Origin of the sequence: Marinobacter sp., assembly GCF_040882185.1 — a bacterium.
Taxonomy (GTDB): Bacteria; Pseudomonadota; Gammaproteobacteria; order Pseudomonadales; family Oleiphilaceae; genus Marinobacter.
In genome coordinates, this window is sequence record NZ_JBBEBW010000008.1 from 1 (window position 1) to 57,671 (window position 57,671).

49 protein-coding genes are annotated in these 57,671 nt (G+C 55.4%); 21 read left to right on the forward strand and 28 right to left on the reverse strand.

Features of this window, described 5'->3' with window-relative positions:
* Nucleotides 1-178 precede the first annotated feature (178 nt).
* From trpD to WEB64_RS06090, 3 genes are all read left to right on the forward strand, one after another.
* Nucleotides 179-1,210 (forward strand): anthranilate phosphoribosyltransferase, encoded by a 1,032-nt coding sequence (gene trpD / locus WEB64_RS06080; RefSeq protein WP_368060202.1) that lies wholly within the window; start codon nt 179-181, stop codon nt 1,208-1,210.
* 37 nt (nt 1,211-1,247) lie between these two features.
* Nucleotides 1,248-2,060, forward strand: a complete 813-nt coding sequence (trpC, locus tag WEB64_RS06085; protein WP_368060200.1) for an indole-3-glycerol phosphate synthase TrpC — start codon at nt 1,248-1,250, stop codon at nt 2,058-2,060.
* Between the two features lie 118 nt (nt 2,061-2,178).
* Nucleotides 2,179-2,949 (forward strand): substrate-binding periplasmic protein, encoded by a 771-nt coding sequence (locus WEB64_RS06090; RefSeq protein WP_368060198.1) that lies wholly within the window; start codon nt 2,179-2,181, stop codon nt 2,947-2,949.
* A gap of 34 nt (nt 2,950-2,983) precedes the next feature.
* On the opposite strand, the gene WEB64_RS06095 is transcribed toward WEB64_RS06090, so the two are convergent.
* From WEB64_RS06095 to WEB64_RS06110, 4 genes are all read right to left on the reverse strand, one after another.
* Nucleotides 2,984-3,649 (reverse strand): glutathione S-transferase family protein, encoded by a 666-nt coding sequence (locus tag WEB64_RS06095; RefSeq protein ID WP_368060196.1) that lies wholly within the window; start codon nt 3,647-3,649, stop codon nt 2,984-2,986.
* 11 nt (nt 3,650-3,660) lie between these two features.
* Nucleotides 3,661-4,275 carry a glutathione S-transferase family protein gene (locus WEB64_RS06100; RefSeq protein WP_368060194.1) on the reverse strand — a complete coding sequence of 205 codons (615 nt, stop codon included), beginning with the start codon at nt 4,273-4,275 and terminating at the stop codon, nt 3,661-3,663.
* Nucleotides 4,276-4,371: 96 nt separating this feature from the next.
* Nucleotides 4,372-5,106, reverse strand: coding sequence for an alpha/beta fold hydrolase (locus WEB64_RS06105; protein WP_368060192.1), 735 nt, complete (start codon nt 5,104-5,106; stop codon nt 4,372-4,374).
* A 2-nt stretch (nt 5,107-5,108) separates the two neighbouring features.
* Nucleotides 5,109-6,209 (reverse strand): M14 family zinc carboxypeptidase, encoded by a 1,101-nt coding sequence (locus WEB64_RS06110; RefSeq protein ID WP_368060190.1) that lies wholly within the window; start codon nt 6,207-6,209, stop codon nt 5,109-5,111.
* A gap of 132 nt (nt 6,210-6,341) precedes the next feature.
* Here WEB64_RS06110 and WEB64_RS06115 point away from each other — a divergent pair, with 132 nt between their 5' ends.
* Nucleotides 6,342-7,526, forward strand: coding sequence for a M24 family metallopeptidase (locus WEB64_RS06115; RefSeq protein ID WP_368060188.1), 1,185 nt, complete (start codon nt 6,342-6,344; stop codon nt 7,524-7,526).
* Here the strand turns inward: WEB64_RS06115 and WEB64_RS06120 are convergent.
* Together WEB64_RS06120 and crp are read right to left on the reverse strand one after the other, a co-directional pair.
* Nucleotides 7,523-8,383, reverse strand: coding sequence for an NAD-dependent protein deacetylase (locus WEB64_RS06120; protein WP_368060819.1), 861 nt, complete (start codon nt 8,381-8,383; stop codon nt 7,523-7,525). The genes WEB64_RS06115 and WEB64_RS06120 overlap by 4 nt on opposite strands.
* A 127-nt stretch (nt 8,384-8,510) precedes the next feature.
* Nucleotides 8,511-9,152: a cAMP-activated global transcriptional regulator CRP gene (gene crp / locus WEB64_RS06125; protein ID WP_368060186.1), complete on the reverse strand. Its 642-nt coding sequence runs from the start codon at nt 9,150-9,152 to the stop codon at nt 8,511-8,513.
* A gap of 315 nt (nt 9,153-9,467) precedes the next feature.
* On the opposite strand from crp, the gene WEB64_RS06130 reads away from it, so the two are divergent.
* From WEB64_RS06130 to WEB64_RS06145, 4 genes are all read left to right on the forward strand, one after another.
* A complete protein-coding gene (locus WEB64_RS06130) occupies nt 9,468-9,887 on the forward strand; it encodes an OsmC family protein (protein WP_368060184.1) in 420 nt (139 codons plus the stop codon).
* Nucleotides 9,888-10,119: 232 nt separating this feature from the next.
* Nucleotides 10,120-10,911: an adenosylmethionine decarboxylase gene (gene speD, locus WEB64_RS06135; RefSeq protein WP_368060818.1), complete on the forward strand. Its 792-nt coding sequence runs from the start codon at nt 10,120-10,122 to the stop codon at nt 10,909-10,911.
* Nucleotides 10,912-11,058: 147 nt separating this feature from the next.
* Nucleotides 11,059-11,661 (forward strand): FMN-dependent NADH-azoreductase, encoded by a 603-nt coding sequence (locus tag WEB64_RS06140; RefSeq protein WP_368060182.1) that lies wholly within the window; start codon nt 11,059-11,061, stop codon nt 11,659-11,661.
* A gap of 27 nt (nt 11,662-11,688) precedes the next feature.
* The gene (locus WEB64_RS06145) at nt 11,689-12,534 is read left to right on the forward strand and encodes a pirin family protein (RefSeq protein WP_368060180.1); all 846 of its coding nucleotides are present in this window, start codon (nt 11,689-11,691) and stop codon (nt 12,532-12,534) included.
* A 53-nt stretch (nt 12,535-12,587) separates the two neighbouring features.
* Here the strand turns inward: WEB64_RS06145 and WEB64_RS06150 are convergent, their stop codons facing one another.
* From WEB64_RS06150 to coaBC, 9 genes are all read right to left on the reverse strand, one after another.
* Nucleotides 12,588-13,454 carry a phosphoribulokinase gene (locus WEB64_RS06150; RefSeq protein WP_368060178.1) on the reverse strand — a complete coding sequence of 289 codons (867 nt, stop codon included), beginning with the start codon at nt 13,452-13,454 and terminating at the stop codon, nt 12,588-12,590.
* Between the two features lie 21 nt (nt 13,455-13,475).
* Nucleotides 13,476-17,252 carry a DUF1631 family protein gene (locus WEB64_RS06155; RefSeq protein ID WP_368060176.1) on the reverse strand — a complete coding sequence of 1,259 codons (3,777 nt, stop codon included), beginning with the start codon at nt 17,250-17,252 and terminating at the stop codon, nt 13,476-13,478.
* A gap of 224 nt (nt 17,253-17,476) precedes the next feature.
* Nucleotides 17,477-18,793 carry an amino-acid N-acetyltransferase gene (gene argA, locus WEB64_RS06160; RefSeq protein WP_368060174.1) on the reverse strand — a complete coding sequence of 439 codons (1,317 nt, stop codon included), beginning with the start codon at nt 18,791-18,793 and terminating at the stop codon, nt 17,477-17,479.
* 43 nt (nt 18,794-18,836) lie between these two features.
* Nucleotides 18,837-20,012: an acetylornithine deacetylase gene (gene argE, locus WEB64_RS06165; protein ID WP_368060172.1), complete on the reverse strand. Its 1,176-nt coding sequence runs from the start codon at nt 20,010-20,012 to the stop codon at nt 18,837-18,839.
* A 16-nt stretch (nt 20,013-20,028) separates the two neighbouring features.
* Nucleotides 20,029-21,414, reverse strand: coding sequence for an acetylornithine deacetylase (locus WEB64_RS06170; RefSeq protein ID WP_368060170.1), 1,386 nt, complete (start codon nt 21,412-21,414; stop codon nt 20,029-20,031).
* 19 nt (nt 21,415-21,433) lie between these two features.
* On the reverse strand, nt 21,434-22,330 hold the full coding sequence (gene argB / locus WEB64_RS06175; RefSeq protein ID WP_368060168.1) for an acetylglutamate kinase: 897 nt from the start codon (nt 22,328-22,330) through the stop codon (nt 21,434-21,436).
* A gap of 35 nt (nt 22,331-22,365) precedes the next feature.
* Nucleotides 22,366-24,999 carry a phosphomannomutase/phosphoglucomutase gene (locus WEB64_RS06180; protein ID WP_368060166.1) on the reverse strand — a complete coding sequence of 878 codons (2,634 nt, stop codon included), beginning with the start codon at nt 24,997-24,999 and terminating at the stop codon, nt 22,366-22,368.
* A 117-nt stretch (nt 25,000-25,116) separates the two neighbouring features.
* The gene (dut, locus tag WEB64_RS06185; RefSeq protein WP_368060164.1) at nt 25,117-25,578 is read right to left on the reverse strand and encodes a dUTP diphosphatase; all 462 of its coding nucleotides are present in this window, start codon (nt 25,576-25,578) and stop codon (nt 25,117-25,119) included.
* Nucleotides 25,575-26,810, reverse strand: a complete 1,236-nt coding sequence (gene coaBC / locus WEB64_RS06190) for a bifunctional phosphopantothenoylcysteine decarboxylase/phosphopantothenate--cysteine ligase CoaBC (protein WP_368060162.1) — start codon at nt 26,808-26,810, stop codon at nt 25,575-25,577. Before coaBC ends, dut begins: the two co-directional genes overlap by 4 nt.
* 141 nt (nt 26,811-26,951) lie before the next feature.
* Here coaBC and radC point away from each other — a divergent pair, with 141 nt between their 5' ends.
* The 3 genes from radC to rpmG all read left to right on the forward strand — a co-directional run bounded on the left by radC (nt 26,952) and on the right by rpmG (nt 28,254).
* Nucleotides 26,952-27,626, forward strand: coding sequence for a DNA repair protein RadC (radC, locus tag WEB64_RS06195; protein WP_368060160.1), 675 nt, complete (start codon nt 26,952-26,954; stop codon nt 27,624-27,626).
* 224 nt (nt 27,627-27,850) lie between these two features.
* Entirely contained in the window at nt 27,851-28,087 is a 237-nt protein-coding gene (gene rpmB, locus WEB64_RS06200; protein ID WP_368060159.1) for a 50S ribosomal protein L28, read from the forward strand.
* Between the two features lie 11 nt (nt 28,088-28,098).
* The gene (gene rpmG, locus WEB64_RS06205; protein ID WP_007153739.1) at nt 28,099-28,254 is read left to right on the forward strand and encodes a 50S ribosomal protein L33; all 156 of its coding nucleotides are present in this window, start codon (nt 28,099-28,101) and stop codon (nt 28,252-28,254) included.
* An 84-nt stretch (nt 28,255-28,338) separates the two neighbouring features.
* Here the strand turns inward: rpmG and WEB64_RS06210 are convergent, their stop codons facing one another.
* The 5 genes from WEB64_RS06210 to WEB64_RS06230 all read right to left on the reverse strand — a co-directional run bounded on the left by WEB64_RS06210 (nt 28,339) and on the right by WEB64_RS06230 (nt 38,305).
* Nucleotides 28,339-29,199, reverse strand: coding sequence for an endonuclease/exonuclease/phosphatase family protein (locus WEB64_RS06210; protein WP_368060157.1), 861 nt, complete (start codon nt 29,197-29,199; stop codon nt 28,339-28,341).
* Between the two features lie 73 nt (nt 29,200-29,272).
* Nucleotides 29,273-29,908, reverse strand: a complete 636-nt coding sequence (locus WEB64_RS06215; protein WP_368060155.1) for a thiol:disulfide interchange protein DsbA/DsbL — start codon at nt 29,906-29,908, stop codon at nt 29,273-29,275.
* Between the two features lie 204 nt (nt 29,909-30,112).
* Nucleotides 30,113-32,308 (reverse strand): EAL domain-containing protein, encoded by a 2,196-nt coding sequence (locus tag WEB64_RS06220; protein ID WP_368060153.1) that lies wholly within the window; start codon nt 32,306-32,308, stop codon nt 30,113-30,115.
* Between the two features lie 86 nt (nt 32,309-32,394).
* Nucleotides 32,395-37,308 (reverse strand): HAMP domain-containing protein, encoded by a 4,914-nt coding sequence (locus WEB64_RS06225; protein WP_368060151.1) that lies wholly within the window; start codon nt 37,306-37,308, stop codon nt 32,395-32,397.
* A gap of 388 nt (nt 37,309-37,696) precedes the next feature.
* Nucleotides 37,697-38,305 carry a cytochrome c gene (locus tag WEB64_RS06230; RefSeq protein WP_368060149.1) on the reverse strand — a complete coding sequence of 203 codons (609 nt, stop codon included), beginning with the start codon at nt 38,303-38,305 and terminating at the stop codon, nt 37,697-37,699.
* Between the two features lie 173 nt (nt 38,306-38,478).
* Here WEB64_RS06230 and yihA point away from each other — a divergent pair, with 173 nt between their 5' ends.
* Entirely contained in the window at nt 38,479-39,123 is a 645-nt protein-coding gene (gene yihA, locus WEB64_RS06235) for a ribosome biogenesis GTP-binding protein YihA/YsxC (protein ID WP_368060147.1), read from the forward strand.
* Between the two features lie 144 nt (nt 39,124-39,267).
* Here yihA and WEB64_RS06240 read toward each other — a convergent pair whose 3' ends face one another.
* The gene (locus WEB64_RS06240; protein WP_368060145.1) at nt 39,268-39,942 is read right to left on the reverse strand and encodes a TetR/AcrR family transcriptional regulator; all 675 of its coding nucleotides are present in this window, start codon (nt 39,940-39,942) and stop codon (nt 39,268-39,270) included.
* A gap of 154 nt (nt 39,943-40,096) precedes the next feature.
* Here WEB64_RS06240 and WEB64_RS06245 point away from each other — a divergent pair, with 154 nt between their 5' ends.
* From WEB64_RS06245 to ggt, 4 genes are all read left to right on the forward strand, one after another.
* On the forward strand, nt 40,097-41,542 hold the full coding sequence (locus WEB64_RS06245) for a coniferyl aldehyde dehydrogenase (RefSeq protein WP_368060143.1): 1,446 nt from the start codon (nt 40,097-40,099) through the stop codon (nt 41,540-41,542).
* 93 nt (nt 41,543-41,635) lie between these two features.
* The gene (coaD, locus tag WEB64_RS06250; RefSeq protein ID WP_368060141.1) at nt 41,636-42,112 is read left to right on the forward strand and encodes a pantetheine-phosphate adenylyltransferase; all 477 of its coding nucleotides are present in this window, start codon (nt 41,636-41,638) and stop codon (nt 42,110-42,112) included.
* A 54-nt stretch (nt 42,113-42,166) separates the two neighbouring features.
* Nucleotides 42,167-42,418 carry a YfhL family 4Fe-4S dicluster ferredoxin gene (locus WEB64_RS06255; RefSeq protein ID WP_368060139.1) on the forward strand — a complete coding sequence of 84 codons (252 nt, stop codon included), beginning with the start codon at nt 42,167-42,169 and terminating at the stop codon, nt 42,416-42,418.
* Nucleotides 42,419-42,475: 57 nt separating this feature from the next.
* Entirely contained in the window at nt 42,476-44,182 is a 1,707-nt protein-coding gene (ggt, locus tag WEB64_RS06260) for a gamma-glutamyltransferase (RefSeq protein ID WP_368060137.1), read from the forward strand.
* A gap of 25 nt (nt 44,183-44,207) precedes the next feature.
* Here the strand turns inward: ggt and WEB64_RS06265 are convergent, their stop codons facing one another.
* From WEB64_RS06265 to WEB64_RS06280, 4 genes are all read right to left on the reverse strand, one after another.
* On the reverse strand, nt 44,208-45,503 hold the full coding sequence (locus tag WEB64_RS06265) for a DUF945 family protein (RefSeq protein WP_368060135.1): 1,296 nt from the start codon (nt 45,501-45,503) through the stop codon (nt 44,208-44,210).
* A gap of 67 nt (nt 45,504-45,570) precedes the next feature.
* Entirely contained in the window at nt 45,571-47,718 is a 2,148-nt protein-coding gene (gene ppk1, locus WEB64_RS06270; RefSeq protein WP_368060133.1) for a polyphosphate kinase 1, read from the reverse strand.
* Nucleotides 47,719-47,745: 27 nt separating this feature from the next.
* The gene (hemB, locus tag WEB64_RS06275; RefSeq protein WP_368060131.1) at nt 47,746-48,750 is read right to left on the reverse strand and encodes a porphobilinogen synthase; all 1,005 of its coding nucleotides are present in this window, start codon (nt 48,748-48,750) and stop codon (nt 47,746-47,748) included.
* 278 nt (nt 48,751-49,028) lie between these two features.
* Nucleotides 49,029-49,250 (reverse strand): hypothetical protein, encoded by a 222-nt coding sequence (locus tag WEB64_RS06280; RefSeq protein ID WP_368060129.1) that lies wholly within the window; start codon nt 49,248-49,250, stop codon nt 49,029-49,031.
* A 280-nt stretch (nt 49,251-49,530) separates the two neighbouring features.
* On the opposite strand from WEB64_RS06280, the gene WEB64_RS06285 reads away from it, so the two are divergent.
* The 4 genes from WEB64_RS06285 (at nt 49,531) to panP (ending at nt 54,169) form a co-directional block, all read left to right on the forward strand.
* The gene (locus WEB64_RS06285; RefSeq protein ID WP_368060127.1) at nt 49,531-50,175 is read left to right on the forward strand and encodes a TetR/AcrR family transcriptional regulator; all 645 of its coding nucleotides are present in this window, start codon (nt 49,531-49,533) and stop codon (nt 50,173-50,175) included.
* Between the two features lie 2 nt (nt 50,176-50,177).
* Nucleotides 50,178-51,878 (forward strand): isovaleryl-CoA dehydrogenase, encoded by a 1,701-nt coding sequence (locus WEB64_RS06290; protein WP_368060125.1) that lies wholly within the window; start codon nt 50,178-50,180, stop codon nt 51,876-51,878.
* An 80-nt stretch (nt 51,879-51,958) separates the two neighbouring features.
* Nucleotides 51,959-52,297: a DUF503 domain-containing protein gene (locus tag WEB64_RS06295; RefSeq protein WP_368060123.1), complete on the forward strand. Its 339-nt coding sequence runs from the start codon at nt 51,959-51,961 to the stop codon at nt 52,295-52,297.
* A gap of 195 nt (nt 52,298-52,492) precedes the next feature.
* Complete coding sequence (panP, locus tag WEB64_RS06300; protein WP_368060121.1) at nt 52,493-54,169, forward strand: pyridoxal-dependent aspartate 1-decarboxylase PanP; 1,677 nt, start codon at nt 52,493-52,495, stop codon at nt 54,167-54,169.
* A 46-nt stretch (nt 54,170-54,215) separates the two neighbouring features.
* Here the strand turns inward: panP and WEB64_RS06305 are convergent, their stop codons facing one another.
* Together WEB64_RS06305 and WEB64_RS06310 are read right to left on the reverse strand one after the other, a co-directional pair.
* Complete coding sequence (locus tag WEB64_RS06305; protein ID WP_152205465.1) at nt 54,216-54,482, reverse strand: hypothetical protein; 267 nt, start codon at nt 54,480-54,482, stop codon at nt 54,216-54,218.
* A 102-nt stretch (nt 54,483-54,584) separates the two neighbouring features.
* Nucleotides 54,585-56,147, reverse strand: coding sequence for an inorganic phosphate transporter (locus tag WEB64_RS06310; protein WP_368060119.1), 1,563 nt, complete (start codon nt 56,145-56,147; stop codon nt 54,585-54,587).
* 178 nt (nt 56,148-56,325) lie between these two features.
* Here WEB64_RS06310 and WEB64_RS06315 point away from each other — a divergent pair, with 178 nt between their 5' ends.
* The gene (locus tag WEB64_RS06315; protein WP_368060117.1) at nt 56,326-56,775 is read left to right on the forward strand and encodes a flavodoxin; all 450 of its coding nucleotides are present in this window, start codon (nt 56,326-56,328) and stop codon (nt 56,773-56,775) included.
* 29 nt (nt 56,776-56,804) lie between these two features.
* On the opposite strand, the gene WEB64_RS06320 is transcribed toward WEB64_RS06315, so the two are convergent.
* Nucleotides 56,805-57,668 carry an acyl-CoA thioesterase gene (locus tag WEB64_RS06320; RefSeq protein WP_368060115.1) on the reverse strand — a complete coding sequence of 288 codons (864 nt, stop codon included), beginning with the start codon at nt 57,666-57,668 and terminating at the stop codon, nt 56,805-56,807.
* Nucleotides 57,669-57,671 lie beyond the last annotated feature (3 nt).

The following is a 57,671-nucleotide window of genomic DNA, read 5'->3' on the forward strand; positions in this document are numbered from 1 at the left end:
CTTGACGCCGATCTCAACAAGAGGTGTTCATCCCATCATCCCTGTAGGGCTCGGGCTCCGCCATCCATGGCTACGCACGGTTTGGGAAAACCAACCCCGGCATCGCTCTCATTAGGCACTGGTCTGAACCAGTTCGTAAGTTTAATCTACAAGAACACCAAGCCAAGAGGCCATTCAAATGGACATGAAAGAAGCTCTGAACCGAATCGCTTCCAATCTCGACCTCTCCCGTGAGGAGATGAAACAGGTCATGGGAATCGTGATGAGTGGTGAGGCGACCGATGCCCAAATTGGCGGGTTCCTGATGGGGCTGCGCCTGAAAAGCGAGACCATAGACGAGATCACCGGTGCCACCGAAGTCATGCGGGAGCTGGCCACCAACGTATCGATCAAGGCTGAACCTCTGGTGGACATCGTCGGCACCGGGGGTGATGGCGCCAATTTGTTTAACGTTTCTTCTGCCTCGGCGTTCGTGGTCGCGGCAGCGGGTGGTTTTGTTGCCAAGCACGGCAACCGGGCCGTTTCCTCCAAAAGCGGCAGTGCCGACTTGCTCGAAAAAGCTGGCATCAATATCGCTATCACACCGGAGCAGGTAGCTCGCTGCGTTGAGCAGATCGGCGTCGGCTTCATGTTTGCGCCCGCCCACCACGGCGCCATGAAAAACGCCATAGGACCAAGAAAGGAACTGGGCATTCGCACGATTTTCAATATCCTTGGTCCGATGACCAACCCTGCCGGGGTGAAGCGCCAGCTTATCGGCGTCTTCAGTCGGGAATTATGCCTGCCGATGGCGCAGGTACTGCAACGCCTGGGCAGCGAACATATTATGGTCGTGCACTCCAGAGACGGGCTGGACGAAATCAGCCTGGCCAGCGCCACTCACGTGGCCGAACTCAAAGACGGCGAAATCCACGAGTACGACATTACCCCGGAACAGTTGGGCGTGGATAGCCAGTCGCTTGTGGGGCTGAGCGTGGATACCGTAGAAGAGTCCCTCAAGCTGATTCACGCCGCCTTTGGTCGTGGCCACGACGATATGGCAGAGAAAGCCCGGGATCTGATCGCGCTCAATGCCGGTGCAGCCATTTATATTGCGGGCCTGGCAGACTCACTGGCACACGGTGTGGATATGGCACAGGATGCCATCGGCAGCGGCCTGGCCGCCGGCAAGATGTCAGAACTGGCCGATTTTTCCCACTGTTTTGATTAAGCACAGCTCCCTTTAACGACCTTGGCGAACAACCTCTATGACCCATCGAGACAATGACAGAACACCAACAATCCTGCGCAAGATTGTCGCCCGCAAGTGGGAAGAAATAGAGATTCGCAAGCGCTCGTTATCTACCGAGGATCTTCGGATCAGGGCTGGTGATCAACCGCCAGCCCGGGGTTTTGAAGCGGCGATGCGCCACCGTATTGAACTGCAACAGCCAGCGGTCATTGCGGAAATCAAGAAAGCCTCTCCCAGCAAAGGCGTGCTGCGCGATCCGTTTGATCCACCTGCCATCGCAAAAAGTTATGCCCAAGGCGGAGCCACCTGTCTGTCAGTACTGACCGACCAGGATTTCTTCCAGGGCCATGAAGACTTTCTGGTCAGCGCCCGCAATGCCTGTAAACTTCCGGTCATCCGCAAGGACTTTATGGTAGCGCCGTATCAGGTCTACGAAAGCCGCGATATCGGCGCCGACTGCATTCTGCTGATCGCCGCCTGCCTGAGCCGCCACCAGATGCAGGACCTGGAAGGTATCGCTCATGAAACCGGCCTGGACGTGCTGGTGGAGGTGCATAACGCCGAAGAGCTGGAAGATGCCCTTACCCTGAAAACACCCATGGTCGGCATCAATAACCGCAACCTTCATAGCTTTGACGTATCCCTGGACACCACTTTTGAACTTCACCATCACATTGCTTCCGATCGCTTGACGATCACGGAAAGCGGCATCCTCACGCGGGCTGATGTGGATGCCATGACGGAGCGTGGGATCTTCGGATTTCTGGTGGGGGAATCGTTTATGCGGGCAGAAGAACCGGGTTCCAAATTGCGGGAGCTGTTTTTCTGAGCGGGTTATGTAGGTTTCCTACTTTAACCATTGTTTACGCTTGAACACTTTATAGCCAGATTAGTCTCGATATACTTGCGTGGTGAGCTTTGATGCTCCTCAAGGAAACGCCTGCATCATGAAGTATGTTATTTATTTGGCTGCCGTATTCAGCTTTGCATTGATCTCTGGTTTTCTGAGCGCCGCGCCGCTTCAGGTCAGAACACTTGAAAATCCTCCACTTGAGTACATGCTCGATGGCGAAGTAACCGGAGTGGCAGTAGACCTGACCCGTGAAGCCCTTCGTCGCACGGGCCACGCCGCACAGATTGAAATCCGCCCGTGGAAGCGCGCGTTGTATGAAGTTGCAGAGGGCCAGGCGGACATCGCCATTAATACCGGCCGGTCGGATGAACGCGAAGCCTGGGGCATTTTTCCGGACGAAGCTCTGATCAACGAAACCTTTGTTCTGTTCTCGTCAATACCTATGTCATTGCCGAAGGACCTTTCGGGCATCGAACACTTCTCACTGGGGAACCAGCTCGGATACTTCTATGGTGAACGCTTTCACACCAAGGTCACCAATGACCGTTTTCGGTCGGTAGAGACCACCCTGACTATTGAAAAAAACCTTGAAAAGCTGGTGGCCAAACGGATCGACCTGTTTATCGGTGATCTGTTGCCAACCCGCTATTACATCCGTCAGCTGGACTTCGGGGACGACGTTCATATCGTGCTTGAGGAAGGCACCGATCAACCGCTGGTCGTCTCCATATCGCCCACGTTTGCAGCCTTCTCTCGCAAAACCGTATCACCGGAGTTTGTAAAGCGTTTCAGTGAAGCGTTGAAAAAAATGAAAGAAGACGGCTCTTACTCCCAGATAGTGGATTCCTACCTCAACGACTTATAGCCGCCCTCGTCCAACAAACTTTCAAACAACGGCCTCAGCGCGTAACCATGTTCTGCGCATGCTTGATCAGCTCGTCCGGGTCTTTGAGCCGGGGTGGCCTGACGATACCACTCTGACAGCCTGGCCGGTCATAGAGCTCGTTCAGCCAGCGGTTGAGATATTCCAGGCCTTCTACCGAAGTCCCTGACCAATTATGAGTGCGAACCCAGCACCAGTTGGCAAAATCCGCAATGGTTATCTCCTCACCGGCCAGGTAGCGCGACTCCGCCAGGCGGTTATCCAACACCTCAAACAGTCGCCGACATTCTTTCTGATAACGGTCTATGGCCGGTTGGATTTTTTCAGGAAAGTAACGATAGAACACGTTAGCCTGGCCCATCATCGGCCCCACCCCACCCATCTGAAACATAAGCCACTGCAGCACTCGAGAACGGACTTTTGGGTCCTGAGGATAGAACTTGCCATACTTCTCAGCGAGATAAACCATGATGGCACCGGACTCAAACACCACAAAATCGTCGTTGTCCCGATCAACGATAACGGGAATCCGGCCATTGGGGTTCATCGCCAGAAACGCTGGCGTTTTCTGCTCGTCCTTTGAGAGGTCAACCGGGATCAGGTTGTACTCAACCCCCATCTCGTCGAGCGTAACGGTGACCTTATGGCCGTTGGGGGTTGGTGAGGTGTAGACATCGATCATGATAATACGTCCTATACCCGCGCAGACGGACGGGCCTTGATACGTTCATACCAAGCCTGGAGGTTCACTTGCTCAGGTTTGATTCGGATACTGTTTACCTTATTGAACTCGATGGTCGTAAAGGCATTGATGTCTGCGGCGGTGAACTCATCCCCGCAAATGTATTCGCGGTCTGCCAGTTCCTTGTCAAGAAAATGGAAAAACTTTTCAATCGTCAACCGGCATTCTTCGCCCCATTCTTTAACGGGCGTCATCCGGTCCTTGAAGTAACCGCTGGTGTGCTGGAAACACATGCCGGTAGGCATAAAAAAATAGTATTCAATCCAGCGTAGCCATTGTTCAATGTGGGCTTTTTGCAGCGCTGAGTTACCCAGCAGAGGCCGTTCGGGGTAACTTTCCTCAAAATAGCGGCAGATGGCCATCGTCTCAGCAATACAGGTGCCGTCGTCCAGCTCCATCACCGGAACTTTTTTCATCGGATTGCGAGCCGCGTACTCCGGTGTCAGATTCTCGCCTGTCACCAGGTCAATCTGAACAAACTCAGCTTTGTCGAGCAGGCCCTTCTCCTCCATGAACATTCTTACACGGCGTGGATTCGGGGCAGTTTTGGTTTCGTATATTTTCATTGTTTTAACCTCATGATCGTTAGGTGCCTAGGCAATACTCCCCTCAAAGACTGCCGTCCCTCCGACCGGTCGTCAAGGATATTTAACCGGGCAGCGTCAGCAACGCAGATAATCCACGATGCGGGAGATTACCCAGTCCGGAGCATCCAGCGGCAGGTCGTGGCCAGCGCTGGGGTGCACCTGGAGGGGCCACTGCCAGCGACGCTCGAACTCTCTGCTACACCGCCAATCAACAATTCGGTCGCCCTCGCTTGCCAGCACCAGAGCGCTCCCGATCGGGCGCTTTGCTGAGGGTTTGAAGCGAGCCGCAGCCGCAATCTGACGTAGGGCGGTTTGCCAGCTGACAGGCCGTTGACGCTGGATGCTGTACCAGCGTTTGACGGTTGCAGTAGCGACCGGCTGATTGGATGTCAGCGCCAGAATACCCGCCTCACGCTCAAATAGTTCACGGCGCCCGAGCAGACTGAACAACCGGGGTAATGATGCTGGCTTCATTCGATACCAAGGTGGACTGAAGCCGCAACTGGTGTTGATCAGAACCAGTCGTTGAATTTCGCCATTAACTGCGTGCTGAGCCCAGTCAAGCGCCACCATACCGCCCATTGACAGCGCAATCACCCCATAGGGACCGGGAATATGGCTGACCTGTTGATTGACCTGCTGGCGGATCTCAGCAATGGTGCAGGGGCTGCGGTCCTTGAACCGAACTCCGGTGCCTGGCAGATCAATCGGGTGAAAATGATGCTCGGGTAACGCGTCGCGCAGGGCACTCAAGAGTCCACCCCAATGAGTCTGTTCCCGAGCAAGGCCCCGTAACAGAATCCAGTGCATGATCAGTTATTCTCCCGATACCAATGCATAATGGCAGCCTCTCTCAGCATGGACTCCTGATCCGGTGTCGGCAACCAGCTTTCGTGGCTTGCAGCCGCATTCATCAGGAAGTCGATGAAGCTGAGATGACTCCGCAATACCCGCTGATGACGGTGAGGCGCCTGGGGATTGAACAAGCCATCAAGCCGTAATAATTGCCTCGGCCGTTTCTTGATCCAGCGCCAGGACCCCATTTCCAGGGTCAGTGGTATAAAGATGCCTTCCCCTGCCCGATTGACCTGTTTGTAGAAGTGATCCCAAAGGTCGCCGTGGGTCAGGTAATGAAAGGACTGGGGCTCAAACACGTAAGAGTGGTCAGGATAAGCCTGCTCCCAGATCAGTTTGAGCGCCATCACCGATGCTATTCGGCGCATCGGCCGTTTGCGATAGGCATAGGGAAACCATATCTGGTCATGCCAGCCGAAACCGGAATGACAATCAAGTGACACGCTGAACGGCCGACCCGGCAGTAATTGCTGGATCACCGCCTCCAGGGCCCGGTTTTCGGGTTCCATGCCCTGCTCCGGTTCACCCGTGTACCAGGGTAATCTCGAAGACAATCGTTGCCCCCCAAGCATAAACGTACTCTGGCCCTGAGCCGCAATCGGTGAGTTACGCATCAGATCGACACCGTTAGGATTGCTGCGCTGGTTGAGGTACATGCCGCCAGGGTTGAGAATCGGCAACAAAGTAATATGAACCTTGTCGAGCAATACCCGCAGGTGCTGGTCCCAGGCCATACGAGCCAGCAGGTTCTGCAACCAGGAGACCACCACCTGAGTGCCAATGCGCTCTAGCCCATGCACGCCTCCGACCAGTAACAGCACCGGAACATCGGGTGAGTCGCTGCCAATATCCACCCGGTAAATCGGCACGGACAACTCCTTCAGCGTTACCTGCTCGATCACCTGGGTGGTCACAGAAGCGGGCGACTCCGCCAGAATCCGCTCCAGGTTAACCAGCTCCGGCAAAAAGGTACGGAGTAAACGGCGCTGCCGGCTTTTCCGCTTGACCTGCGACGCCGCAATGGCAGAGTGGGGTGTCAGCGCGCGAAGTTCAGTCATAGTAGGCTCCAGGAACATGGCAACCCTTTACGTTAGCGGGCAAGTGCTACAGGTTTGCTACACTTAAGGAGCTTCTGATTCAGGAGTTAATCAGAGGCTCCTTAAACGACACCCCTTTGACGGAAGCCAACCATGGACCACAAAGCCTATCGATTTGAGCTCAGTGCAACCCTGAAAGCCTCCGAACTGGCGTTCCCCGAATCCGAATTTTCCGACCGTTGCCAGCGCACCCGTCAGGCTATGGTGAAAGAAGGCCTGGATGTTCTGCTGATCACCGATCCATCGGATATTTACTACCTGACCGGCTACAACACCTTCGAAGTCTCCGTGCATACCTGTCTGGTTTTCTCGACAAAGGAGGCAATTCTTCAGGTGCCATCCATTGAAACTGGCCCCGCCGTTGTCACCGCTGTTGCAGATGACATATTGGGTTACCGCTGGGAGAGCATCGCTGAGGTTATTGTTCCCTTGTGCGAGCTTTTGGCTGGCTTCGAAGCCATTGGCCTCGACACTTGGAGCCCCACCCTGCGCCATGGTGTCATCAGTCAGTTGCAGGACCGTTTAGGAGCTCATCGCTTCCGGGACGGCGGTGCCATTCTGGACCGTCTTCGCATTGTGAAAACCGAGGCGGAGCTGAAGTGTCTGGAAGCGAGCGCCCGGATTACTTCTGCAGGTATGCAGGCGGCACTCCGAATAATCCGGCCCGGGCTCAGTGACAATGACGTCGCTGCCGAAGGCGCACGGGCTTTGTTGGCTGAGGGCAGTGAATTCATGAGCCTTCAACCTATTGTTACCAGTGGCAAGCGCATCAGTGTGATTCATACCAACCACCGCAGAAATATTATTGCGCCGGGAGATCCGGTGTTTCTGGAATTCGGTTCGGCCTATCTTCGCTACACCGCACCGATGATGTGCACCGCCGTTGTCGGTCAGGCCACCGCTCGAATGCAGCAGATCCGGGATGTCTGCCTGGCGCTCTATGAAACTCTTATAACCAATATGCGGCCAGGGAAAACCTTTCATGACGCCGCTATTGCCGCTGAACAAGTGCTCGCTCCATGGCACGAAACGGTTTTTTTCTCTGGCGTATTTGGCTATGCCGTGGGCGCCCAGTTTCCACCAAGCTGGGTTGAAGGCACCGGCTACATCGCGCGTAACCAGCACGAACCGTTCCAGAGCAACATGGTGTTTCACCTGCCGCTCTGCCTGCGTTTACCCGGGCTTTGGGGCATTGGTATCAGCGATACCGTCCAGGTCACCGAGCAGGGCGGTCGGGCGCTCACCAACAATGACTGGCAGTTGCAGACATCCGGTTAGCGACCCATATGTGCCAACGCTACTTCCAGCGTCTCCGCAATACGGGCGCTGAGCTTGATATCCACCAGACTGTCTGCCCGCGTCCGGCCAAGGTTGAGGGTGGCAATCGGCTTTCCCCATTCATGGGCATGGCGGCAGAACCGGAAGCCGGAATACACCATGAGCGAAGAGCCAATAACCAGAAGACCATCACTCTTGCGGAGAGCATCCAGGGTTGAGTTCACCCGCTGCCTGGGCACGTTGTCCCCGAAGAACACCACATCCGGCTTGAGGATACCGTTGCAACAGGGACAGTTGGCAAGCTCGAACCTGCTGAAATCGATCTCGAGGTCGGCATCACCATCTGGCGCAGCACTGGCATGGTAACGATGGAAGGCCGGGTTCATATCATGGCAGCGCTCATGCACTTCGTCTCTGTCGCATCGGTAGCCACAGGCCATGCAGATCACTTCATCCGCACGCCCGTGAAGGTCCACAACTGCTTGTGTACCGGCACGCTGGTGTAGTCGATCAACATTCTGGGTGACCACCAAAGCGCTGATGGTCCTGCGTTCCAACTCCGCAATATGGAAATGTGCCGGGTTGGGGTGGGCATTACGAATAACCGGCCAGCCGATAAGGCTGCGCCCCCAGTAGCGCTGACGAGTCGTCCTCGACGTCATAAAATCCTGATGCTGAACCGGTTGCTTGCGCTTCCAGGCACCGTCACCGTCCCGGTAATCGGGAATACCCGAATCAGTGCTGACGCCAGCTCCGGTCAGAACCATCAGGTTCGGATTTCGCGCGATAAAGGCTGCCAACTGAGCGCCCGCTTCCGCGGGGCTGTGGGAGATCACAGGCCGATCCGCCAACGGCATGGTGAAGGATCGGGGAGCTTGCTCATTCTGGGCCATGGGTCCAACCTGTTGGAAAGCCTGATTCAAGCCTCCACTTTAGTGGCTGGACGACACCATACCAAGGGTGCTGCCGATTAAATTATGGCGTTCAACGGGTGCCGTACACCACCATGGTCTTGCCTTTTACCTGTACTAATCCCTGTTCTTCCAGGGTTTTCAGCACCCGACCGACCATTTCCCGGGAGCAGCCGACAATACGTCCAATCTCCTGACGGGTAATTTTTATCTGCATGCCATCCGGGTGCGTCATCGCGTCCGGCTCTTTGCAGAGGTCCAGCAGGGTTCTCGCTACCCGTCCGGTGACATCCAGAAACGCCAGATCGCCAACCTTGCGGGTGGTCTGGCGCAGCCGGGTGGCCATTTGCTCGCCAATAAAATAAAGCACCCTGGGGTCTTGCTGCGCAATCTCACGAAACTTGGTGTAGCTGATCTCAGCGACTTCACATTCGCTCTTCGCTTTCACCCAAGCGCTTCGGGAGTCCATGTTATCAAACAGGCCCATCTCGCCGAAAAAGTCACCGGCATTAAGGTAGGCCATGATCATCTCGCGGCCATCATCATCTTCAATAATGACGGTAACGGACCCTTTGACGATGTGGAAAAGTGAATCGCTTTTGTCACCAGCGTAAATAATAGTGCTTTTGGCGGGGTAACGTCTGCGATGGCACTGTGAAAGGAAGTAATCGAGATGTTTTGTCTTTTGCTCAACCGGTCTGACGATAGTGGCCATAATGCGAATCGTGCCTCCTTTAACTGGCGAATGCCGATGTTATTTTGATGTCCCTGCTTTCCATATGGGCTTCTTGTGTTGTTGTCGCTCCTACAATGCAGACACGGGTCATTGGATGCACCCTGACCGACGCCTGCCTACGACTAAGGTCGAACCTTATATCAAGATGGCCCGGTTTCAGCAACCGGGACGCGACCCCAAGCAAGTATAGAACAGTCTCGCATTTTTGCGTCTGCGCCTTTCCAGGCCGCCGAGGCAGTGAAGGAATAAGCAGTGATGTGCTAGCATTTACATTCAACTCATTGGAGGAATGCCATGAAAGCAACCATCAACTGGGCGGGAGAAGCCAGCTTCAAGGCCACCAGCGGCAGCGGCCATACCGTGCAGATGGATGGACCGCCGGATCATGGCGGTCGCGATCTGGGCCCCCGGCCCATGGAAATGCTCTTGATGGGGCTTGGTGGCTGCTCGTCTTTCGATGTTATGAGCATTCTTCAGAAGAGCCGTCAGGATGTCACCGACTGTCGCGCGGAACTCGAAGCAGAACGGGCTGACGAAGTACCCGCCGTGTTTACCCGCATTCATCTGCATTTCGTTGTTACCGGACACCAGCTCAAGGAAAACCTGGTTAAGCGGGCCGTCGCCCTCTCGGCCGAGAAATACTGTTCGGCTTCGATCATGCTTGAGAAAGCCGGGGTCGCCATCAGCCACAGCTACGAAATTCGGGAAGCGTGACACCCCAACGCTGACAGGCGGAAACCGCAGCCTTGCCAGTGCCAGCTAAAATGTCTTCAAAACGCTATTCAATGCCGTAAAGGGTGTGCATAATACGCACCCTCTTCCGCCGGTCTGTGCAAATGGTGACCAGCCCGTTCAGTTCTCGGTGGCGGCCTCAGTGCCATACAATCGCTGGCATGTTCGAGCAGGCATGACCACACTCATTCAACTCCAGAGCTGGGGGCTGAACATGGAATCAAAGCTTCAATTACACGGGTTTAACAACCTCACCAAGTCACTTAGCTTCAATATCTATGACATCTGTTTCGCCCAGACCGAAGAGCAGACCGAAGCCTACATTGACTACATTGATGAGATGTACAACGCCGAGCGACTGACCCAGATTCTGTCCGATGTTGTCAAAATTATCGGCGCCAACATTCTCAACGTTGCCCGTCAGGATTACGAGCCTCATGGCGCATCGGTAACGATGCTGATTGCAGAGCATGAACTGACCAATGGCGAACCGGACAACGAAGAATCCCCGGGTCCGCTGCCGGACGCCATCGTTGCTCACCTGGACAAGAGCCACGTGACGGTTCATACCTACCCGGAAAGCCATCCTTACGAAGGCATCAGCACCTTTCGGGCGGACATCGACGTCTCCACTTGCGGCCTGATCTCGCCATTGAAAGTACTGAACTACCTGATTCACAGCTTTGACTCAGACGTGGTGACGGTAGATTACCGGGTTCGCGGCTTCACCCGTGACGTTGACGGCACCAAGCATTATATCGATCACGACATCAACTCGATCCAGAATTATCTGACCGAGGATACCCAGAATGCGTATCAGATGATCGACGTCAACGTTTACCAGGAAAATATGTTTCACACCAAGATGATGCTGAAGAACTTCAAGCTTGATAACTACGTATTCGGAGTCAATGCTGGCGACCTCGACCCGGGCGAAGCTGACTCTATCGAACAACGCCTCAAACGGGAAATGCTGGAAATTTTCTACTCCAGAAACGTCGAATAAGCCATTCTGACCGGCGGGTCACTCCATGACCCGCCGGTTAGTCAGTTTTTTTGAACAGTCTTTCCAGATTTCTCCGTTTTCATATTCTTACTGATCGGCGTTAAATAACTCCATACCCTGAATCCACAGGTCTGGAGACAACTGATCATGAAAAATATCCTTGTTATCACCACCAGTATTTTTGGTCAAACCGGCCAGTCTTCTCAGTTGGTCGAAAAAACAATCAGCAACCTCAAGGCCCAGCATCCAACGGCTGCGGTTATCTATCGCGACCTTTCCAAGCACCCTGTACCTCATATTGATGCTGAAAGATTTGGCGCTTTCACCACGTCTGCGAGTGATCGTTCTGACCTGGAGAATCAGGTCATCGCCTATTCAGATGAGCTGATTTCAGAAATTGTTGGAGCGGATGCCGTTATTCTTGGGGTCCCCATGTACAACTTTGGAATTCCGTCAACGCTGAAAGCCTACTTCGACCACATCGCGCGGTCCGGAGTGACCTTCCGCTATACTGATCAAGGCCCAGAAGGATTACTGGAAGACCGTCCGGTCCTCATTATGGCAGCCAGAGGCGGCATCTACGCAGGTACCGAGAACGACACCCAGACTCCCTACCTCCGAACGTTCCTTGGATTCCTCGGTCTTAAGGATGTCAGTTTTGTTTACGCAGAAGGCTTGGCAATGGGCGATGACAAGAAGGACGCTGCGCTTGACAAGGCATCCACCAAGATTGATGCATTGACCGCATAAGCACCCTAATCGGACAGGAGGTGTACGATGACCACACGCACAATCAAACAGGTGATTCCCGCTATCGAGACCTCTGATGGGGCCGGGGTGAAGATCAAGCGTTCCATTGGCCAGAGCCAGGCAGTGCGGCTCGATCCATTCCTGATGCTGGATGAATTCGGCTCGGATCAGGCGGCGGACTATCTGGCTGGTTTTCCGTCCCATCCCCACCGTGGATTCGAGACGGTCACCTACATGATCGAAGGCCATATGTTGCATGAGGACCACCTGGGCAATCAGGGAAACCTGAAGAATGGTGGCGTGCAGTGGATGACGGCAGGTCGTGGCATTATCCATTCGGAAATGCCCCAACAGGAAGAGGGCATCATGCGGGGGTTCCAGTTGTGGCTGAACCTGCCAGCGGCCGAGAAGATGACCGACGCCGGCTACAGGGACATTCAACCGGAGGACATCCCCGAAATTCCGTTTAGCGGCGGCAAGCTCAAACTGATCGCCGGTGAACTCGATATTGAGGGCACAAACCGGTGTGGCGCAGTCACCGGCGGCACCACCGCTCCGGTCTATGCCGACATTCATCTGGAGGCTGACGGGCGCCTTGAGTTGCCTCTGGCTGGGGAACTCGATGGCATGCTGTACCTGTATGAAGGTGGTGCCAGCCTTGGCGACCAGCGGTTAAGTCCCGGTTCCGCCAGTGTTCTGAGTTCCGGTGACAGCATCACGCTGGCGGCTGGCGCTGAAGGCGCCCGACTGCTGCTGATCGCTGGCAGGCCAATCGGTGAACCTATCGTGCAATACGGGCCGTTCGTCATGAATACCCGGCAGGAAATCGAACAGACACTGCAGGACTACCGTGACGGGCGACTTACCGCCTGATCAGAACCCTGAGCAAGACGCAAAAACTGCCCGTAAAGGCGGTTTTTTGCGTCTCAGGCAAAAGACTTCTGAGCCATCAACTCGGTTACCATGGGACGCATGATCAAATCCATTGCCAGCGAAAGCTTGGGGCCCGGGATAACAAGGGTGTCGTGCCGGGACACGCTGCTATTGCCGATCATCTTTAGCAGATAGGGGAAATCGATTGCGGACGGCTCACGAAACCGGATGACAATCAGGCTCTCATCTTCCGTCGGCACATCACGGACAACAAAGGGATTGGAGGTGTCCACCAGAGGAATACGCTGGAAATTAACGTGGGTGTGGGAGAACTGTGGGACGATGTCATGCACATAATCGTCCATTCTATTAATAATGGTTTTAACCACATCTTCCTGGGAATAACCGCGGAAATAGGTATCCCGCCGGATCTTTTGTATCCATTCGAGATTGACGATAGGGACCACGCCAATCAACAGATCAACATACTGGGCAATATTGTAGCTTTCGCTCACTACACCGCCATGCAGGCCTTCATAAAAAAGCAGATCTGTGTCGGGCGGCAGGGGTGTCCAGGCCGTAAACGTCCCGGGCTTATGGCCTTCAGCGATCAGTTCGCGGTCTTCGTCGTGGACGTAACGGCGGAATTGACCGCTGCCGGAATGACCGTAGTCGTAAAACAGCGCTTCCAGTTTATCGATATGGTTGGCAGCGAGCGCAAAATGATTGCGCTCACCGAACTGGCCTTTGGCCGCCAACCGCGTCATCTGATCCCGGGTGTAGCGATGGAAACTATCGCCCGCCACCATCGCCGCATCGATACCTTCGCCAGTAAATATGCGGCTAAAGCTGTTGCCAGTCGTGGTGGTGCCAGCGCCGGAGGAGCCGGTTACGGCAATGATGGGGTGACGTCGGGACATAGTAAGACGATTCCGGAAGCGTTAGATCAGGCTGTTTAACAACCGTGGCTTTTCAATAATATAGCCTTGAGCATAGTCCACTCCAAGCAACCTGAGCGCCTCGAGTGCCTCCCGGGTTTCAACCTGAGCGGCAATAACTTCCCGCTTCATATAATGCGCCATATCCACCATGGAACGGACCATGGCGTGGTCAGTCTCGCTCGTGGCTACGTGCCGTGTAAAGGCCCCGTCGAGCTTGATCAGATCCACCGGCAGGCTTCGCATATACTGGTACGATGTCGGGCCGCTGCCAAAGTTTCCGAGGCAGAATCGACAGCCCAGCTCCCGCATCTCTTCGATAAATTCCGCTACTCCCTGAATATTATCGATAGCGGCAGCCTCAGTAATCCCAAACCAGAGTCTCTCTATGGGAGCGTCTTTCTGGCTCAGCTTGTCGTAGATAAATTCCAGCAATGACTCATCGTTCAACGAGTAACCTGACAGGTTGATGCACATACCCCCCAGGTCGGCAGAACTCGGGGCAGAGTCGCGAAGCCAATCGAGCATATGGCCCACCACCCACCGGTCGACAGCCTGCATCCGATTGTATCGCTCCGCCATTCTTACAAAATCCGCAGCGGCTATCAGATTTCCGGCTTCGCCGTGCATGCTTATCAGGACCTCATACTGGGTCGGCAACCGGGCCTCAGCGTGCAAAGGAATGATTTTCTGGCAGCGTAACAACATACGCTCCTCATCGAGATTACTGAGGCTCGCCACCTTTGCCGTGATCTGCTCCTGCTGGGCCTGGGCTGTCGCATCCAGGCTGTAAGTGACGGTATGCCGGTTGCCCTTCCTCTTGGCCAGTTTGCAGGCTTCATCGGCTGCCCGCAGCCAACGCTCGGCGGTCGCCAACGTCGGTAGCATCGGAGCCAGACCGGCACTGCCGGAAAGCTGGTGGCGCTTGCCCGCATAGGTTAACTCCATCGCCTCGATTGCCTTGATGACACCGGCCGTCAATACTTCCGACTGCTCAGCTGGCACCAAAAAACCAAACTCGCTGCCGGTAAGCCTCGACAGCGGCATGTCTTCTCCGACCTGGTCCCGTAAAATACCGGCCACGGACTTGATGGCATCATCGCCTGCAATATAGCCGGCGGTATCGTTCAGCAGTCGCAACTGGCGCAAGTCGAGCCGCACGAGCACACGCTCATCCTCGTGCCGGGCAAGCTGTTGCTCTAGCAAGCGCTCAAACTCCCGCCGTGCCAGCAAGCCGGTCAGTTCATCATGAGTGGAGACCCAGGACAACTGGTCGTATACCTTGCAAACCATCCGATCAATACTTTCATCCACCAGCGGCCGGTCGTAAAGGCTGTCGGGCACCATCATGCCTTTTTGCAGGAGGCGAGCCAGCGCGTTGAGCTCAAGCTCGACCACCCGCATACCCTGGTGATTCACGAATACAAAGCGGCTGAAACTCCTCGCCACCCAAACCAGCCGAATATACTGGGGCTCTGTCGGCTTTTCCTGATCTTTCAGCCAGTCACCGGTACGCAGTTTCTGAGCCCTCACAACCCAGCGTTGCAGGCTCTGGTTCTCCCGCTCCCGGGCTACCAGCTCTTTCTCATCCAAAGCTTTGGCAGCGGGTGCCACCTCGACCATTTCAACCACCGTGTCCGGTTTACGAATCAGAAATTGCTTAAGCTGATCCCGGATATGAGAGGAGGGCAAATGATTACTGGATATGGATGCCAGACCATCCTGGATGACCCGCAGCAATTCCGGCAGATTCATCGAGGCACCGGGATCTTCGCCGAAGGTGATCAACGAATCGATCACGGACAGGTAATCCTGCCAAAGCTGGCTCTCCGGCCCCTGCCTGATCCAGGTCAGCGAGAGCAAGTCCCGCCAACCGCCGTTTAGCAGGCTCACCAATGCCTTGGGCACCTGACGACCCGCCAGCCGCTGGTCCAGTGCCGAATTGACTGCAGCCTTGGATTCCGACACTTTCTGTGCGCCTTCAGCGGCGGCGGTCACCCGCTCCACATTGCGACGATAAACCAGATCCTGACGATCGATCAGATTATCAAGCTCTCCAACCGCATGCTCGAAAACCCGGGTATCCTGTTCAAAATCGGTACTGATGCGCTGAACCAGTTCGTCAATACGCCGCTGAATGACCGGATTCACCCGGCCACCCTTGACGCCCAGTTGCGCCAGACGATTCATCACACCTCTGACCGGGCTCGCCTGATCGTCAAAAAACTCCCGGTCCCGTAACATCACTTTGAACACCGGCACTTCCAACTGACGCAGTTGCTGCTGGGTGACTTCGCTCAATCTGGGACTTTCCACCACACTATTGAAAAACCGGTCCACGACATCAAGCGTGCCCTGCTGCTCTTCGTCCAACGCGTTGTTACCAGAAGCCTTCACCCGGTCAATAATCCGATCTTTGAGCGATATCGGAATAACCGCTGATTGAGGTGTTTCGACCTGCAGTTGTTGTAGTTCACGCTGCAGCTCACCCGCAGACATCGGTCGGGCCTGGGGTGGAAATGGCCTCGGATCAACGTCACCGCGGCTCAAGCGGCTGTCCGTCAGCGTCGACACAAGATTGCGCACCGTAGCGAAAGCTGATTGAGCCGCCTGTGAGTAATTTCGGAAACTCTTCGCTGAAACACGGGCAGCACCACTTGATGCTTTTTCCCGTAAAGATTGTGGCGCCTGGTCAGGCTGGACGAGATCATCCGTGTTCCGGGGCATGACCGGACGTTCCGGCGATTCTACGGGAGGCGACTCAGAGCGGACTGGCTCCGGCCGGGAGGCGCGCTCACTCAGATACTTGCTGAGATCCAGGTTCGGCAGAATTCCCTGTCGGATCAGGACCTGATTGAGGTCGTTGTAGAGCGGCTTGAGCTCCTGCAACACTGAGATTTCGAATGCTCGCAAGCAGATTTTCTCTGCGCTTCTGGTCGCTTTAAGGTGCTGTAAACCGCGATGAAAGGCCTCACATATCAGCGCCGGGCCTAACGGATTCTGATGGCCGGTGGCATTACTGACCGAAAGTTTGTCCAGCCGCATCTTGAGCTGTAACAGGTCCCCCCGGTATAAGGTATCGGCCTTGGTGACCATCACCTTGATCGTCAACCAGTCTTCGAATTCAGTTTTATCCACCAACGACAACTCGGCACCCGGCACACCTTTGCGCTCAGGCTTCAGAGGCGATTCCAGCGCTTGCAGCATCTGGTGCCAGATTGCCCGGCGACGCACACCCACCTGGCCGGCGGTATCCATGTAATCATTGGCCTGCTGCTCATTGGAAGCGCTCTCAGCCGCCTGCTTCAACGCTTCTGTCATGCCGACGAAGCACGATTCCATCAACGGTTCGATGTGTTCTATCAGGATTTTTGCACATTGGCGCAGGACAAACTGGACCTTTTCACTGGGCGGTTTCAGGGCTGAACGTTCCTGACTTCGACTGGCGCCACACTGCTGGAGCATGGCGTCCACCGCCTCCGGATTAGCCCGGGTAAACAGCACCCCTAGGGCGCCTTCAACATGACGGGCCACACCAACCTTCAGCTCATGGCGCTTTTTGCCATCCGCACTGCGGAATCTTACGATCAACTCGTCTCCGCCACGTCGAGCCAGGCTGTTGTCAACCTTCCGGGCGGTTTCCCCTGAATAGCGTATGAACAGGCCTTCAGCACAAAAGTCAGCGATCTGGCAGGGCCAGGGCTGTTCTGGCTCCAGCACAATCTGGGCAGCGAGTTTAATCGGTTGACGAGGACTGGCTCGACGTTCCTTGGGATCCATTGACGACCTGGTAGTTGGAAAAATCGACGATGGCGTTATGACAACACCAGTGACATCGATTTGTAAAAATGTTCGAGAGCCATTGCGAAGGTACGATTCTGTCCATTCGCAATCTACTGTTAAGACCTTCAATCCGCCCCGGCCAGCTTTAAGACAATCACAGGAAACAGCTTAGTCAGATCTATCCTCTTTCGCTACTGATAATCACGAGCTGGCACGATTAATCAGAGGCTCCCAAGGCGTTTAACAAAGACCTTTGAGTTACGCTGGGTGTTGTAACTGGCCAGTTTGGGTCCCGGCAGGGACTGCACCTTTGATGGCTCAAAACCCCGCTCACGAAACCAGTGCTCGGTTTGCGTGGTCAGCACAAACAACTGCGCCAGACTCATCCCACGGGCTCTGGACTCGATCATTGCCAGGATGTCGTCACCACGGCCCGCCCGCCGATAGGCGGGGTCAACAGCAAAACAGGACAGCTCCCCAGCGGATTCCTCCGGGTAAGCGTACAAGGCCGCACAGCCGACGATCATGCCGTCCCGTTCGGCAACCACAAAACAGTCGACTTCCGTTTCCAGCAACTCCCGGGAGCGCCTGACCAGAACCCCCTGATCTTCCAGCGGCTGAATCAGCTCCACAATACCGCCAATGTCTTCCACTCGGGCCCGACGCACCTGTTCGTAGTTATCGCCACTGACCAGGGTGCCGGAACCGTCCCGTGTGAATAACTCTTCCAGCAGCGCGCCGTCTTCGCCATAGCTGATGATGTGAGACCGCCGCACACCTTTAACACAGGCATCACAGGCGGCCCGTAACAGATCGCTGTCAGCATCGGCGGCCTTGAGCGTTGCGAGCCGGTCACAGGCCTGTCGCACCGTGAGCTCCCGGACCAGTGCACCGGTTTCATCCAGTACGCCCTTGTGTTCGGTGAAGATGATCAGTTTCTCTGCCTGCAAGGCGGCTGCCACCTGGCTGCCGACATCTTCGTAGGAAAGGTTGAAGGCATCCCCGGTAGGCGAGTACCCCAGCGGCGGCAACAGCACAATATGGCCTGCCTCCAGCAGCTTTTCGATCCCGCTGACATCTACCCGGCGAACCCGGCCGGTGTAGCCATGATCAACCCCGCCCAGAACACCGACGGGGCGGGCCGCCACATAATTGCCACTACTGACCCGGATGCGTGCGCCGTGCATGGGTGAATTGACCAGCCCCATGGACAACCGACTCTCGAGGTACGACCGCAAGGCCCCGATAGCTTCCAGGGCAAACGGCAGTTGCTCTTCTTTGGTAATTCGCAGCCCGTCCTTGAATTCGGAGACCTCGCCCGCCTCGTCCAGTCGTTGCTGAATCTGGGGTCGAGCCCCGAATGCCACTACGAGTTTGACCCCCAGACTGCTCAACAACGTAATGTCATGGATAATGTTGATCAGGTTGTCATGGGCAATAGCTTCACCGCCGAGGGTCAACACCACGGTGCGTCCACGATGGGCGTTAATGTAGGGTGAAGAGTGGCGGAATCCATGCAGCCAGTCATTTGATTTCAATACCTTGCTCCTCAGCAATGTGTAGTTTTGGCGTCTGGCTGCACTATTCCAGACAATAATGCCTAATCAGTCCCTGCAGTATTTTTACCGCCGGGTTCAGTTGTGACAATGCCAGAAACTCGTCCGGCTGATGGGCCTGATCAATAGAACCCGGACCCATGACCAGGGTCTCCAGGCCCAACGCCTGCAACCAAGGCGCCTCCGTAGCGAACGCGACGGCCTCAGCGGAGTGTCCGGTGAGGCGCTCGCAGACACTTACCAGATCCGCGTCAGCGGCGGTTTCAAAGGGGGGCACGCCATCAAATAAAGGTTCAAAGGACAATTTGAGCCCGCGCGTGGTGGCTAGCGGCTGAATTCGGTCAAGAATCATCTGACGCAATTCATTCATCTTCATACCCGGCAGCGGGCGCAGATCAAAGTGTAACTCGCAGCGGGCGCAAATCCGGTTTGGGTTATCACCACCGTGGATGCAACCAAGATTAAGGGTTGGCACCTGAACCTTGAAATTGGCATTGTGGTATTGCGTCTGCCAGCCCTTTCTCAAGGCCAGGAGTTCACCCATGGCCTCATGCATCCCTTCCAGGGCGTTGTTGCCCAGGGACGGGTCTGAAGAATGACCAGACTGACCTTCGAAGATCAATCGCTCCATCATAATGCCCTTGTGCATGCGCACCGGCTTCAGACCGGTGGGTTCGCCGATGACCGCGTAGCGCGCCTTGGGTCGCCCAGCCTCCGCCAGCGCCCTGGCACCATTCATGGAACTCTCTTCGTCTGCCGTTGCCAGAATGATCAACGGTTGTTTAAGGTTTTGTCCAACAATCGCCCTGGCGGCCTCAATAACGAGCGGGAAGAACCCTTTCATGTCGCAGGTTCCCAGCCCGTACCAGCGGTCATCCCGTTCGGTCAGGGTAAACGGATCACTTTTCCAGCGCTTGTCATCATAGGGGACCGTATCCGTGTGGCCGGACAGCACCAGGCCGCCGGAGCCGCTACCTAGCGTGGCAATAAGATTGAATTTACCCGGCATGCCCGGCACCGGCATGATCTCGGTGACGAAGCCCATCGGCTCAAGCCATTCGGCCAGTTGCCGGACAACCGGCTCGTTGCTGTGATCCCAGGCCGGCGTGGCGCTACTGATGGAAGGCAGGGCAATCAGCCGGGTAAGCATATCCCTGATGCCTGGTATTCTGGCGGCTGCAGAAAAAGTTTGATCAGACATAATGCACCCTTGATATTCAGGAGTTAGGGCTTTGTACTTCAGTAGCGAATCCAGGATCGGATTCCGTTTCCGGCTCGCTTCGTGGCTGCACGCCAGCTTCCGACTTCCGCTCCGGCTCTGGTACAGGCGCCACAACGGAACGACCCTCATCACTGGCTCGACGCCAGACATCGAACTGTTCTACGGCTTCAATGACCATGGGGTAGGCAACTTCACCCCCATCGACCATTCGGGCTACTTCAATTCGTTCTTCATGCACACTGATCAGGCGCCCTTCCACAATGCGGCCACTTGCTAGCGTAACTCTGACGGTGCGCGCAAGCCAGCGCCCTGCTTCATTAACCGACGCCGGGCGCCAGTCAGCCATAGCGGATTCCGGTTCGCCCAGTACCACTGGTTCAACTGCCTGCTCCGGCAATTCCGGAAGTTCGGCTTTCACCCGTGTCAGGTATACATCCGGAACACCGGCCTGATTATAGGTCATGCTGAACGAGGCATTACTGGCAGCAGCACCCTCAAGCCCATGAACGGGTACGCCCACTGTCGGGCTGGCTGGTTCAACGGTAAACTCCAACTGGCCGCCTTCGGTCAGCCAACGCTGGTAAAGCGCGATCAATTGCTTACTGGGCTCATAACCACGGGCATTCAGGGCATCCCGAAACCCACTGGTAACAAGCACCACCCATTCCGGCACTTCCATCCGCGATTCCCGGGCACAATAGACGGCTACCTTGCGCATTAAGCCACCATCACGCAGGACCACGTCCATGGCAACCGGCAGGTGACGCTGGACGTCTTCAATTGCCGCATCCCCGGTGACCAGACTGGGACGATAATTACGGGCGGTCATCTCAAGGCTGCCAGTTCCGGCCGTGCTCAACTCAAAATGTAAATTGTCCCGCGTCTGCCGGAGCAGGATTTCACCCCGGATATCCGAGACACCCATCCGGACCAGGTCGCCACTACCCAGTTGTTGTCGATGGTCCGGCCCGCAGGTGAGCCCAAATAATGCGGGCTTCTCGTCTGCCTCCGGGGCCACCCAGTTCTTGATCATGGCGGCATCCAGTTGGAGCTTCACTCCTTCGGCATCAAGTTGCCACTCTTTCGGTGGTTGGGTCGGGTCGACCAGAGCCTGCATCAGCGCCACCGGTGAACCTGCAGTGAAGCGCACGAGGCCAACATTCAGAGGCTGGGTTAATCGAAACTGCTGGTACCGGACACTGTGCAGGGTGACCTGACCCGACAGGTTGGAACTCAAACGTTGCCACTCGACCACGCCCGACTCAGCAATCTCATCACCCAGTTCCGCCATGCGCTGTCCAGCCAGGAACCAGACCGCACCTTTGAAGAGAAAAAAAGCAACCAGCGCCAGTACGACCAGCGTGTAAAACAGCTTCTTCATGCTGGCCTCCCGATGGCCGTCAACCGCGTGAAATCAAGGTACCGACACCCTCGTCGGTGAAGATTTCCAACAGCGTAGCGTGGGCCACCCTGCCATCAATGATATGGGCGGTGCGAACCCCGTGCTCAACTGCGCTCAGTGCACACCGTATTTTCGGCAACATGCCCCCGTGGATGGTGCCATCCTCAATCAAGGCGTTGACCTGGCTTGCAGTCAAACCGGTTAACACCTTGTCCTCTTTACTCTTCAGACCGGAAACGTTGGTCAGCAGTATCAGTTTCTCAGCTTTCAACGCTTCCGCGACCTTGCCCGCGACCAGGTCCGCATTGATATTGTAGGAGGCGCCATCCGGGCCGACGCCAATGGGCGCAATCACCGGAATCACGTTGCTCCGGGTCAACATGTCGATCACCTCCACGTTGACGCTTTCCACATCCCCTACATGACCGATGTCGATAATTTCAGGCCGCTTGAGCTCATCGGACTGCGACCTTACCTCGAGTTTGCGGGCGCGAATCAGGTTGGCATCCTTTCCGGTCAAGCCAACGGCCGTGCCGCCCTGACGGTTGATCAAAGACACGATCTGTTTATTGACCTGGCCGCCAAGCACCATTTCAACCACATCCATGGTCTGGCTGTCTGTCACCCGCATGCCATTGATGAAATGCGATTTGATATTGAGACGCTCCAGCAGATCCCCGATCTGGGGGCCACCACCATGAACCACGATGGGATTGATACCCACCAGCTTCATCAGCACCACATCCCGGGCAAAGCTACTTTTCAGCTCTTCGTTTTCCATCGCATTCCCGCCGTACTTTATGACGACAGTTTTACCCGTAAAACGCTGGATATAAGGCAGCCCTTTACTTAGTACTGCAGCCACCTGCATGGCGGTTTCTCGATCCAATGCCATTCTAAAAACCCTGTCAGATATGTTCAGTTTATGTTCTAAAAAGTGGCCACTAGATCGGGCGCGACTTTCATGAGCTGTTCCCGGAAAACAGTTTTGATACGCTCGAGGGCTGCCTCGGATTCCGCCTCAAACCTCAACACCAGCACCGGCGTAGTGTTTGAAGCACGGCAAAGCCCCCAGCCATCCGGATAATCCACCCTGACACCGTCAATGGTACTCAAGTTGCCGTCACCGAAATTCCCCTCCTTGCTGAGCTTCTCAACCAGGGTAAACTTGGTCTCATCGGACACGTCCACATTCAGTTCAGGGGTACTGATATCATCCGGGAATTCGGCAAACACTTCCTCACACTGGCGATCCTCTACCCCCAGAATTTCCAGCAGCCTGGCTGCAGAGTAGAGGCCATCGTCAAAGCCATACCAACGTTCCTTGAAAAACACGTGGCCACTCATTTCTCCGGCCAGCAGGGCCCCGGTCTCCTGCATCTTGGCTTTTATTAGCGAATGGCCGGTTTTCCACATGATCGGGCGCCCCCCCGCCTGACTGATTACGCCGGCCAGCCGGCGGCTACATTTGACGTCATAGATCACATCCGCACCCGGATTGCGAGACACCACATCCCGCGCAAACAGCATCATCAGGCGGTCTGGCCAAATGATTTTACCGGTGTTGGTCACCACACCGAGGCGGTCACCGTCGCCATCGAACGCCAGGCCGATATCGGCCTTCTCGGCTTTCACCCGCTGAATGAGGTCGATCAGGTTATCGGGTTTGCCCGGGTCAGGATGATGGTTGGGGAAGTCACCGTCGACGTCACAATACAACCGGATAACTTCGCAACCGAGCTCTTCCGCCAGTAAAGGGCCAAGCTCGCCAGCGATACCGTTACCAGCATCCATGACGATCTTTAAAGGCGCAGCGACGGCAATATCTTCAATAATACGATCCAGATAAGCCCGACGCACATCCTGTTCGGATCGGCTGCCCTGGCCATGCTCGAAATCACCGGTCTGAATACGCTGTAACAGTTTCTGGATAGCTTCACCAGACAATGTCTCACCGCCGAGCATGATTTTAAGTCCATTGTAATTGGATGGATTATGGCTGCCTGTCACCATCACTCCAGAGCCGGTATTCAAATGGTGGGTGGCAAAATAAAGTACCGGCGTCGGTACAGCTCCCACATCGACTACGTCGCAGCCTGTCGACATAATTCCCCGACCCAGGGCGTGGGCCAGTTCCGGGCTTGAGTGCCGGCCATCATAGCCGATACACAAAGTCGTGGTCTGGCGGGCAATTGCTTCACTGCCGATAGCCTGACCAATAATCATGACGACGTCTGCGGTCAGGGTCTCACCCACGATACCCCGGATGTCATAGGCCCTGAAAATACCAGGTACCACTTCAACGCTTGGTTGAACCACTTCCTCGACACCCAGCCCGAACTCATCCGCGCTGTCCTGGCCACCAAAACCGAGCACGTCTTCATCGCCATCCAGCATATCGATATCGAGCATATCCTTGTCCTGGAACAGGGGCTCTGCCGAATCCGCGGCCCCTGCTTTTATCGGGCCGGAACCCGGTGCCGGTTTGGCAGGCGGCATACGATTGGCTTCCGCTGCCTTGACCAGTCGCTTGTCGACCGCCTGGGCCAACCTTAAAAGGACCTCGCCTATCGAGGCCATCATATCCCACTGGAATCCTGGCAGTTTGGTGCGTTCGCCACCGAACGCCTTATGGGCCCACTGAATCAGCATAGCGACTTCCCGACGCAAAGCGCGCTGAGCGTTTGCCATCAGCATCCAGACCACGATAGCGGCCAGCAAGGACGGGATCGCGATCAGGACCATGGCAATGACCGGATTGGATTCAGGCAAAGCGTTCACTGACGGGGTGAATCGCAGGGTCCAGTTTGGTGGCGTCAACGGGCTATCAATAACGTCTGCACTGCCCGTACCTCGGCCGATCAGCGTTTGGCCCTGCCCCGAAACAGTTTGTATAATCTCCACCTTGCTGGCATCAGAGGCCAGGGCCGGAGCCAGTATATCGGCGCTGAACACGACCAGTACCGTGCCTTGAACGGCCTGAGTGGATGGATTTCTGACGGGCGCTGCCAGTTGGACGAACCATTGGTTGTCACGGGGAAAGGCATCGGCAGATATCTGTCGTCCAGACTCGGCCCGACGGGCCAGGTCGAGGCTTGCAAACCCAAGCCCACGCATATTACCGGAGCGGCGCGGAATATCGCCGTAAGGAAACACAAACACTTCGCTGATGTCGGGCAACATGGACTTGAGATCTTCGGAAATGGCGCGCTGATTAGATGCGTCTGCAAGTGCATTTCGCACCGCTGACTGAGAGGCGTAGCCATTGACCAGATTCTGTAAAATGGTCAGATGTTGCTCTACCCGGGCTACTGCCTGTTCAGACATAACCCTGGAGTGTGCGGCCTGAAACCGCGATTCAGATGGCCCCAGTACCAGGTAAAAAAGTAAGGCCGAGGCGGCAACGCCCGCCAACAGCGTCACCACGACCTGCAGTAACATCACATCCGTCAAGCGCTTTAGCTTTGGCCCTTTGGCGGATGTTTCCGCTTTTTGTTTCTTCTTTTTGGTCTCGGTGGAGTCTGGCGCCAGCTCTTCCGAAGATTTTTTCTTGCCGAGTTTCATAGCGAGGTTCCGCTCGATAGTTGCCGCACGGGACGGTTGTTATTGGATTCAATGATTTTTTTAATTAGCAAGAGTATAGATGTCCTGCTGATCCTTGCTTGCAAGAGGCAGAAACCCTTAACGGGTTCCGGTAGACCCAAACCCGCCCTGGCCTCGGTCGCTGGTTTCAAACGCTTCCACAATGTCAAAATCAGCCTGGACAACCGGCACCAGAATCAACTGGGCAATGCGCTCCCCCACTTCAACGGTGAACGGGCTTTGCCCGCGGTTCCAACAGGACACCATCAACTCGCCCTGATAATCCGAGTCAATCAACCCCACCAGATTGCCCAGCACAATGCCATGCTTGTGGCCCAAACCGCTGCGCGGAAGAATCATCGCAGCCAGTGAGGGATCACCAATATGAATGGAAAGCCCGGTTTTGAGCAGTTCAGTCTGGCCAGGCGCCAACGTCAGCGGTTTACTCAGACAGGCTCGCAAGTCGAGACCGGCCGAGCCGTCGGTCGCGTAAGCAGGGAATGCGATACTCTCACCGATACGCGGGTCGAGAACCCGCACCTGCAGTGACTGTCTGGTCATGATTTTACCTCACTGCTGTCAGATTGATTGTTGGAGTGGGCAATTGCACGATAATGTTCCGCGATCAAGGCAATGAGCCTGCCCGAGAGATTGACCTTGGTCTCCTGACCGAACACCTGCTGGCCTCCCGGCCATAAGGCGGTGACGGCATTCTCGTCACCATTGAAACCGACCCCTGCCTGAGACACACCGTTAGCGATAATCATGTTGAGATGCTTACGTGTCAGTTTATCGGTGGCATAGCGAATGACGTCAGATGTTTCGGCAGCAAATCCGACGGTAAACGGTGCATCAGTACGGCCCGCTATTGCTGCCAGCGTATCGGGATTGCGCACCAGCGCCAGCGACAGTTCTTCCTGGGATTTTTTAAGCTTCTGGTCAGCACAGGTTAACGGGCGATAATCCGCTACCGCTGCGGTCGCTATAAAGATGTCACAACCCGCATCCACGACCCTCATAGAACTCGCCAGCATATCTTCTGCCGTCACAATCGGGAGCACCGCTACGCCTGCAGGTCGCGGAAGCATCACCGGGCCACTGACGAGGGTGACGTCAGCGCCAGCAGCGTGGGCTGCCGCCGCGAGTGCGTACCCCATCTTGCCGGAACTGTGATTACTGATATAGCGCACCGGGTCGATTGCTTCGCGGGTAGGACCGGCAGTAATCACCACCCGCACCCCCGCGAGCGACCGGGGAGTATCCAGCAGGACCCGGTCAGCAATCGCCTGTGGCTCCAACATCCGACCAGGACCGACATCACCACAGGCTTGATCTCCCTGGTCCGGACCCAGCACACGGATTTGCGGGTCGGCTTCGAGCAGCGACAGATTGCGCTGGGTACGATGATTTTTCCACATGGCCTGGTTCATCGCCGGAACCACCACAATGGGTGCTTCCGTGGCGCAACACAGAGTACTCAGAAGGTCATCTGCCATACCCTGGGCGAGGCGGGCCATAAAATTGGCGGAAGCCGGAGCCACAACGATGATATCCGCCCATTTCGCCAGTTCTATGTGACCCATGCCAGCTTCTGCCGACGGGTCCAGCAAAGATGTCCTGACCGCCTCACCACTGAGCGCCTGGAACGTCAGCGGCGTCACAAAGGCCTCAGCACCACTGGTCATGACAACACGTACGGAACAGCCCGCCTTTTTCAGTAGCCGGACCAGCTCGGCGCTTTTATACGCGGCTATACCGCCTGTTACACCCAGCAGAATACGTTTCTGCGCCATGTTTGCTCCACAACCAGATTGAACAAAAACAGAAGCCTTAAGATAGCATCGCACGGGCTCTCCCGACAGCCCGACAAGCGTGTTATCCTTCCGTCGCACGCAGGACGCGTTGAACCAACCCACTATTGAAAGGATTCAAGCATGGAAAAGTCCACCTGGCCCACTGATGAACGCCCCCGGGAGCGCTTGCTCACTCACGGCGCGGGCAGCCTGTCAGACGCTGAATTGCTCGCGATTTTCCTGCGGACCGGCACAGCTGGTATGCCCGTAATGTCATTATCACGGCACCTGATTGATCATTTTAGTGGCTTGCGAGGCATGATGGCGGCGTCGAAACGTCAATTCTGTGATGTGAAAGGCCTCGGGACGGCAAAATATGCCCAGGTTCAGGCGGCGATGGAAATGGCCCGCCGAGTCATGGACGAGCCACTCCGCCAGGGCGACCCGCTGCGTTCACCCGAGGACACCCGGGCTTATCTGCGCAGTCGGCTGGGCACCTATCCCCATGAAGTGTTTGCAGGCCTGTTTCTGGATAACAGGCACAGGGTCATCCGATATCACGAACTGTTTCGCGGGACCATTGATGGTGCGGCAGTTTATCCACGAGAAGTGGTCCGCTATGCCCTGGAACAGAACGCAGCGGCGGTGATCTTTGCGCACAACCATCCATCAGGTGTAGCCGAGCCCAGTCAGGCTGACATCAGTTTGACCCGGCGGCTGAAGGAAGCTCTCGGGCTGGTGGATATCCGGGTACTCGACCATATGGTGGTGGGCCATGGCGAGGTCATTTCACTGGCCGAACGGGGCCTGATGTGAATAATGTAGGAATAAACCGAAACCTTGGCCAAAATCCTAACAATTTTTTGCGTTAAGGCCTCGATTCTGGTATAAAAGCGTCCCTTAATTTTCAGGTTGTGCCAAAACGTCGCGAGCGCTGGTCCGAGTTTCACACAGCCTGGTGTGGCGGCGTCTGGCGAGCACCGAAAGGCGCGATAAACGAATTCGTATTTTCATGACCTTAGCTCAGGTCGGAGGCAAGTATGTCCAGAGTCTGTCAGGTTACCGGTAAGCGTCCGCTTTCAGGTAACAACGTTTCTCACGCGATGAATCATAGCCGTCGTCGCTTCCTGCCCAACCTGCAGAATCATCGTTTCTGGGTTGAATCAGAAAAGCGTTTTGTAAAGCTGCGTGTATCTACCAAAGGTATGCGTGTCATCGATAAAAAAGGTATTGACGCTGTGCTGGCCGATCTTCGTGCCCGCGGCGAGAAACTCTAAGGAGCCGCATCATGCGCGAAAAAATCAAGCTGGTTTCATCAGCAGGTACTGGTCACTTCTATACGACCAACAAGAACAAGCGTAATACCCCGGAAAAAATCGAGATCAAGAAGTACGATCCGGTGGTTCGCAAGCACGTTGCCTACAAGGAAGCCAAAATCAAGTAATATTGATTTTGCTTTCGATAAGAAACCCGGCTAATCGCCGGGTTTTTTTATGCCTTGAATTTCGCCGCTAGCCGCGCGGTACCCTTAAAACTTCTCCACATAACCTTTTGGCAACGCGATATCCATGGCAATGGGGAGATGGTCAGACATTGGATAACTCACCACTTCCGCCCGACGTATTTCAAGGCTGGGGCTAACCAGAATGTGATCCAGGGCGCGCTCGGGCCGCCAGCTTGGAAAGCTGTGAGCCGTATCCGGAAGCGGGATCAGATCGGTTTCACTGAGCGGCGACCGATTCAACAATTCCTCCGCATGATTGTTCATGTCGCCCATCAGCACCACATGCCGATATTGTGCAATCTGGTCGCGGATAAACCCAAGCTGGCGCTGCTGGGCTGACTTGCTGAGTGACAGATGCATCATGACCAGCACCAGCGGGTCGTCCTCCGAACCATAGCGGGCGATGATTGCTCCACGTCCGGGGATAAGGCCCGGCAAACGATGCTCAGTGACATCCAGCGGCCGATATCGGCTCAACAGGCCATTACTGTGCTGGGCAAACTGCCCCAAATTGCGATTAAGCTGTTGCCGCCAATAGGGCAGCCCACTGGCCTCCGCAAGATACTGGACCTGATTGATGAAGCCACTGCGCAGACTTCCCCCATCACACTCCTGCAAGGCGACAACATCATAATTCCGCAACAGGCTGGCGATACGGTCGAGATTGTCATTGCGGTGCCGGTGAGGCAGAAAGTGCTGCCAGCTTCTGGTCAGGTAATGTCGATACGACGAAGTGTTGATGCCCACCTGAATATTGAAAGTGAGCAGCCGGATATGACGGTGCGCCTCAAATTCAGGCACGTGGTCCATACCCGAACAGGCACCACGGCTGGCCTTGCTAGAACCCATAAAGCCGTCAAATTGCTTTTTGATGCGTCTGTACATGGGCTGGCATCCACCGCGATTGACACCGGATCAAAGCCGAACCGGAGGCTTTCGGCCTGTAACTATCACGCAGTTACTGTTGCGCAGCGCGCTCTTTTTCAACCAGGTAGTCCACGACTTTAATCATGTTCTCATGACTACCTGTCATCGAGGCACTAACGGTGTACTTTCCATTAACCAGCATAGTCGGCGTACCGGTTATGCGCGCTCCTCTGATCTTGGCCTGAGATTGCTGCATTTTTGCATTCACGCCGAAACTGTTAAATGTCTTGATGAATTCCTCTTCATCGACGCCGTATTCCGCCAGATATTCAGCCAGTGCCTCAGGGGTCTCAAGTTGACGACGGTCCCGGGCAAGCGCCTCAAAAAGTGCGTCGTGGGTTTCGTCAAGTTTATCAAGCGCCTCTACCGCGTAGAACGCACGCGCATGGGGCTCCCAGGAGCGGCCCAAAGCAGCAGGAATCAATTCAAAGTGGACATCATCGGCCATATCGGCTTCCCACGCCTCAATCAAGGGCTTGAAGGTGTAGCAATGCGGACAGCCGTACCAGAATACCTCGGCAACTTCGATCTTGTCCTCGCTCGCGGTGGGAACCGGGTTACTCAATTCCACATAGTGCTGGCCTTCCTGCCAATCTCCGTCCTGCGCCTGAGCGCCAAAGGAAACCGTCATCATTACCAGCAACGCCGCTTTCAACATCTTTGTCATAATAAAACCTCTGTTGTTATAACCACAATCAAACATAATTGAGTACCAATTGGCCAGTTAAGACCAAGATAATCTTACAAAGTTCTCTGGCGTCAGATAAAAAACACCGCACTTCAGGCCAAGCCGTTTGCCTTATGTGTGGCTGTTTCCTGATCAACGGACGCAGAAATCCGACGTGAGATAAGCTTTTGTCGCTTAGCTCTGTCAAAAATTTTGATGGGACAGGTGAGGATCTTCCAGAGGCTCCCCGCCCCGGGCCAGAAGTCTCTCGAGTTCTTCTGGACTTTGGGCGGGACTGAAATAGTGTCCCTGGGCGACATGGCAGCCCTGCGCCCAGAGAAACTCCATCTGTTCCTGAGTCTCCACCCCTTCCGCCAGTGAGCGCATCCCCAAGGCCTCGGCCAACGCTATAATGGCGGTAACGATGGCCGCACTGTCAACGTCCTTTGTTATGTCGTGAATGAACTCGCTATCAATTTTCAGCGTATCGACCGGGAAGTGTTTCAGGTAGCTCAAAGAAGAGAAGCCCGTGCCAAAGTCATCAATTGCGACCTTCAAACCGATGGATTTTAATCTACGAAAGACCTCCCCGATGGATTTAATATTATCCATAAGCACTGTCTCGGTAATCTCAAGCTCCAGAAATGTCGGGTCCATTCCCGTGTCCTGTATAGCACGGGTCACCGTCTCAAAAAGTGCCTTGGCGTCAATCTGACGACCGGAGACGTTTACGGCGAGAGCGATTGGCGGAAGGCCTTTGGCAGTCCATTGTTGATGCTGAGCGCAAGCGGAATTCAGCACCCATTCGCCAACGGGAACAATCAGCCCTGTCTCTTCAAGCAACGGAATAAATTTCTCGGTAGGAACCAGCCCGGTCCCGGGCCTCTGCCAGCGCAACAGTGCTTCCACTCCAACCATCGCGCCACTCTCAAGGTCGAACTGCGGCTGATAGGCGAGCGAGAATTCACCTCGCCCCAACGCGCGACGCAGATCAGTTTCGAGCTCCAGTCGCTCCATTGCATGCGCATTCATCTCTACTCGGTAGAAGTGATAGCTATTGCCGCCTTGCTGCTTGGAACAATACATCGCAGTGTCGGCGTTCTGCATTAAGACCTGGCTATTATCGCCGTCATCGGGATAGAGACTGATGCCAAGACTGAACGTCATGAACAGCTCCCTCCCAGCGATCGAAAAAGATGGCGACATGGCATTGAGCATGTTGCTTGCCAGCGGCGCCACGTCATCATAGGAGGCGATATCGTTGAAAAACACTGCAAACTCATCACCCCCGAAGCGAGCAACGATGTCTCCCTCACGCATGCAAGACTTCAGGCGTTCGGATATAGCTTTAAGCAACTGATCGCCAGCATCGTGCCCCAGAGTATCGTTAACGATTTTGAACCGGTCCAGGTCCACAAACACCACTGCGACCGCACGATCATGCCATTTCGCCCGGCTCAGTGCCTGCGAGAGATGGTCGACGAACAGCATCCGGTTCGGCATTCCCGTCAAGATGTCGTGGTGCGCCAGATGGTGTAGCCGTTCCTGGGCCTGCATGCGCTCAGTCATGTCCTTGCCGGAGAAGATGTAATGTGTGCATCGTCCGTTATCGTCAGCCAGCGGCGTAACCGTTACGGCCTCGTGATAAAGCTCGCCGTTCTTCTTTCGGTTAATGATCACTTCCCGGTATATTTCGCCCCGGCCAAGGGTCTGCCAGAGGTTCGTGTAAAACGCTGGTTCGTGTTCACCGGATCTGATTAACCGGGGGGTCTTCCCTAAAATTTCGTCGCTCTGGTAGCCGGTTGTTTGCTCGAAGGCGGGGTTGACGTACTCGATATGGCCCTCGGTATCGGTAATAAAAATGGAATCAGCCACCTTCTCAACCGCACTGGATAATTTCCGGATCACATGCTCGGCCCGTTTACGCTCGGTTATCTCTGCGGTAAGCGCGACGGTTCGCTGATGGACCAGGCTTTCCAGATGGTTCTCATGGCGTTTGAGCTCCTGATTTTTATGAAACAGGTCTACAAAAACTGAAACCTTGGCGCGCAGTATCTCGGGAATGATCGGCGCGAATATGAAATCGACGGCACCGAGGGAGTAACCGCCGAGCATATCCGTTTCAGCATGAGAGTAGGACGTCACAAAAATGATGGGCGTTAGAGAGGAACGACCCCGGCTACGGATCAGGGTCGCCGTCTCGAATCCATCCATCACGGGCATCTGAACATCCATCAGGATGACGGCGTAATCCTCGGCCAGCAGGGAGCGCAAGGCGTCATGTCCAGAGGCTGCCAAAACGACGTTTTGATCCAACTCTTCCAATACTGCGGACAATGCCTGACGCTTTGCCGCATTATCATCCACCACCAGGATGTTCGCTTTTAGATCTATTTCCACGTGTTGCTGTCCTTCCGATTTCGGTCGCCCAACATCCCGGCCGCTCTGTTGGCCCCGACTCTCTCTAGCGGCTCAAGGGTAGGAGCTCAAAGGGACAACCATACCCGCATTAACGATAGCAGCTGCTCCGTATTGACTGGCTTTGGAATGTAATCCGAAGCCCCGACTTCAATACACTTCTCACGATCCCCGGGCATCGCCTTGGCCGTTAGCGCGATAACTGGCAGCGCCCTCAGATCAGGCATTCCCCTGACTGCTCGAATGGTTTCGTAGCCGTCCATTTCCGGCATCATGATATCCATCAGCACGATCTCAATGTCTGACCGCTTCTTTAACTGGGTAATGGCGCTTTTGCCGTTTTCGGCGGAATGTACCTGCATGCAGTGCTGCTCGAGAAATGCGGTCAGGGAGAATATATTCCGGACATCATCATCCACGATCAGGACCGTGCGACCGGCCAGTCTGGGGTCGGCTTTTCGGACACGCTGCAGAATTTCCTGCTTGGGTTCCGTCAGATCGGCCTCAGCCTGGTGCAGGTACAACGTGACCTGATCAAGGAGCCACTCTCGGGTGTGTACCGGCGTCAACACCAGAGACCTGCCGAGCGCCGCCAACTCTGCCCGGTCAGCCGCTGTCGCCTCCCTGGTGCTGTAAACGACAATTGGCAGGGCTCGTAAGCTTAACTCGCCACTGAGCGCGCTCAGTAGCTCAAGACCTGACTTCTCCGCCATGCTCAGGTCAACCACCAAACAGTCGAAACGAGCGTTTGCAAGTATCTCAAGTGCGCCAGCCCAATCGGCTGAGGTGACCTGCACATCATCACCGTCCAGGAATTTCGCAAGGCGCTCCTGGCCAGCCTGAACGTTCTCCACGACCAGTAGGTTCTTTTTCCCATCAGCCCCTGAGTCACTTGGCTGGTGAATGACAATATCCAGTGACTCGCGGTCCACGGGGCTTGAAATGGTGCCCCGCGCGCCCAGCCGGCGACCGGCGAGTTCATCCTCTTCCCCGGCGATGATGTATACGGGTATGTGTCGGGTTGTCGACTCGTGTTTCAGATAGTCGAGGATACCCCACCCGCTCATACCGGGAAGTTTAATATTCAACACGATAACGTCGGGTTGATATTGCCGCGCCATCGCCAGGGTTGCTTGCGCCTGGGTGGCCACGACCGCCTTCATGCCGCGCTCGTGAGCAAGCGCCAGCAGGACGTTGGCAGTGTGGGGGTCATCCTCGGCAATCAACATAACCTGCTCGCCCGTCTGAAGGTCGATTCGGTCATCGCTAATGCTCTCCAGCGCCACAGTAGCGGGCGTTAATTCGGCCTTTTCTTCGCCCGGCTCGATAAAACCGTCTTCGAGTGAACTAGCCGCCGCGCGCTCTCCATCATACGCGAGCGCTGGCACGTCGGCGTCCTGAACCAGGGTACTGGCTTTGGCGGTTCGGTAATGCAGCGGCAAGTACAGGGTGAACTCACTGCCCTCACCCGGTTCGCTCTTCAGTGCAATCTGGCCTCCCAGGAGCCGGGCCAATTCGCGACTAATTGCCAGGCCCAGCCCTGTGCCGCCATATTTACGGCTGGTAGTGCCATCGGCTTGCTGGAACGCTTCGAAGATCACCCGTTGTTTGTCCCGTGAGATGCCGATACCGGAATCACTGACTGAAAACGCAACCACGCGGTTCGCCTTGTTAAGCGGCGAAAGCTTACCCCAACCCTCAGTCACCAGTTTCACTGTCAGCGTTACTGAGCCGTGGGAAGTAAACTTGAAGGCATTGGAGAGCAGGTTCTTAGCGATCTGCTTGAGGCGCCGCTCGTCGGTAAAAATGGAGGACGGCAGATCGCTGTCAAGTTCCACCGCAAAGTCCAGCTTCTTATCTTCAGCTATGTGCCTGAAGGTCTGCTGCACAAAGCGGTCCAGATCATTGAACGTCACCTCGGCAATGTCCGCCGTAACGGTGCCCGACTCGATCTTGGACAGATCCAGGATATCATTGATCAGGTTCAACAAATCGTGGCCGGACGCGAAGATCGTTTTAGCGTACTCCACTTGCTTACCGCTGAGGTTCTGGTCGGGGTTGTCGCGAAGTTGCTGAGCCAACAGCAATAAACTATTGAGCGGAGTTCGCAGCTCATGGGACATGTTGGCAAGGAACTCGGACTTATATTTGGACGTCAGCGATAACTGTGCCGCCTTCTCCTCAAGAGACTGTTTGGCAATCTCAACTTCCTGGTTCTTGCGTTCCACCTCGATGTTCTGGGCCGAGAGCAGCTGGGCCTTTTCCTCCAACTCCTCGTTGGTCTGCTGCAACTCGTCCTGTTGGTCTCGCAGTTCTTCCGCCATCTTCTGGGACTGCAACAGCAGCCCCTCCGTCCGCGAGTTGGCTTCGATGGTATTGAGAACGATGCCAATACTCTCGGTCAGCTGTTCGAGAAACGAAAGGTGCGTGGGACTGAAACGCTCAAAAGACGCCAACTCGATAACGGCCTTGGTATGCCCTTCGAACATGACCGGTAGCACGACAATATTGAGAGGGGACGCCTCGCCGACGCCGGAGTTGATCTTGATGTAGTCATCCGGAACGTTGGTCAGCAGAATGCGCTCTTTCTCCAAGGCGCACTCGCCCACCAGTCCTTCACCCATGGCAAAGGTTTGCGACAGGTTTTCCCTGACCCGATAGGCGTAGCTGGCCTTTAGACCCAGACGGGCACTGTCTGATTCACCCTCGATACCATAAAAAACACCATGCTGGGCGTTTACCAGCGGCGCAAGCTCCGACAGGATCAGTTTGCACACCGTCAACATCTCGCGCTGCCCCTGGAGGATTCGGGTGAAGCGCGTCAGGTTGGTTTTCAGCCAATCCTGTTCCGTGTTCTTGTCGGTCGTGTCCTTGAGGTTGCGGATCATCTCATTGATGGTGTCTTTGAGGACGGCGACCTCGCCTTCCGCCGCTACCCCGATCGACCGGGTGAGGTCACCCTTGGTCACCGCTGTTGCTACCTCGGCAATCGCCCGTACCTGGGCCGTCAGGTTTGCTGCGAGCTGGTTTACGTTGTCGGTCAGGTCTTTCCAGGTACCCGAAGCCCCCGGCACCCGTGCCTGCCCACCCAGCTTGCCTTCCACGCCCACTTCCCGGGCCACACTGGTCACCTGGTCAGCGAAGATGGCCAGGGTATCGATCATGTTGTTAATGGTGTCGGCCAGGGAGGCAATCTCGCCCTTGGCGTCCACCGTCAGCTTCTTGTTCAGGTCACCTTCGGCCACCGCGGTTACGACCCGCGCGATACCCCTTACCTGGCCTGTCAGGTTCGATGCCATCAGGTTTACGTTGTCAGTAAGGTCCTTCCAGGTACCGGAAACGCCCTCTACCTCCGCCTGGCCACCCAGTTTACCGTCGGTACCTACCTCCCGCGCCACTCGGGTTACTTCTGAGGCGAACGAGCCAAGCTGATCCACCATCGTGTTAATGGTGTTCTTCAACTCCATGATCTCGCCCTTAACGTCTACCGTGATCTTTTTGGTGAGGTTCCCGTTGGCCACGGCGGTGGTCACTTCGGCGATGTTACGTACCTGAGAGGTCAGGTTACCGGCCATGGAGTTAACGTTGTCGGTAAGATCTTTCCAGGTGCCAGCCACGCCCTGCACCTGGGCCTGACCTCCGAGCTTGCCGTCGGTGCCCACTTCCCGCGCCACCCGGGTTACCTCCGAGGCAAAAGACCCGAGCTGGTCGACCATCGTATTGATGGTGTTCTTCAGCTCCATGATCTCGCCTTTGACGTTTACCGTGATTTTCTTCGATAGATTGCCGTTGGCGACCGCCGTCGTTACCTCAGCGATGTTCCGCACCTGGGCGGTGAGGTTGCCAGCCATCGAGTTTACGTTATCGGTGAGGTCCTTCCAGGTACCGGCGACGCCCTCTACACGCGCCTGACCCCCGAGCTTGCCGTCGGTGCCCACTTCCCGCGCCACCCGGGTTACCTCCGAGGCAAAAGACCCGAGTTGGTCGACCATAGTATTGATTACATTCTTGATCTGGAGAATCTCGCCTTTTACGTCAACCGTAATCTTCTGGCCCAGGTCGCCCTGGGCAATAGCGGTTGCGACCTTGGATACGTCCCTCAGCTGGACCGTCAGGTTGCCAGCCATGGAGTTTACGTTGTCGGTGAGGTCCTTCCAGGTGCCCGCGACACCCTGCACCTGGGCCTGACCGCCCAGTTTGCCCTCCGAGCCCACCTCCCTTGCCACCCGGGTTACCTCCGAGGCAAAGGAGCCGAGCTGGTCCACCATGGTGTTGATTACTTCTTTGATCTGGAGGATCTCACCCTTCGCGTCCACCGTGATTTTCTGGGTTAAATCACCCTGAGCGATAGCTGTCGCCACCTTGGAAACGTCACGCAACTGGACCGTGAGGTTGCCAGCCATCGCGTTCACGTTGTCAGTAAGGTCCTTCCACGTACCCAGTACGCCTTTTACCTGGGCCTGGCCGCCCAACTCGCCCTCGGTACCCACTTCCCGCGCCACCCGGGTTACCTCGGAGGCAAATGACTCAAGCTGATCCACCATGGTGTTAACAATTTTTGCGGTACGCATGAACTCACCGCGCATGGGTTTGCCGTCGGCATCCAGTATGACCCGCTGGGTAAGGTCGCCCTTGGCCACCGCCCCGATAACTCTCGTCATCTCGGTGGTAGGCATCGCTAAATCGGAAATCAGCGTATTGATCGAGTCGCCTTGGGCCGCCCAGGCGCCATCCACCGCGCCGAATGAAACCCGTTGGGCAAGCTTACCTTCCTTGCCTGCCGCATTGCTGACCCGATCCAGCTCCTTGGCAATTTTATCGTTGATATCAATGATGTCATTGAGTGCGTCGGCAATCTTGCCGTTCACGCCAGTCCAGTCCAACGGCATCCTCGCGGAAAAGTCACCCTTCTTGACAGCGGTCAAAACCTGAAGAAGGAGGGCGGGGTCGAAATTGGCTTCTCGGGCTTCGGTGGCTGTCATTATTATTCCTGCGCATACAAAAAAGAGGGACCGTAGGAACCCTCCAGATTAATAGGAGCCTACGAGAGTGTAAAAAATACCTATGTGCTGACTCTTTCTCAACAGGTTTACCTATTTGCAATGATTCGGAAAGTCGTCTACTCGCTGTAATATCTGTACTCGGGGGAAGACGCCCTCTTAACTACAGCCATGTCGTCGATATTAGGGGGCATCGAGTATTTTTCAGACCGGAAAGTTTGAAGTGAGGGAATTGACTCCGTTTTATGAATAAAAAAACCAGCGATTTTTGGTCGCTGGTTTTTTTCCTGCTTCCGACTTGTCCAAGCTCAGCCAAACATAAAGCGAACGACTTGCACTCAGGCGGGTTGCCTATATTCAGCAGAACTGATCAGTGCAACCCGGAAATATAACTGGATACTGCTTTAATTTCTGCGTCAGTCAATTTCGCCGCGAGGTCCATCATCACCTGACTTTGACCACCAGCATCACGCTCACCTCGCCGGTAAGCAATCAACTGCTTCTCAACATACTCGGCCGTCTGCCCACTCAAACGCGGGTAGCCCGCTGGATCATTACCCTTACCGGAGGGGTTGTGACAAGCCGCACAAGCCGCGATACCGGACGCCAGGTTACCACCGCGATAAAGCGCCCGACCCGCTTCTACCAGCTCCGGATCAGCTTTGGCGATGGTCATTTCCTGTGCATCAAAATAGGCTGCCAAATCCTGCAGATCCTGCTCCGACATATCATCCAACAAACCAGTCATCTCTGGAATTGCACGGTCACCAGCTTTTATCAGCTCAAGCTGCTGATAAAGATATTTTTCACCCAGGCCCGACAGTTTAGGATAAACCGCCATAACCGGAGCAGCGCCGTTTTCACCATGGCACCCTGCACATGTTGCTGCGTTAGCCTCACCTGCTTCAGGATCTCCAGCGCCATAAGCTGTTGCTGCCAGGCTGACGCCGAGAACAACACCTGCGATCAGTTTTTTCATGCTCGCTCCACTTCTCTCATCTAAAACATGTTATTTGTTGTTCAGCCGACAGACACTGACTTCGATAGCCCGAATGAGGCCGTCAGTACCAACACTCTGCGCGCTGCCCGGATTTGGTGTAGCATTATACATTAATCCCCGATAACTGAAATCCAATAGGAAATCCCCTGTCCGTGTCGGAAGATCTCTCTGCCAAAACCATTTCGTTCAACAGTGCCCGTTTTCTGGTCAGCGCCTCTCGTTTTGAGGAGTGCCCTGCCGATACTGGCGCCGAGGTCGCATTTGCCGGGCGCTCCAATGCTGGCAAATCCAGTGCCATCAATTCCATCACAGCCAATGGCAAACTGGCCAGAACCAGCAAGACACCCGGGCGAACACGGCTGATCAACTTTTTCTCCCTGAACCGGGAGAACTGCCGCCTGGTTGATTTGCCAGGTTACGGTTACGCCAAGGTTTCCCGGGACATGAAGGACGATTGGCAGAAACACCTTGATCACTATCTGTCACAACGCCTGAGTCTTAGAGGACTCATACTGGTCATGGATATCCGGCACCCGCTCACGGACTTCGATCAGATGATGGTGGAATGGTGCGAACATAACCAGCTTCCATTAATGATTCTGGCCACAAAATCCGACAAACTGAAGTTTGGTCAGGCCAAAACCGCACTGCTTGGCATCGCCAGCCGCCTGAAATCGTTCAGTTGTGTGCAGCACCTGATCATGTTCTCGGCGACATCAAAAAAAGGGGTGGATGAAAGCCGCAATGCTTTAACCCAATGGCTGGAACAAGTGGAAGAGCCGGAACAGCAGGCATAAAAAAACCCGGCCATTTGCAGGCCGGGTAAAACGTCAGGGTTTGCGACGTGCTAAAACCTGAGATCAACTCAGGACGACACCTTGGAATGTCCGAATTCTTCAGCGTCATTGATAGGACCGCACGTCACAGTAAAAGTTCCATTGCTATCCTTCCGTTTTCTCATCAATCATTACCGGCAACTGCGGCCGATACTTTTCCCGCAAGGCCATCACGGGTTCGTAAAATTCAGGGGTCAGGTAGGGAATCTCCAGAGTAAGCACTTGATAGATTCCCTGCTTGAGCTGGCCGAGCGACAAATCGTTGGACAACTCCGAGCCGTGCGCAGTCTTCAGAAATGCCAGCCAGTTGGTAATCACCAGCCAGACATTCAGAGACATCGCCGATCGCAGGTCCTCAGACTGGGGTTGAATCACGCCGCCCTCGGCCAGACCATCAAAAATCCGGTTGATCGCCGCCAGGCATCGACTGGTAAACCTCCGGTAGTCCTCCCTGAGTCGCTGATCACTGTCCAACAAAAACTCGAGTTCTCGATGAAAGAAGCGGTAACTCCATAACCCGTCAAATACGGACTCCAGATAAAACGTCAGATCTTCCAGCGTCAGCGGCCGGTCGTCAGGAATTTGCAGGTAGTAATCGACCAGCTTTTCGTATTCCAGATAAATCTCGTAAATGATGTCGGACTTATTCCTGAAATGGTAATAGAGATTGCCCGGGGAAATCGCCAGATACGCAGAAATATGGTTGGTCGTGATGTTTCGTTCACCCCGCTCGTTAAACAGCTCAAGGCTCGACAACAGTATCTTATCTCTGGTTTTCATACGCTCACTGTCGAAAAGGTTGGTTTACATCAGGTTACGCGGCGACTCCCGAAGCGACGTTGCGAACTAGCCCGATTCACCACGGACCCATTCTTGACTCAATAGAGTATATACTCTAATAATAGCATCAGATGCAAATAAGGGGGGGGGAACCATGGTCGCCAACGTCGTTCAATTGACCGAAAGCAAGAAGCATATTCAATACACCGGACGCATTCTCGAAGAACAGCGTCTGGCTTTCCGTCGTAACCCCATGCCGTCAGCGACCGAGCGAAAAGAGAACCTCAAACGACTCAAACGAGTACTGTTAAAAAATGAATCCCGCATTCTGGATGCCATCGACCGGGATTTCAGTTGCCGATCAAGAGACGAAACCCTGATCGCAGAGGTAATGCCCTCTATACAGGGCATCAACTATGCCCTCAAACATCTCGATGGGTGGATGAAACCTTCGAGGCGCAGTGTGTCGGTGCTGTTCCAGCCTGCCAGCAACAAAGTGCACTACCAGCCCCTGGGAGTCGTAGGCATTATTGTGCCCTGGAACTACCCGATTTTCCTGGCCGTCGGGCCATTGGTGGCAGCCCTGGCCGCAGGCAACCGGGTAATGGTGAAAATGTCCGAGTTCACCCCCCATACGTCGGCGCTTTTCAAGGAGTTGATCGAATCTACCTTCCCCCAGGACCTGGTGGCGGTTATCAACGGCGAAGCCGATGTAGCAGCGGATTTTTCCAGCAGACCTTTTGATCATCTGCTCTTCACCGGCTCAACCTCGGTTGGCAAGCTGGTGATGCGTGCTGCGGCCGAGCATCTGACACCGGTGACGCTGGAACTGGGCGGTAAATCCCCGGCCATTGTTTCTTCCGACGTGCCCATGCCCGATGCAGCGCAACGCATCGCGTTCGGCAAGGCTATAAACGCTGGCCAGACCTGCGTAGCCCCGGATTACGTCCTGTGCCCCACCGACCGGATACAGGCATTTGTCGACGAATTCCGCACCCAATTCGCTGAAATGTACCCCAATCTCCGGGATAACGAGGATTACACCGCGATTATCAACGAGCGGCAGTATGAACGTTTACAGAGTTATCTCGATGATGCCCGCTCTAAAGGTGCAGAGATCATTGAGATCAATCCTGCCCAGGAAAATATGAAGGACGGCACCCGCAAAATGCCCGTCCATCTGATATTGAAAGCGACCGGCGATATGAAGGTTCTGCAAGATGAGATCTTTGGTCCCATTCTTCCGGTGGTGAGTTACAACGGTATTGAGGAAGCCATCACCTACATCAATGACCGACCCAGGCCGCTTTCACTTTACTACTTCGGTTATGAGCGTGACATGCAGGACTACGTTATCGCCCAGACCCACTCTGGCGGCATGTGCATCAACGATACTCTGATGCACGTTGCTCAGGATGACTTGCCATTCGGTGGCATCGGTGCCTCCGGGATGGGGAGCTATCATGGTAAAGAGGGTTTCCTGACGTTCTCCCACGCCCGGGCCGTTTTCAGCAAACAGCGATTCAACAGCGGCAAATTCGTCTATGCGCCCCATGGCACAGCGATGCACAAGATGGTGTACAAAATGTTTATTCGCTGACAGCCGGATTTCCCTCAGGAATCGGGGTGCGGCTCCCCGATTTAACCACTAAACTGTTATCCTATCGGCGATTTAACCAGTAGGAGCAGACATATGACCACGGTCATCTACCCGGGCACTTTTGACCCTATTACGAACGGCCATACCGATCTGATCGAACGAGCCGGTAAACTGTTTGACACCGTGGTCGTTGCCATCGCTTTCAGTCCGAAAAAACAACCACTGTTAACGCTGGAAGAGCGCGTTGCGTTAGTTGAAGGCGCTACCTCTCACTTGACCAATGTGCGTGTCACCGGGTTCAGTAATCTGCTGGCAGAGTTCGTCAAACAACAGAACGCCAGCGTCATTTTACGGGGGCTGCGAGCGGTGTCAGATTTTGAGTACGAATTCCAACTGGCGGATATGAACCGTCGTCTGGCCCCCGAGGTGGAGAGCGTATTCCTGACGCCAGCCAACCACCTGTCCTATATCTCTTCCACTCTGATCCGCGAAATTGCCTCCCTGGGTGGCGATGTGTCGGAATTCGTGGACCCAAAAGTAGCAGCTGCCCTTAAAAGAAAATTTGGATAATTCGTCTGAAATGTTAAGAGCTGGTGTTCAACACCACTCCCGAGGTAATACCGAATGGCCCTGATTATTACTGACGAATGCATCAATTGTGACGTCTGTGAACCGGAATGCCCGAACGAGGCCATCTCCGCCGGTGAAGAAATTTACGTGATTGATCCTGGCAAGTGCACAGAGTGCGTCGGCCATTATAACGAACCACAATGCCAGCAGGTGTGCCCGGTTGATTGCATTCCGGTTGACCCCCAACACATCGAAACTGAAGCCCGGTTATTGGAGCGTTACCACCTACTGACAGCGCTAAACTGATGGCACTGAACTGATGCCATTGAACTGATGGTCCTGAACCGAGAGGAATCCAAGCCCATGCGCCTGCTGGCATCCGTGAAGACCTACACGCTCGCCCTGCTCAGTTTATTGATGCTTATAGCCGGTTGTGCCGCCACGCCTCAATCAAGCTCACTACTATCGAGCTATCAACCTGCGGTGGCGAGCGCCCACCCCCTGGCCACCGAAGCAGGTATGAAAATCCTTGCCGAAGGGGGCAATGCTTTTGACGCCGCAGTGGCGACAGCCGCTGTACTTGGCGTCGTCGAGCCCTACAGTGCCGGGATTGGGGGCGGCGGGTTCTGGTTACTGCAACAGGCTGACGGCAACGCCGTGTTTGTGGATGCCCGGGAAACAGCGCCTGGCGACGCTCATGAAACCATGTATCTGGACGCTGACGGCAACGTACACCATGACAAATTATCGGTGAACGGGCCATTGGCTGCGGGTATCCCCGGCCAGCCCGCCGCCTTTGCCCACATCAGCTCGCGTTTCGGCAACCAGCCGTTGCAGCGCAGTCTGCAAACCGCCATTGACCTTGCCCGGGACGGCTTCCCGGTAGATAACCGTTACCGGCAGCTTGCCGAGTGGCGGCTTGACGTACTGCAGCGCTATCCGACAACCAGCCAGGTATTTCTGGTCGACAATCAGCTTCCGGCCCTCGGAGCGCTGATAAAGCAACCCGCGCTCGCTCGCACCTTGGCTACGCTCGCGCAGCAGGGCCATAACGGTTTCTACCAGGGCGAGGTTGCCACCAGACTGGCCGAGGATGTCTCTGGCGCAGGTGGCTTGTGGACGGTCGACGACCTGGCTGATTATCGTATTATGGAACGAACACCCATACTGATCGAACACGGCCCTTACACGCTCTGGAGCGCACCACCGCCTTCCTCGGGAGGTATCGCACTGGCCCAGATGTTCGGCATGATGGCCGCCCGGCCGTTTACACCGTCTGAAGCAAACCCGGCAGCGATGCGGGTTCACTACCTCACCGAAATGATGCGCCGTGCCTACCGGGATCGGGCATTGTATCTCGGAGACCCTGACTTTACCGATGTGCCGACGGCCATGCTGCTGGCGCCGTCCTACCTGGCCCGCCAGGCATCCACCATCAGCATGACAACGGCGACGTCCTCCAAGGAACTGAAAGGCGACTTTTCCAGTGGCACTCACACCACCCATTTGTCCGTGCTGGATCAACAAGGCAACCGTGTCAGTGCAACGCTGAGTATCAACCTGCCGTTCGGGTCTGGCTTTCTGTCTGCCAGCACTGGCGTATTGCTGAACAATGAAATGGACGACTTTTCCATTAAACCGGGCACTCCTAACGCCTACGGCCTGGTCGGTGGCGAAGCCAACAAGGTCGAACCGGGCAAACGCCCATTATCCAGCATGACACCCACGCTGATGAGCGGCCCGGCTAGAAGTGCCATTATTGGTACACCCGGAGGCAGCCGGATTATCACAATGGTGTATCTCGGATTGCTGGAATTGATGGCGGGAAGCAGTGCCGAAGAGGTGGTTGCGGCCCCACGGTTTCATCATCAATATCTGCCTGATCATATCCAGTATGAACCCGGCTTTCTCACGGGGTCGCTGGCGGACGATTTACAGGCCATGGGCCACGAGCTCAAAGACGTCGAGCGGGATTACGGCAATATGCAACTGATTGTGGTGGACCACCAGAAGGGCACCACCAGTGCTGCATCTGATCCCAGAGGTATCGGCGCAGCGCGGGTGGAGTGACATATCAGACTTGCCCCAACGAGGGTTAAATCATCGGGGGTAAAGGAATGATCTGGCTGTTAACATCCAGTTCCAGATCTTTCAGGTCAGCTTCAAGTTTGAAGGTTTCGTCGTCCCGCACCAGCAACCCCTGTTCGATCAGAGGAAGCAGTTCAGTCATCAGTACAGGCTGCGCCTCCGCAAGGGCGACCGGGATAGTGATAGATAATTCCCCGGTCAAACGTTGCATCACGAGGCTCAGGGCCGCCCGCTCATCCTCAGACAGCTCGGGATGACGCAACACCAGGCTACCAGACACTTCACCGTGGGGGGTGATCACGCTGAACTCCGGAAAACCCAGTGACATCCCGGCCCCAGCCAGCGCTTTAACGGAACTGCTGACATTCATCATCAGATCCATCTGCTGCTTTACAAGCCCTTGCCGTGAAGCCACGTCACCAGGCTGAACCGAATTCAACTCTCTGATATCACTGAAAGCATCGACAAGCCGATTCCAGGCGGCGACCTCCATATTTTCCATGACGAACTCAACATGGTGGGGGCCGTATTCATCATCGCGGGAAGCAACCCGATCAATATCCAGTTCGACCTGGGAGCTGAACCGCGTATCGCCTTCAGCCGAGGTATCACTCCGGAGCGCAAAGTTCTCGACCGTCACCGGGGGCTGATTCTCAAATTCGGCCTCCAGACGCGCGATGGACACAGCACCCTCGCCGGTCCAGACATTGCCTGCCAGTTTACTCATAGTCTGGGCAATCCTGACGTCATTCACCACGATGCGTGCTTTTGGACCACGGGCGACTACGCCAGGCCAACGCAAATCCATCTCCAGGTCGTTGCCTGCGTCGGAAATCTTTGCCCAACCATAGCTTTCTGCAACATTCAGGGATTCGCCGGTTTCATCGCTCACTCTGTCGATAGCCGGAACGTTATATTCGATTTCAGCGGTGCCCCATAGCTTGCCGTTCACGGTCACCGTCGGTAGGCGGTCGGGAAAGAAATCGTCGATCAGGTCAGCGCTGGCCTGATCCGGAAAGAATCTGATCTCACTGCCAGTGACACCGTGGGAAACATCGCCGCGATACCCAAAACGATGCGCTTCATCCGGATTACCAGGATTTCGCAAGCTGACGGTGCCCACTATTTCGGCACCATAAAGACCTCTCTGGTAACGAGCAGTCTCCACGGTGAAGTAAGGCTGGGCCCTGTTAATTTCCGCTGTCGTCCGCTGCCATTGCTGTTCCGTCAAAATGCCTACGCCCCAAGGCGCAGCAATGATAACTACCAGTATTACACCGATGGCCAATAGCCATTTTTTCATGAATCCCTGCTCCAAATATTTGATCTCCAGCGCGGTCCTGCACCGGAGGCTGCATCATGTGTCCCGATTATTTTCCAGTCAGACGTTCCAGCAACACTGCCTGGGAAGCAAAGCGTTCCTGGTCCGTAGCGGGTTGATTCTGAACGTAACTGCCGTCTGGCTGCAAGACCCAGCTCTGACAATTGTCCAACAGGTAGGCGTCGAGATCCTCGCGTACTCGTGCTGCAAGGTCCCGATCCTCAATGGGGAATGCCACCTCGACCCGGTTAACAAGGTTTCTTACCATGGCATCGGCGCTGGAGCAGAACACTTCTGTTTTGCCATTGTTGGCAAAATAGTAGACCCGGGTGTGCTCAAGGAAGCGCCCGATAATCGAGCGTACATGGATATTTTCGGACAAACCGGGAATCCCGGGACGCAAACAGCAGATGCCTCGAATGATCATATCTATACGCGCCCCTGCCTGGGAGGCGCGATACAGAGCCTGCATAACATCCGGATCGGTCAGGGCATTAATCTTGAAAATAATATGGCCCTTGTCACCCAGGCTCGCTTCACGCTCAATCAGCTCGATCAGGCGGCGATGCAGAGTAAACGGCGCATGGAATAATTTCTTTATCTTCAGAGCCTTACCCATTCCTGTCAACTGCTGAAACAGCTTGTTGACGTCGTCCCCCAGGGCATCGTCACAAGACAGCAAACTGTAATCGGTGTAAAGGCGGGCGTTACCGGCATGATAGTTTCCGGTACCCAGGTGCACGTATCGTTTGAGCTTGCCGTCCTCGCGCCGCACGATCAGAATCATTTTAGCGTGGGTTTTATAACCCACAACGCCATAAACCACGATCACCCCGGCCTCTTGCAGACGGCTCGCCAGCTCAAGGTTCTCGGCCTCATCGAATCGTGCGCGAAGTTCGATTACGGCGGTGACTTCCTTGCCCCGGCGGGCTGCGTCCATTAGCGCCTCGACGATTTCCGAATCGGCACCGGTGCGATAGAGGGTCTGGCGGATGGCCAGGACCTGAGGATCTTTGGCCGCCTGTCGGAGAAAATCGATGACCGGCGTAAAACTCTCATAGGGGTGTAATAACAGCACTGGCTGTTGCCGGATCGCGTCAAAAATCAATTCTTTATTACGAATCGATTTGGGCACGGCGGCCGAGAAACCGGGGTAACTGAGGTCAGGACGATCAACCAGCCCCACCACAGCCATCAACCGGTTCAGGTTCACCGGCCCATGGACCTTGTACAGATCACGTTCGGTGAGACCGAACTCCCGCAACAGGAACTGGATCAACTCCTCCGGACAATTATCCGCGACTTCAAGCCGCACGCCGTCACCAAAGCGACGACTCAGTAATTCACCGCGCAGGGCCGAAGCCAGATCCTCAAGATCATCCTCAAGTTCCAGGTCGGCATTGCGGGTCAGACGGAACTGGTAACAGCCCTTGATCTCCATGCCCGGGAACAGCTCGTCCGTGTGGGCATGAATCATGGAGGACAGGAACACTAGGTTGTCGCCGCCATTACAGACATTGTCCGGCAACCGGACCAGCCGGGGTAAAGAACGCGGGGCGGGCACGATGGCCATACCGGTTTCCCGACCGAAGGCATCTTTACCATCCAGTTCTACGATAAAGTTAAGGCTCTTGTTGACCAGTCTCGGAAAAGGATGCGAGGGGTCGAGACCAATGGGGTTCACCACAGGCAGTATTTCGTCCTCAAAGTACCGCTGCACCCACTCTGTTTGCGCTGGCGTCCAGTCTCGACGACGCACAAAATGGATGTTCTCCCGCTCCATGGCAGGAATCAGGATATTGTTCAGGATATCATATTGCTGATGGATGTAATCATGGGCCACCCGGCTGATTTCATTGAGCAATTGCTCAGGCAGCATGCCATCCGGACCAATACTTTCACGGCCATATTTCATTTGCTGGCGCAGACCAGCCACCCGGATTTCAAAAAACTCATCCATATTGCTGCTGAAAATACAGCAGAAAATCAGCCGGTTGATCAGGGGATGATTCTCATCCAGCGCCTGCTGCAGAACCCGGTAATGAAACTGGATATGGCTCAGCTCGCGATTGAAATAATGCTCACTGGCCGCGGGGTCGAGCGGCGGCAAAATCTCCGGAATACCAGATACAGGTTCTGAACCAATTTCGCTCAGTTCGTTGGCAGATTTCAGTATTTTGGCAGAGTCCGTGCTCATCACTCGTAAATCCTTGCCCGGTGGGCGTTATTTAAGAAGCCGCGCTGCGCGCACTGCGAAATAGGTCAGAATGGCGTCGGCGCCTGCACGGCGCATCGCCATCAGACTTTCCATCATGACCGCATCACCATCGAGCCAGCCATTTTCCGCAGCCGCCATGTGCATCGCGTATTCACCACTGACCTGGTAGACGAAGGTAGGCACTTTCAGCTCAGTTTTGACCCGGTGAACAATATCAAGATAGGGCATACCCGGCTTGATCATCACCATATCGGCACCTTCAGCCAGGTCCATCGCCACTTCATGCAGCGCTTCGTCACTGTTGGCCGGATCCATCTGATAACTGGCTTTATTGCTTTTGCCCAGATTGCCCGCCGAGCCCACCGCATCCCGGAACGGGCCGTAATAGCTCGAGGCATACTTGGCCGCATAGGATAAGATACGGGTGTTAACGTGGCCTTTGGCCTCAAGTGCGGCCCGGATCGCCTTGACCCGCCCATCCATCATGTCCGAAGGGGCGACCACATCGGCGCCCGCATCAGCGTGAGAAACAGCCTGGTTAACCAGAGCCTCAACGGTGACATCGTTGAGAACGTAACCATCCTCGTCGATAATCCCGTCCTGGCCGTGAGTGGTGAAGGGGTCCAGGGCCACATCGGTGATAACACCCAACTCGGGAAACTGCTGTTTGAGCGCCCGAGTAGCACGCTGAGCCAGACCTTCAGGGTCCCAGGCGCCGGAACCCGACAGATTTTTGTCTGCCACCGGCACCACCGGAAACAAAGCGACGGCCGGAATACCCAACGCCACCCATTCAGCAGCCTGCTCCACTAACAGATCGATACTCAATCGCTCCACGCCCGGCATGGAGGCAACGGCTTCACGCTGGCTCTGTCCTTCCAGCACAAACACAGGGTAGATAAGGTTATCTACCGATAATCGGTTTTCGCGCACCATACGCCGGGTAAAGTCATCCGCGCGTGTTCGACGCAGCCGACTGGCAGGAAAGGTGCGGTTAAGCGGTGAAAACATGAACGAATCTCCCTGGCAGGTTATCGACATCCCTGGGATTGGCTTCTGGGCCATGAACATTTTCATGACATCATTATGACAATCGCAGATGACAGTTTCGGGTCAGCAGCGGCGTATTGTGTCCACCGGATGCCCGGAGCGCGGGGTGCCGACGCTATTTTCATCATACACGGCTGAACGGTATCCCGTCAGGCGATGCCTGTTTCGAAATCTGGCCAGGGCTGCGTCAATGACAGGAATGACGGCGTCGCTTACAGGCAACGCCGCATAGCGACAAACTAAAGCGAACGGTTGTTGAAACCGATATCCACTTTCCGGGGTGTATCTGTACGGAACAGGGTATCCACTTCTTCAATTTTTCCACCCTGACTCAGAAACGCTTCAATATCTGCTGCTAACTGAGCCCTGACACGGGCGCGGCCAGCAATAGAATGAGTATCGTCCCCATCAAAAACCCAGTTGGCAGAACTTTCCAGATTGCTTTCGTCGAATTCACTCATGGTTTTACCCCCCCATCAGCGAAGACAATGCTACGAGCACATTCCGTCTATGGGGACGGCTTGCCCTGTCTCGGCGAGGAATGATCGAGCATCCTCGCCTTGGCGTCTTTATAATCCGGTTTTGATAGCAGCGCTATTTCCACCCAATACTTATTTTGTAATTTTTTGTAACGCGATGGACTGTAATGCCTGCAAGGCCGCCAAAATAGGCTTACAGGGTTTGCTTAACAACATTGACACAAAGAATGAACAATGATTCACTTATTTGACGGGAGTGGGCATGGCGTATCGCGAAACAGAAAAAATGCGCAATCGCAAAGTAGAGGCCAGGAAGCGCATCTTTCAGTGTGCTCTGGAGTGCGTCATGGAAGGCGGTTTTCGTAGCGCCCAGATAACTCACGTGGCCCGGGCCGCTGGGGTCGCGACTGGCACGATCTACCGTTATTTCGATTCCAAGGAAGAGCTGTTCGCTGAAATCTTCCGAAGCGCCACCCAACGGGAAGTCGATAAAGTTGCCGAAGCACTGGCAACCGAGGGCAGCGCAGTGAGCCGTCTTGAAACGGCCTTGCGCCAGTTTGCAGAACGTGCGCTCCGGGGCCCCACGATGGCCTGGTCACTGATTGCTGAGCCGGTAGACCCGAAAGTGGAGGCGGAACGACTGCTTTACCGCCAGGCCTACGCCCGACATTTTGAACAAGCCATACGCGAAGGTATTGAAGAGGGCTCGATACCGCCGCAGGAAGCCCGGCAAAGCAGTACTTGCCTGGTGGGTGCCATCGCCGAAAGCCTTGTGGGGCCACTGTCACCTGCGCAGGCAGAGGCGGAGAAAAAGGCAGATCAAACCAACAGCCCCGACAAACAGCAACCGCTGGTCGATTCAATTGTCTGCTTTTGCATACAGGGGTTGACCGGCACCGGGAGGTAGCCATGAATGCCCATCAGCCTGAGCCAGACGCCGTGAACGAAGATAGCGCCGACCCGTACCTGGCGGTCACCCATGAGGTAGTCAACCAGCCCCCCGCATTGGAAAACTATAACCTGTTCGAGCAGGACCAGGCGCTCAAGGAAGCCACGGAGCGTGAAGGTGCAAAGTGGGCAACAGCTGACTTGACCAGTTTTGGCGAACTCGCCGGTGCCAGGGAAACCATAGAGCTTGGATTCCGCGCCAATGAAAACAAACCGGTATTTCATACCCACGACCGGTTCGGGTACCGTATTGACCAGGTCGAGTTTCATCCGGCTTATCATCAACTGATGAGTATTGCGATAGAAAACGGGCTCCACAGCAGCCCCTGGACTCACCCTGGAGCCGGGGCCCACGTGGCACGAGCAGCCAAATATTACATGCATTCCCAGGTTGAAGCAGGTCATGGCTGCCCCATCACCATGACCTTTGCCGCCATGCCTTCCATTACCAGACAGCCAGAACTGGCCGCCCAATGGGCGGACAAGATGCTCGCCAACCACTATGATCCGCGCAATGTGCCGGACGCCGACAAAGCCTCTGTCACTATCGGCATGGCGATGACCGAGAAGCAGGGGGGCACCGACGTCAGAGCCAACAGCACCCGCGCCTACCCGACAGCCCAGGGCGGACCCGGCCAGGCGTATGAACTGGTGGGGCATAAATGGTTCGTATCAGCTCCCATGTGTGATGCCTTTCTGGTTCTCGCCCAGGCTCCGGGTGGCCTGTCTTGCTTCCTGATGCCGCGCTGGCGCCCGGATCGCACCAAGAACCCCTGGCAGATCCAACGGCTCAAGAACAAGATGGGCAATGCCTCCAATGCTTCCAGCGAAGTAGAGCTCAGAGGCGCATTGGCCTGGATGGTTGGAGAGGAAGGCCGCGGGGTTCCCACCATCATTGAAATGGTCGCCATGACACGGTTTGACTGCATGATTGGCAGCTCCGGCGGCTTACGCCAAGCTAGTGCACAGGCGCTGCATCATTGTCGCCACCGCCAGGTCTTCGGGCGTAATCTCAACGATCAGCCGTTGATGCAAAACGTGCTGGCTGACCTGGCCCTGGAGAGCGAAGCGGCGCTAGCCTATACCCTGCGTGTCGCCCGCGCCCTGGACAACCAGCACCTGGAACATGAACGCCTGCTGGCACGCCTGGCGACCCCGGTCGGTAAATACTGGATTTGCAAACGGGTGCCGAACCATGCGTATGAGGCCATGGAGTGCATCGGAGGCAGCGGCGTCATGGAAGACTGCATAATGCCCCGGCTGTTCCGGGAATCACCGGTCAACGCGATATGGGAAGGCAGCGGCAACGTCCAGTGTCTCGATACCCTGCGAGCGCTGAACAAAGCACCCGAGGTGCTGACGACGTTCGTCACGGAGGTCAACGAGGCGCGAGGTAGCGACGTGCGCTTCGACCACTTTATCGACAGGCTTGAGAAAGATCTCACAGAGCCCGACCAGATCGAATACCGGGCCCGCAATCTGGTCGAACGCCTCGCACTGGCGATGCAGGCTTCCCTGCTGATCCGGAATTCCACGCCTGCCGTTGCTGACGGCTTTTGTGCCTCTCGGCTGGAGCACCACGGGGGCCTGAACTATGGCAACCTTCCAGTCGGCATCGATGTCCGAGCCATCATCGAGCGGGCAACCCCTGTCGTAAACTGAAATCCGTAGTAGACTATCGGAAATACTCCTGCGGCAGCCAGACAGATCATCTGTTCCGGCCCCAAACGTGAAGGCGGATCATGTCCGACGCGCTCAGACGACTACTCAACACGCCCACATCAGGCCCTGCAATTACGCCGCATGTGGGCGTACTTACTCTCCATTTCCAACTCTATGGCTGTGCCGACCTCAAGGCAAAGCGCAGAGTCTTCACGCCTCTGCGCGCAGTGTGGGGTAAAGAACCCGACCTGGCTGTGGCCGAAACTGCTGACTTCGAGGCTCTGGATTGTGCCACCTGGACCGTCGCTGCGCTGGGCACGTCCTCCCAACAAATCCAGCAGCGGCTGGATCTGGTTGAAAAAGCCATTGCCGAGCGCATCGACGCGCCGGTGCTGGATGTACAACGGGAGATACTCTGAAGCACAACCAGGCGGTAGACCGTTCCGCCTTGTGGCAGTTACCTGACTGACGCCGTATACTACGCGGCCCCGGATTGTTGGAATCATGGAACAGGATTTCATCGAGTCAGGAATTCTCTCTTCCTGAATGTTACCGTTGGAGTCACGGGAAAAGACCCCGGCGGCATACCACTGACAGTAAAGTGCGTGGCGCATATGGCTGGTAAGAAGAAATCCGCTCATGCCTCGATTGAGGCGATGTACCGTGTCTTCACGGTGCCTGAAGCTCCAGACTCTACCCTGAGCCGGGTGGATCAGGATATTTCCCGCAACCTGGCGGGATTTCTACAGGAACATATCGTAGCGGTCGAACGCGATCTCAGTGAGGTCGAAAAGAACTTCGCCGAGTCCGCCGTTCCTGAAAAACCCATATTTGTGTCTGAACAGGCTCAGTTCCTGCTCGACAAGCTGGTAGCCAACTCGGTTCACACCGCCTCCCCCAGCTTTATTGGTCATATGACCTCGGCGCTGCCCTATTTCATGCTGCCGCTGTCAAAAATCATGATCGCGCTCAACCAAAATCTGGTCAAAACCGAAACTTCCAAGGCGTTTACGCCTATGGAGCGCCAGGTACTGGGTATGATCCACCGGCTTGTATATCAAGAGGATGGCGCGTTCTATCGCAAATGGATGCATGATCCGAGTCACGCGCTCGGCGCCATGTGCTCGGGTGGCACTGTTGCTAACCTGACTGCGCTCTGGGTGGCTCGTAACCACGCCTTCCCGGCTGAAGGGAGCTTCCGGGGACTGCATCAGGAAGGCCTGTTCCGCGCGCTCAAGTACTATGGCCATGAAGGCGCCGCCATTCTGGTGTCACGCCGCGGTCACTACTCTCTGCGCAAGGCCGCCGATGTATTGGGACTGGGGCGCGACAGCCTGGTAGCCGTTGATACCGATAACGACAACCGGATCGACACCGATGCATTGCGTGACAAGTGTCTGCAGTTGCAGAAACAGAAGATAAAGGTGATGGCTATCTGCGGGATTGCAGGTACGACGGAAACCGGCAATATTGATCCTCTTGATGCCATGGCTGACATCGCCCGGGAGTTCGGTGCTCACTTTCATGTGGACGCCGCCTGGGGCGGGCCAACGCTTTTCTCGCGTGAACACAAACACCTGATGAAGGGCATTGAGAAAGCCGATTCCGTGACCTTCGACGCCCACAAGCAGTTGTATGTACCAATGGGCGTCGGCCTGGTCGTCTTCCGGGACCCGGCGCTTGCCAGTGCCGTTGAGCACCACGCCCAGTACATTATCCGGAAAGGTTCACGGGACCTGGGTAGTACAACGCTTGAAGGCTCCCGACCCGGGATGGCCATGTTGATTCATTCGGGATTGAAGATTCTGGCGCGGGAAGGTTATGAAATATTGATCGACCAGGGTATCGACAAAGCCCAGAGCTTTGCGGAGATGATTGAGAATCATCCGGAATTTGAGCTGATTACCCGGCCCGAACTGAACATCCTTACCTATCGTTATTGTCCGGACCTCGCCCGTCAGGCGCTGGCGGTTGCTAATCCCCTGCAGGCAGAACGTCTGAATACCGCCCTCAACCGGATTACCAAATTTATCCAGAAAACCCAGCGCGAGCACGGCAAGGCCTTTGTTTCGCGGACCCGGCTTGAGCCCGCCTGCTATCACCATTTCCCCTGTATCGTGTTCCGGGTGGTGCTGGCCAATCCGCTGACCACCGCAGACATCCTCCGGGATATCCTGTCGGAGCAGCAACAGCTGGCAAAGGAAGAGGACATCAGGGATGAGATTGAGATACTGCACCAGCACGCACGGATAACGCTCGCCGAGCACAATCCGAAGGCTCGCCAAGCCTAGCGGCAAAGGTCTGGTGATTCCGAGTCAAGTCGCCGAAGGCTAGCTTTTAATAGAGCGCTTCTTCATCATCAAGCACGTCATGCAGAATTTCCAGAAACATGCGGTCTGCCTCACTCCAGCTTTCTGGAATACGAACGGTGGTGTTGGCACCAATTTCCCGGGCTATGAGTTCATCCGCATTGGGTTGATTACGGTGCTTTCTGGCAATGTCGACGCACTTCACGGCAATGGTAGGGTCGCTCAGCACTTTCTTGATAAAGACTTTTAGCTCATCGATCACTTTTGCCTGGCGGCTTTCTGATGCACTGCTCATCCTGGACTCCCGGCATGGTTCTGTGGGGCAACACCGCGCTGCACCTTAATTTATTCTCAGCCTAGTATGACGGATTCAACGCCGTTGCGACCAGCCCTGCGATCAGAGTAACAACCCCCGCAGCGTGAAAAACAACACCGCCGCCATGGAGGCTGACGCTGGCACCGTGATGACCCAAGCGGCAATAATACGGGTCAGATGAGAACGCTTGACCAGCTCCTCGCGATAGATCTTTTTCAGGCGTTTACGCTCAGATTTGGACAGCGGAAGCTCATTCTTGTTTTTCCGGGCTTTCTTCAGCAATGCTTCCATCTCTTCGACTGATGCGTTCCGGAAGTCATCCAGAAACGGCTGCAGCCGCTGCAGATCCGCCTCATCGTGTTTTTCAATGATGCTGTGAATCTGGGTGGCATAGTTGGACTTGAGATACTCGCGCAAAAATCCGACCCCGAACACTCCACCGATCGCGATATGGGTTGAACTCACGGGTAGGCCAAGTTGCGACGCGATGATCACCGTCAACGCCGCCGACAATGCAATACAGAAGGCGCGGGTTTTATCCAGTTCTGTGATTTCACTGCCCACCGTTTTTATCAGTCGGGGGCCAAACAGCATCAAGCCCACACCCAGGCCAAGAGCACCCACCATCATGACCCAGAGCGGGATACTGGCAGAGGTGACGACGGCGCCAGCGCTCAGGGCATCATTAATTGCCGCTAACGGGCCGATGGCGTTAGCAACGTCGTTTGCCCCATGGGCGAAGCTGAGCAGCGCCGCTGCAAAGATCAGTGGCCAGGTGAACAGGCCGTTCACCCCGTTGGCATTATTCTCCATCGTGGCCGCTTTACGCCCCACCACCACCCGCATAATCAGAAAAACCACCACCGCAACGACAAGGCCGACCAGCGAAGCCCCCAGAAAATCAACCTCCACCAGCTTCTTGACCCCCTTGATCATAAGATAGGTGCCAAAAGCCCAAGCCATGATGCTCACCAGCCAGGGCACGAAGGTGCGAGCAGAAGCGACCAAATCCTGTCGATAGAGTACTGTCTTTTTGACGATGAACAGGAAGAGTGCAGCAAATACGCCCCCCAACACCGGTGATATAACCCAGCTGGCCACGATAGCGGCCATGACGCCCCAATCAGCAATACCCCAGCCGCCAGCAGCGATGCCCGCCCCCAGAACCCCGCCCACGATCGAGTGCGTAGTTGATACAGGCGCCCCCATCCAGGTGGCCAGATTCAGCCATAGAGCGCCTGCCAGCAGGGCGGCCGTCATCAACCAGACGAAACTGGCGGTGTCTGGCACCCGATCAGCTGCAATAATGCCGCCTTTGATCGTGGACACCACGTCGCCACCCGCAATGATGGCGCCACCCGCCTCAAATACAGCGGCGATGAGAACGGCCGCACCCAGTGATAAAGCACCGGAGCCTACTGCCGGGCCGACATTATTGGCCACGTCATTGGCACCAATATTGATTGCCATGTAGCCCCCGATCACGGCGGCTGCCATCAGCAGCATGCTGCCCGGGGTACCGGCACTGATCTGTCCCACATACAACCACACCCCCAGCAGGAAGAGCAGGCAAATGCCGATCCGGAAGCGTTCAGTAGAGGAGCTGGTGAGAGCCTTATCGAAAAAACCGGTCGTCTTTGCCATATCAGATCAACGCTCGCTCAGGACAGTTTGAGGGCGTCACTATAGGATTTTTGTCATAAAATTGAAATGCTGCTGTCATATTTGACTGGCCTGTAACGCGAGCTTCCGAGGTTATGCTTGAGCAGGTTCGATGCGGTCTCTACTATGAGCGCACCTCTTTACATCCAAAAGGGCAAGCATGGCAGCAATTCACATTCTGGTTGGCAGCGTCTACGGTGGCGCTTTGCTGACCGCCCGGGAAATAGCGAAGCAATTGGCGCCAGAAGGGCATCAGGTTGTGGTGCTGGAGAATCCGGAACTCAGCGATCTGACGCAAACCGATGAACCGTTACTGGTGTGTACCTCTACAACGGGACAGGGCGAGCTGCCGCCGACGTTGTTACCGGTTTACCTGGAGCTCAAAGACCTGTTACCGCTGAAACCGGGACGCCCCTTTGGCGTCATCGTTCTGGGGGACAGCTCTTACGGTGATACCTTCTGCGGCGCCGGTACGTTGATGGAAGAAGTTTTTCAGGAGATGTGCGCAAACCAAGTCGGCGAAACACTTCGGATAGACGCTCTGGAGACCACTGATCCCATCGATGAAGCCCTACCCTGGGTGCGAGACTGGATACGCCAACTGCCTTGAACGTTACCGACGTCGCACCTAACTGACATCTAACGCTTTGGTCGATGCCGGATCAGGGCTTCCTGAGCGGTTGACGCCACCAGCACACCATCACGACTAAAAAAATTACCCCGATTGAAGCCCCGGCCACCGAAGGCACTAGGGCTGTCCTTGTCGTAGAGCAGCCAGTCATCAATGCGAAAATCCCGATGAAACCAGATAGCATGGTCCAGGCTGGCCACTTGCATATCCCGGCTCATAAACGTAACTGCGTGCGGATAGAGCGATGTACCCAAGAAACTGAAATCGGAAGCATAGGCCAGGAGACAGCGATGTAACACGGGGTCATCCGGTAGTTCACCCTGGGCCCGAAGCCAGCTCTGTTTCTGGGGAGGTCTCGGCTCTGGGTCAAGTGGATTGACCGGGTTAACCGGACGAATCTCAATAGGTCGTTGCCGCGTAAGAGTCTGATGCAGTGCTTCGGGTATATAGGGCAAGAGCATCTCGCTATACTCCTGCTCAGACTTGAGGCCCTCAACATCTGGCGCCGGAGGCATAGCCATCTGATGCTCATAGCCATCTTCTGCAACCTGAAAAGACACCGAGCCGGTGAGTATTTCCTTGCCACCCTGGCGGGCAATCACCCGCCGTACCGAAAAGCTGCCACCGTCCCGGACGCGCTGAACCTCATAATCAATGGGCAAGCGATGATTACCTGGGCGCAAAAAATAAGCGTGCATGGAATGCGGCAGACGGGCCTCCATGGTCCGGCTTGCGGCCATAAGAGCTTGACCCAACACCTGACCACCGAAAACATTGGGGAATCCCAGATCTTCGCTCTCACCCTGAAAATGATCGTCTCCGACCGGGGCGATATCCAGCAACTCAACCAGTTTTCTGGTGACGTCCAGCATGCC

Coding starts and splice junctions, on each gene's coding strand:
- WEB64_RS06240 (WP_368060145.1), bottom strand. CDS start 39,942: ATGAAAACCAGAGATAAGATACTGTTGTCGAGCCTTGAGCTGTTTAAC.
- dut (WP_368060164.1), bottom strand. CDS start 25,578: ATGACCAGACAGTCACTGCAGGTGCGGGTTCTCGACCCGCGTATCGGT.
- rpmG (WP_007153739.1), top strand. CDS start 28,099: ATGCGCGAAAAAATCAAGCTGGTTTCATCAGCAGGTACTGGTCACTTC.
- WEB64_RS06215 (WP_368060155.1), bottom strand. CDS start 29,908: ATGACAAAGATGTTGAAAGCGGCGTTGCTGGTAATGATGACGGTTTCC.
- WEB64_RS06120 (WP_368060819.1), bottom strand. CDS start 8,383: ATGCCGTTGGCGGATCGGCCTGTGATCTCCCACAGCCCCGCGGAAGCG.
- WEB64_RS06090 (WP_368060198.1), top strand. CDS start 2,179: ATGAAGTATGTTATTTATTTGGCTGCCGTATTCAGCTTTGCATTGATC.
- ggt (WP_368060137.1), top strand. CDS start 42,476: ATGCGCCTGCTGGCATCCGTGAAGACCTACACGCTCGCCCTGCTCAGT.
- coaBC (WP_368060162.1), bottom strand. CDS start 26,810: ATGGCGCAGAAACGTATTCTGCTGGGTGTAACAGGCGGTATAGCCGCG.
- WEB64_RS06130 (WP_368060184.1), top strand. CDS start 9,468: ATGAAAGCAACCATCAACTGGGCGGGAGAAGCCAGCTTCAAGGCCACC.
- WEB64_RS06225 (WP_368060151.1), bottom strand. CDS start 37,308: ATGACAGCCACCGAAGCCCGAGAAGCCAATTTCGACCCCGCCCTCCTT.
- argB (WP_368060168.1), bottom strand. CDS start 22,330: ATGGCATTGGATCGAGAAACCGCCATGCAGGTGGCTGCAGTACTAAGT.
- WEB64_RS06315 (WP_368060117.1), top strand. CDS start 56,326: ATGGCAGCAATTCACATTCTGGTTGGCAGCGTCTACGGTGGCGCTTTG.
- rpmB (WP_368060159.1), top strand. CDS start 27,851: ATGTCCAGAGTCTGTCAGGTTACCGGTAAGCGTCCGCTTTCAGGTAAC.
- WEB64_RS06095 (WP_368060196.1), bottom strand. CDS start 3,649: ATGATCGATGTCTACACCTCACCAACCCCCAACGGCCATAAGGTCACC.
- WEB64_RS06295 (WP_368060123.1), top strand. CDS start 51,959: ATGTCCGACGCGCTCAGACGACTACTCAACACGCCCACATCAGGCCCT.
- ppk1 (WP_368060133.1), bottom strand. CDS start 47,718: ATGAGCACGGACTCTGCCAAAATACTGAAATCTGCCAACGAACTGAGC.
- WEB64_RS06245 (WP_368060143.1), top strand. CDS start 40,097: ATGGTCGCCAACGTCGTTCAATTGACCGAAAGCAAGAAGCATATTCAA.
- WEB64_RS06290 (WP_368060125.1), top strand. CDS start 50,178: ATGAATGCCCATCAGCCTGAGCCAGACGCCGTGAACGAAGATAGCGCC.
- WEB64_RS06255 (WP_368060139.1), top strand. CDS start 42,167: ATGGCCCTGATTATTACTGACGAATGCATCAATTGTGACGTCTGTGAA.
- WEB64_RS06320 (WP_368060115.1), bottom strand. CDS start 57,668: ATGCTGGACGTCACCAGAAAACTGGTTGAGTTGCTGGATATCGCCCCG.
- WEB64_RS06180 (WP_368060166.1), bottom strand. CDS start 24,999: ATGAAACTCGGCAAGAAAAAATCTTCGGAAGAGCTGGCGCCAGACTCC.
- WEB64_RS06170 (WP_368060170.1), bottom strand. CDS start 21,414: ATGAAGAAGCTGTTTTACACGCTGGTCGTACTGGCGCTGGTTGCTTTT.
- speD (WP_368060818.1), top strand. CDS start 10,120: ATGGAATCAAAGCTTCAATTACACGGGTTTAACAACCTCACCAAGTCA.
- argE (WP_368060172.1), bottom strand. CDS start 20,012: ATGTCTGATCAAACTTTTTCTGCAGCCGCCAGAATACCAGGCATCAGG.
- WEB64_RS06230 (WP_368060149.1), bottom strand. CDS start 38,305: ATGAAAAAACTGATCGCAGGTGTTGTTCTCGGCGTCAGCCTGGCAGCA.
- WEB64_RS06285 (WP_368060127.1), top strand. CDS start 49,531: ATGGCGTATCGCGAAACAGAAAAAATGCGCAATCGCAAAGTAGAGGCC.
- WEB64_RS06305 (WP_152205465.1), bottom strand. CDS start 54,482: ATGAGCAGTGCATCAGAAAGCCGCCAGGCAAAAGTGATCGATGAGCTA.
- WEB64_RS06110 (WP_368060190.1), bottom strand. CDS start 6,209: ATGACTGAACTTCGCGCGCTGACACCCCACTCTGCCATTGCGGCGTCG.
- crp (WP_368060186.1), bottom strand. CDS start 9,152: ATGGCCACTATCGTCAGACCGGTTGAGCAAAAGACAAAACATCTCGAT.
- WEB64_RS06155 (WP_368060176.1), bottom strand. CDS start 17,252: ATGGATCCCAAGGAACGTCGAGCCAGTCCTCGTCAACCGATTAAACTC.
- WEB64_RS06140 (WP_368060182.1), top strand. CDS start 11,059: ATGAAAAATATCCTTGTTATCACCACCAGTATTTTTGGTCAAACCGGC.
- WEB64_RS06265 (WP_368060135.1), bottom strand. CDS start 45,503: ATGAAAAAATGGCTATTGGCCATCGGTGTAATACTGGTAGTTATCATT.
- WEB64_RS06210 (WP_368060157.1), bottom strand. CDS start 29,199: ATGTACAGACGCATCAAAAAGCAATTTGACGGCTTTATGGGTTCTAGC.
- WEB64_RS06310 (WP_368060119.1), bottom strand. CDS start 56,147: ATGGCAAAGACGACCGGTTTTTTCGATAAGGCTCTCACCAGCTCCTCT.
- WEB64_RS06150 (WP_368060178.1), bottom strand. CDS start 13,454: ATGTCCCGACGTCACCCCATCATTGCCGTAACCGGCTCCTCCGGCGCT.
- WEB64_RS06100 (WP_368060194.1), bottom strand. CDS start 4,275: ATGAAAATATACGAAACCAAAACTGCCCCGAATCCACGCCGTGTAAGA.
- WEB64_RS06145 (WP_368060180.1), top strand. CDS start 11,689: ATGACCACACGCACAATCAAACAGGTGATTCCCGCTATCGAGACCTCT.
- WEB64_RS06280 (WP_368060129.1), bottom strand. CDS start 49,250: ATGAGTGAATTCGACGAAAGCAATCTGGAAAGTTCTGCCAACTGGGTT.
- coaD (WP_368060141.1), top strand. CDS start 41,636: ATGACCACGGTCATCTACCCGGGCACTTTTGACCCTATTACGAACGGC.
- trpC (WP_368060200.1), top strand. CDS start 1,248: ATGACCCATCGAGACAATGACAGAACACCAACAATCCTGCGCAAGATT.
- WEB64_RS06115 (WP_368060188.1), top strand. CDS start 6,342: ATGGACCACAAAGCCTATCGATTTGAGCTCAGTGCAACCCTGAAAGCC.
- radC (WP_368060160.1), top strand. CDS start 26,952: ATGGAAAAGTCCACCTGGCCCACTGATGAACGCCCCCGGGAGCGCTTG.
- trpD (WP_368060202.1), top strand. CDS start 179: ATGGACATGAAAGAAGCTCTGAACCGAATCGCTTCCAATCTCGACCTC.
- panP (WP_368060121.1), top strand. CDS start 52,493: ATGGCTGGTAAGAAGAAATCCGCTCATGCCTCGATTGAGGCGATGTAC.
- hemB (WP_368060131.1), bottom strand. CDS start 48,750: ATGTTTTCACCGCTTAACCGCACCTTTCCTGCCAGTCGGCTGCGTCGA.
- WEB64_RS06105 (WP_368060192.1), bottom strand. CDS start 5,106: ATGCACTGGATTCTGTTACGGGGCCTTGCTCGGGAACAGACTCATTGG.